Origin of the sequence: Pseudomonas frederiksbergensis, from assembly GCF_003732705.1 — a bacterium.
Taxonomy (GTDB): Bacteria; Pseudomonadota; Gammaproteobacteria; order Pseudomonadales; family Pseudomonadaceae; genus Aquipseudomonas; species Aquipseudomonas frederiksbergensis_F.
The window spans coordinates 143,359-201,029 of record NZ_MOBR01000041.1 but is presented as its reverse complement, the minus strand read 5'-3'; the positions used below and the strand labels follow the sequence as shown (position 1 = coordinate 201,029).

Annotated in this window: 51 protein-coding genes and 1 rRNA gene (1 of these 52 running past the window's edge); 26 read left to right on the top strand and 26 right to left on the bottom strand. The window is 59.1% G+C overall.

The features are described 5' to 3' along the window. The 3 genes from rpoD to rpsU all read right to left on the bottom strand — a co-directional run. Window positions 1-616, bottom strand: the start of a protein-coding gene (gene rpoD / locus BK667_RS28535; RefSeq protein WP_123599568.1) for an RNA polymerase sigma factor RpoD. The gene continues 1,235 nt to the left of window position 1, outside the view; the window shows 616 of its 1,851 coding nt (coding positions 1-616); the start codon lies at window positions 614-616; the stop codon falls past the left edge of the window. Between the two features lie 67 nt (window positions 617-683). Continuing rightward, the gene (gene dnaG / locus BK667_RS28530; RefSeq protein ID WP_123513063.1) at window positions 684-2,663 is read right to left on the bottom strand and encodes a DNA primase; all 1,980 of its coding nucleotides are present in this window, start codon (window positions 2,661-2,663) and stop codon (window positions 684-686) included. Between the two features lie 483 nt (window positions 2,664-3,146). After that, window positions 3,147-3,362, bottom strand: coding sequence for a 30S ribosomal protein S21 (gene rpsU / locus BK667_RS28525; RefSeq protein WP_002551877.1), 216 nt, complete (start codon window positions 3,360-3,362; stop codon window positions 3,147-3,149). A 199-nt stretch (window positions 3,363-3,561) separates the two neighbouring features. On the opposite strand from rpsU, the gene tsaD reads away from it, so the two are divergent. Continuing rightward, on the top strand, window positions 3,562-4,587 hold the full coding sequence (gene tsaD / locus BK667_RS28520) for a tRNA (adenosine(37)-N6)-threonylcarbamoyltransferase complex transferase subunit TsaD (RefSeq protein ID WP_123513062.1): 1,026 nt from the start codon (window positions 3,562-3,564) through the stop codon (window positions 4,585-4,587). A gap of 23 nt (window positions 4,588-4,610) precedes the next feature. Here the strand turns inward: tsaD and plsY are convergent, their stop codons facing one another. Next, window positions 4,611-5,180, bottom strand: a complete 570-nt coding sequence (plsY, locus tag BK667_RS28515; RefSeq protein ID WP_123513060.1) for a glycerol-3-phosphate 1-O-acyltransferase PlsY — start codon at window positions 5,178-5,180, stop codon at window positions 4,611-4,613. A gap of 74 nt (window positions 5,181-5,254) precedes the next feature. Here plsY and folB point away from each other — a divergent pair, with 74 nt between their 5' ends. Together folB and folK are read left to right on the top strand one after the other, a co-directional pair. Then, window positions 5,255-5,611, top strand: coding sequence for a dihydroneopterin aldolase (folB, locus tag BK667_RS28510; protein WP_008051601.1), 357 nt, complete (start codon window positions 5,255-5,257; stop codon window positions 5,609-5,611). Continuing rightward, a complete protein-coding gene (folK, locus tag BK667_RS28505; protein WP_123513058.1) occupies window positions 5,602-6,120 on the top strand; it encodes a 2-amino-4-hydroxy-6-hydroxymethyldihydropteridine diphosphokinase in 519 nt (172 codons plus the stop codon). Before folB ends, folK begins: the two co-directional genes overlap by 10 nt. Before the next feature lie 107 nt (window positions 6,121-6,227). On the opposite strand, the gene BK667_RS28500 is transcribed toward folK, so the two are convergent. The 11 genes from BK667_RS28500 to BK667_RS28450 all read right to left on the bottom strand — a co-directional run bounded on the left by BK667_RS28500 (window position 6,228) and on the right by BK667_RS28450 (window position 20,339). Continuing rightward, a complete protein-coding gene (locus BK667_RS28500) occupies window positions 6,228-7,457 on the bottom strand; it encodes a multifunctional CCA addition/repair protein (RefSeq protein WP_123599567.1) in 1,230 nt (409 codons plus the stop codon). A 63-nt stretch (window positions 7,458-7,520) separates the two neighbouring features. Continuing rightward, window positions 7,521-9,083, bottom strand: a complete 1,563-nt coding sequence (locus BK667_RS28495; RefSeq protein WP_123513053.1) for a SpoVR family protein — start codon at window positions 9,081-9,083, stop codon at window positions 7,521-7,523. After that, window positions 9,080-10,351, bottom strand: a complete 1,272-nt coding sequence (locus tag BK667_RS28490; protein ID WP_123513051.1) for a YeaH/YhbH family protein — start codon at window positions 10,349-10,351, stop codon at window positions 9,080-9,082. The genes BK667_RS28495 and BK667_RS28490 overlap by 4 nt, the downstream gene beginning before the upstream one ends. Before the next feature lie 118 nt (window positions 10,352-10,469). After that, a complete protein-coding gene (locus BK667_RS28485; protein WP_123410542.1) occupies window positions 10,470-12,392 on the bottom strand; it encodes a PrkA family serine protein kinase in 1,923 nt (640 codons plus the stop codon). Between the two features lie 296 nt (window positions 12,393-12,688). After that, on the bottom strand, window positions 12,689-13,018 hold the full coding sequence (gene glpE, locus BK667_RS28480) for a thiosulfate sulfurtransferase GlpE (RefSeq protein ID WP_123513049.1): 330 nt from the start codon (window positions 13,016-13,018) through the stop codon (window positions 12,689-12,691). 33 nt (window positions 13,019-13,051) lie between these two features. Beyond that, window positions 13,052-13,933: a symmetrical bis(5'-nucleosyl)-tetraphosphatase gene (locus BK667_RS28475; RefSeq protein WP_123599566.1), complete on the bottom strand. Its 882-nt coding sequence runs from the start codon at window positions 13,931-13,933 to the stop codon at window positions 13,052-13,054. Beyond that, a complete protein-coding gene (apaG, locus tag BK667_RS28470; protein ID WP_123513045.1) occupies window positions 13,933-14,313 on the bottom strand; it encodes a Co2+/Mg2+ efflux facilitator ApaG/CorD in 381 nt (126 codons plus the stop codon). Before apaG ends, BK667_RS28475 begins: the two co-directional genes overlap by 1 nt. A 123-nt stretch (window positions 14,314-14,436) precedes the next feature. Then, window positions 14,437-15,255, bottom strand: coding sequence for a 16S rRNA (adenine(1518)-N(6)/adenine(1519)-N(6))-dimethyltransferase RsmA (gene rsmA, locus BK667_RS28465; RefSeq protein ID WP_123513043.1), 819 nt, complete (start codon window positions 15,253-15,255; stop codon window positions 14,437-14,439). Beyond that, window positions 15,252-16,241: a 4-hydroxythreonine-4-phosphate dehydrogenase PdxA gene (pdxA, locus tag BK667_RS28460; protein WP_123513041.1), complete on the bottom strand. Its 990-nt coding sequence runs from the start codon at window positions 16,239-16,241 to the stop codon at window positions 15,252-15,254. Before pdxA ends, rsmA begins: the two co-directional genes overlap by 4 nt. After that, complete coding sequence (gene surA / locus BK667_RS28455) at window positions 16,238-17,554, bottom strand: peptidylprolyl isomerase SurA (RefSeq protein ID WP_123513039.1); 1,317 nt, start codon at window positions 17,552-17,554, stop codon at window positions 16,238-16,240. Before surA ends, pdxA begins: the two co-directional genes overlap by 4 nt. Beyond that, entirely contained in the window at window positions 17,535-20,339 is a 2,805-nt protein-coding gene (locus BK667_RS28450) for an LPS-assembly protein LptD (RefSeq protein WP_123599565.1), read from the bottom strand. Before BK667_RS28450 ends, surA begins: the two co-directional genes overlap by 20 nt. Window positions 20,340-20,469: 130 nt before the next feature. Between BK667_RS28450 and BK667_RS28445 the strand changes: the two genes are divergently transcribed. Genes BK667_RS28445 through BK667_RS28435 form a run of 3 tightly spaced genes read left to right on the top strand, consistent with a single transcriptional unit; the run spans window position 20,470 to window position 22,926 of the window. Further along, on the top strand, window positions 20,470-21,489 hold the full coding sequence (locus BK667_RS28445) for an aminoglycoside phosphotransferase family protein (protein ID WP_123513035.1): 1,020 nt from the start codon (window positions 20,470-20,472) through the stop codon (window positions 21,487-21,489). Continuing rightward, window positions 21,486-22,157 carry an N-acetylmuramate alpha-1-phosphate uridylyltransferase MurU gene (gene murU / locus BK667_RS28440; protein WP_123513033.1) on the top strand — a complete coding sequence of 224 codons (672 nt, stop codon included), beginning with the start codon at window positions 21,486-21,488 and terminating at the stop codon, window positions 22,155-22,157. Before BK667_RS28445 ends, murU begins: the two co-directional genes overlap by 4 nt. A gap of 1 nt (window position 22,158) precedes the next feature. Beyond that, window positions 22,159-22,926 carry a TerB family tellurite resistance protein gene (locus BK667_RS28435; protein WP_123599564.1) on the top strand — a complete coding sequence of 256 codons (768 nt, stop codon included), beginning with the start codon at window positions 22,159-22,161 and terminating at the stop codon, window positions 22,924-22,926. A 115-nt stretch (window positions 22,927-23,041) separates the two neighbouring features. Here the strand turns inward: BK667_RS28435 and BK667_RS28430 are convergent, their stop codons facing one another. Further along, the gene (locus tag BK667_RS28430; RefSeq protein WP_123513029.1) at window positions 23,042-24,037 is read right to left on the bottom strand and encodes an alpha/beta hydrolase family protein; all 996 of its coding nucleotides are present in this window, start codon (window positions 24,035-24,037) and stop codon (window positions 23,042-23,044) included. A 73-nt stretch (window positions 24,038-24,110) separates the two neighbouring features. Here BK667_RS28430 and BK667_RS28425 point away from each other — a divergent pair, with 73 nt between their 5' ends. The 10 genes from BK667_RS28425 (at window position 24,111) to trpE (ending at window position 36,985) form a co-directional block, all read left to right on the top strand. Continuing rightward, window positions 24,111-26,507: a PAS domain-containing sensor histidine kinase gene (locus tag BK667_RS28425; protein ID WP_123599563.1), complete on the top strand. Its 2,397-nt coding sequence runs from the start codon at window positions 24,111-24,113 to the stop codon at window positions 26,505-26,507. 244 nt (window positions 26,508-26,751) lie between these two features. Then, window positions 26,752-27,381, top strand: a complete 630-nt coding sequence (locus BK667_RS28420; protein WP_008147212.1) for a response regulator — start codon at window positions 26,752-26,754, stop codon at window positions 27,379-27,381. 323 nt (window positions 27,382-27,704) lie between these two features. Next, a complete protein-coding gene (locus BK667_RS28415) occupies window positions 27,705-28,829 on the top strand; it encodes an ABC transporter ATP-binding protein (protein WP_123599562.1) in 1,125 nt (374 codons plus the stop codon). A gap of 49 nt (window positions 28,830-28,878) precedes the next feature. Next, complete coding sequence (locus BK667_RS28410; protein ID WP_123599561.1) at window positions 28,879-29,922, top strand: ABC transporter substrate-binding protein; 1,044 nt, start codon at window positions 28,879-28,881, stop codon at window positions 29,920-29,922. 265 nt (window positions 29,923-30,187) lie between these two features. After that, window positions 30,188-31,435, top strand: a complete 1,248-nt coding sequence (locus BK667_RS28405; RefSeq protein WP_123513021.1) for an ABC transporter permease — start codon at window positions 30,188-30,190, stop codon at window positions 31,433-31,435. Between the two features lie 12 nt (window positions 31,436-31,447). Next, entirely contained in the window at window positions 31,448-32,272 is an 825-nt protein-coding gene (locus BK667_RS28400; protein WP_123513019.1) for an ABC transporter permease, read from the top strand. Window positions 32,273-32,677: 405 nt separating this feature from the next. Next, entirely contained in the window at window positions 32,678-33,826 is a 1,149-nt protein-coding gene (locus BK667_RS28395; RefSeq protein WP_123599560.1) for an iron-containing alcohol dehydrogenase, read from the top strand. Window positions 33,827-33,942: 116 nt separating this feature from the next. Further along, window positions 33,943-34,617 (top strand): ribulose-phosphate 3-epimerase, encoded by a 675-nt coding sequence (rpe, locus tag BK667_RS28390; protein ID WP_123599559.1) that lies wholly within the window; start codon window positions 33,943-33,945, stop codon window positions 34,615-34,617. Continuing rightward, window positions 34,614-35,432 (top strand): phosphoglycolate phosphatase, encoded by an 819-nt coding sequence (locus BK667_RS28385; RefSeq protein ID WP_123513015.1) that lies wholly within the window; start codon window positions 34,614-34,616, stop codon window positions 35,430-35,432. Before rpe ends, BK667_RS28385 begins: the two co-directional genes overlap by 4 nt. Window positions 35,433-35,503: 71 nt before the next feature. Then, window positions 35,504-36,985, top strand: coding sequence for an anthranilate synthase component I (gene trpE, locus BK667_RS28380; protein WP_123599558.1), 1,482 nt, complete (start codon window positions 35,504-35,506; stop codon window positions 36,983-36,985). A 169-nt stretch (window positions 36,986-37,154) separates the two neighbouring features. On the opposite strand, the gene estP is transcribed toward trpE, so the two are convergent. Further along, on the bottom strand, window positions 37,155-39,065 hold the full coding sequence (gene estP, locus BK667_RS28370; RefSeq protein WP_123599557.1) for an esterase EstP: 1,911 nt from the start codon (window positions 39,063-39,065) through the stop codon (window positions 37,155-37,157). A gap of 407 nt (window positions 39,066-39,472) precedes the next feature. On the opposite strand from estP, the gene BK667_RS28365 reads away from it, so the two are divergent. From BK667_RS28365 to BK667_RS28350, 4 genes are all read left to right on the top strand, one after another. Beyond that, window positions 39,473-40,066 (top strand): aminodeoxychorismate/anthranilate synthase component II, encoded by a 594-nt coding sequence (locus tag BK667_RS28365; protein WP_123513009.1) that lies wholly within the window; start codon window positions 39,473-39,475, stop codon window positions 40,064-40,066. Window positions 40,067-40,075: 9 nt separating this feature from the next. Beyond that, window positions 40,076-41,125 (top strand): anthranilate phosphoribosyltransferase, encoded by a 1,050-nt coding sequence (trpD, locus tag BK667_RS28360; RefSeq protein ID WP_123513007.1) that lies wholly within the window; start codon window positions 40,076-40,078, stop codon window positions 41,123-41,125. After that, a complete protein-coding gene (trpC, locus tag BK667_RS28355; RefSeq protein WP_123513005.1) occupies window positions 41,122-41,958 on the top strand; it encodes an indole-3-glycerol phosphate synthase TrpC in 837 nt (278 codons plus the stop codon). The genes trpD and trpC overlap by 4 nt, the downstream gene beginning before the upstream one ends. A gap of 144 nt (window positions 41,959-42,102) precedes the next feature. Continuing rightward, a complete protein-coding gene (locus tag BK667_RS28350) occupies window positions 42,103-42,804 on the top strand; it encodes a lipoate--protein ligase family protein (RefSeq protein WP_123599556.1) in 702 nt (233 codons plus the stop codon). Here BK667_RS28350 and crp read toward each other — a convergent pair. Beyond that, the gene (gene crp, locus BK667_RS28345; protein ID WP_054044118.1) at window positions 42,801-43,445 is read right to left on the bottom strand and encodes a cAMP-activated global transcriptional regulator CRP; all 645 of its coding nucleotides are present in this window, start codon (window positions 43,443-43,445) and stop codon (window positions 42,801-42,803) included. The two genes, BK667_RS28350 and crp, sit on opposite strands and share 4 nt — an antisense overlap. 249 nt (window positions 43,446-43,694) lie before the next feature. On the opposite strand from crp, the gene BK667_RS28340 reads away from it, so the two are divergent. Both BK667_RS28340 and speD read left to right on the top strand, forming a co-directional pair. Further along, a complete protein-coding gene (locus BK667_RS28340; protein WP_007941657.1) occupies window positions 43,695-44,117 on the top strand; it encodes an OsmC family protein in 423 nt (140 codons plus the stop codon). Between the two features lie 238 nt (window positions 44,118-44,355). After that, on the top strand, window positions 44,356-45,150 hold the full coding sequence (speD, locus tag BK667_RS28335) for an adenosylmethionine decarboxylase (RefSeq protein WP_123410513.1): 795 nt from the start codon (window positions 44,356-44,358) through the stop codon (window positions 45,148-45,150). Window positions 45,151-45,287: 137 nt separating this feature from the next. On the opposite strand, the gene coq7 is transcribed toward speD, so the two are convergent. From coq7 to hemJ, 6 genes are all read right to left on the bottom strand, one after another. Continuing rightward, complete coding sequence (gene coq7, locus BK667_RS28330) at window positions 45,288-45,935, bottom strand: 2-polyprenyl-3-methyl-6-methoxy-1,4-benzoquinone monooxygenase (protein WP_123513001.1); 648 nt, start codon at window positions 45,933-45,935, stop codon at window positions 45,288-45,290. Window positions 45,936-46,113: 178 nt separating this feature from the next. Next, on the bottom strand, window positions 46,114-46,452 hold the full coding sequence (locus BK667_RS28325; protein ID WP_123599555.1) for a histidine triad nucleotide-binding protein: 339 nt from the start codon (window positions 46,450-46,452) through the stop codon (window positions 46,114-46,116). Window positions 46,453-46,534: 82 nt separating this feature from the next. After that, the gene (locus BK667_RS28320; protein ID WP_123512997.1) at window positions 46,535-47,323 is read right to left on the bottom strand and encodes an SDR family NAD(P)-dependent oxidoreductase; all 789 of its coding nucleotides are present in this window, start codon (window positions 47,321-47,323) and stop codon (window positions 46,535-46,537) included. Between the two features lie 62 nt (window positions 47,324-47,385). Further along, window positions 47,386-48,372, bottom strand: coding sequence for a DUF805 domain-containing protein (locus BK667_RS28315; RefSeq protein ID WP_123599554.1), 987 nt, complete (start codon window positions 48,370-48,372; stop codon window positions 47,386-47,388). Between the two features lie 90 nt (window positions 48,373-48,462). Further along, window positions 48,463-49,431 (bottom strand): NAD(P)H-dependent flavin oxidoreductase, encoded by a 969-nt coding sequence (locus tag BK667_RS28310; RefSeq protein ID WP_123512994.1) that lies wholly within the window; start codon window positions 49,429-49,431, stop codon window positions 48,463-48,465. A gap of 33 nt (window positions 49,432-49,464) precedes the next feature. After that, on the bottom strand, window positions 49,465-49,893 hold the full coding sequence (gene hemJ / locus BK667_RS28305; protein ID WP_123599553.1) for a protoporphyrinogen oxidase HemJ: 429 nt from the start codon (window positions 49,891-49,893) through the stop codon (window positions 49,465-49,467). Between the two features lie 135 nt (window positions 49,894-50,028). On the opposite strand from hemJ, the gene argC reads away from it, so the two are divergent. Both argC and erpA read left to right on the top strand, forming a co-directional pair. Beyond that, on the top strand, window positions 50,029-51,063 hold the full coding sequence (argC, locus tag BK667_RS28300) for an N-acetyl-gamma-glutamyl-phosphate reductase (RefSeq protein WP_123512992.1): 1,035 nt from the start codon (window positions 50,029-50,031) through the stop codon (window positions 51,061-51,063). A 167-nt stretch (window positions 51,064-51,230) separates the two neighbouring features. Continuing rightward, window positions 51,231-51,581, top strand: a complete 351-nt coding sequence (erpA, locus tag BK667_RS28295; RefSeq protein ID WP_007947969.1) for an iron-sulfur cluster insertion protein ErpA — start codon at window positions 51,231-51,233, stop codon at window positions 51,579-51,581. A gap of 66 nt (window positions 51,582-51,647) precedes the next feature. Here erpA and BK667_RS28290 read toward each other — a convergent pair whose 3' ends face one another. Next, a complete protein-coding gene (locus BK667_RS28290; protein WP_123599552.1) occupies window positions 51,648-52,739 on the bottom strand; it encodes an anhydro-N-acetylmuramic acid kinase in 1,092 nt (363 codons plus the stop codon). A 3-nt stretch (window positions 52,740-52,742) separates the two neighbouring features. After that, a complete protein-coding gene (locus BK667_RS28285) occupies window positions 52,743-54,161 on the bottom strand; it encodes a peptidoglycan DD-metalloendopeptidase family protein (protein ID WP_123599551.1) in 1,419 nt (472 codons plus the stop codon). A 211-nt stretch (window positions 54,162-54,372) separates the two neighbouring features. Between BK667_RS28285 and tyrS the strand changes: the two genes are divergently transcribed. Beyond that, entirely contained in the window at window positions 54,373-55,572 is a 1,200-nt protein-coding gene (gene tyrS / locus BK667_RS28280; RefSeq protein ID WP_123599550.1) for a tyrosine--tRNA ligase, read from the top strand. A gap of 495 nt (window positions 55,573-56,067) precedes the next feature. Continuing rightward, a 16S ribosomal RNA gene (locus tag BK667_RS28270) occupies window positions 56,068-57,606 on the top strand. Window positions 57,607-57,671 lie beyond the last annotated feature (65 nt).

Sequence of the window (57,671 nt, the reverse complement as noted above, 5' to 3'; positions counted from 1 at the left end):
CGGTGCTGGCTTCAGCTTCCTCGTCGTCGGTGTCGTCATCCGCTTTCACGGCTTTCGGATCGACAGGCGGCGGCACTTCTGCAGCAGGCGGCGCAATGCCGTCGTCCGGGTCGATATAACCGCTCAGGACGTCGGACAGGCGGCCACCTTCGGTGGTGACGCGAGTGTATTCGGACAGAATGTGGTCAACCGTGCCAGGGAAGTGCGCAATTGCGCCCATCACTTCACGGATGCCCTCTTCAATACGCTTGGCGATTTCAATTTCGCCTTCACGAGTGAGGAGCTCTACCGTACCCATTTCACGCATGTACATGCGCACTGGGTCGGTGGTGCGACCAATGTCGGTTTCGACCGCTGCCAACGCTGCTGCTGCCTCTTCGGCCGCGGCTTCGTCAGTATCGGCGTCGGCCAGCATAAGGGAATCCTTATCTGGCGCAACCTCGAATACGTTGATCCCCATGTCATTGATCATGCGGATGATGTCTTCCACCTGTTCCGGATCTGAAATATCCTCCGGCAGGTGGTCGTTGACCTCCGCGTAAGTCAGGTAACCCTGCTCACGACCAAGTGTGATCAACTCTTTGATACGAGACTGCTGTTGCGCTTTTCCGGACATAACACCCTATCCACTGAAGGTCTTGGCGGGCAAAAAACAAGCCGAGGATTATACCTGAGCTATGACCTCACGCGCCAGTTGAGGTCGGGGTTGATACAGCCATATTGCGTTTTAATAGGTCGCGCATCTGATTTGCGATCTGATTTGCTTCCTCCGCGGTCAGTCCTGGCTGCCTTGCTTTCCTGATTAGTACTTCCAGGCTATCTGTGTGTTGCGTTGCCGATAACCTAGTAATGGTGTCTAAAAACTGTTGTTCAAGGTTGTCACCGTCAATCAGCCATTCCTTTTCCGCTAATGCCTTGAGCAAACGCCCCTGTTCGGTCCCGTGCCAACGGGCCATCAGCTGGATTGAGTTTAGCTTAGGATTTTTTTGCACGGCTTCGATCAGGGCTACCAGCAGCTGAGCGTAGGTATTGCTCTCATTGGCGAAGTGGTCGGCGGTTTCTACCTTGCCGGCCAGATCCGGGTGATGGATGAGCGTGCGTAGCGCGATCAGGGTTGGAGCTTCCACCGCAATCGGTGTGCGAGGGGTGCTCGGTTGATCGCGGTCGCCGCCACGCTTGCCATTCTTGTCCCAGGGTTTCTTGTCCCACTTCTTGCCGCCGGCGCCGGGTTTCTTCGGCGTCCACTCCTGCTGCGGCGCGTACATATCTTGTGCTTGAGGCTGATGGTAGTCGCTGTAATCCGGCATGGCGTCGTAATCCATGCCAGGATCGTAGGCCGGCGGCGCTTCCTGAGGGGCGCTATGCACCAGCTGGCTCACGGCTTCGCCGGTCAGGCCGGTGATTTCGGTCAGCCGTTGACGCATCAGGATGCGCAGATTGGCGCCCGGGACTTTATCGATCAGCGGTGCAGCCAAGGTGGCCATGTGGGCCTTGCCTTCGAGCGAGCGCGGGTCTGATTCCGCGGTCAGTTGCTCAAAAAAATAATCGGCCAGCGGTTGAGCGTGCTGATTGATCCGCGCGCGAAAGGCGTCAGTGCCTTCGGAGCGGACCAGCGTATCCGGGTCTTCGCCTTCGGGCAGGAACAGGAAGCGCGCACGCCGCCCGTCCTGCAGGCAAGGCAGCGCTGCTTCCAGTGCGCGCCAGGCAGCATTGCGGCCAGCCTGGTCGCCGTCGAAACAGAACAGTACGTTGGGCACGACGCGAAACAGCCGCTTCAAGTGCTCTTCGCTGGTGGCAGTGCCCAGGGTCGCGACGGCATTGCGCAGGCCTTGCTGGGCGAGGGCGATGACGTCCATGTAGCCTTCGACGACGATAATTTCGTCGAGGTTGCGGTTGTTCTTGCGTGCTTCATACAGGCCGTAGAGTTCCTGGCCTTTATGAAATACCGGGGTTTCCGGTGAGTTCAGGTATTTCGGCTTGTCGTCGCCCAGCACGCGGCCGCCGAAGGCAATGATGCGCCCGCGGCTGTCGCGGATCGGGAACATCACGCGATCGCGGAAGCGGTCATAGCGTTTGCCGGTTTCGGCGTTCTCGATCAGTAGGCCGGCATCGACCATGGCTTTCTGTTGCAGGGTGTCGCTGCTCAAGTGCTTGAACAGATTGTCCCAGCCGGGCGGGGCGAAGCCGAGGCCGAAGTCCCGGGCGATTTCCCCGGTGAGGCCGCGCCCTTTCAAATAATCCACGGCGGCTTTTCGCGATGGATGGCTTTTCAGCGCCTGGCGGTAAAAGTCGGCGGCGGCGGTGAGCAGCGGGTACAGCGGCGAATCGGTCGGCTGCCGCGGTTTGTGCGGGCGGCCGCTTTCTTCGCGGGGGATTTCCATGCCGGCGGCTTTGGCCAGTTCTTCGACCGCCTGGACGAAATCCAGGTTGTCGTGGTCCATCATGAAGCCGAGGGCGTTGCCGCCAGCGCCGCAGCCGAAGCAGTAATAGAACTGTTTGTCGGGGCTGACGCTGAAAGACGGGGTTTTCTCTTTGTGGAACGGGCAGCAGGCGGTGTAGTTCTTGCCGGCTTTTTTCATTTGCAGGCGCGAGCTGACCACGTCGACGATGTCGGTGCGGTTCAGAAGGTCGTCAATAAAGCTCTGGGGAATTAGCCCGGCCATGGCGTTCTCGTCATCTGCGCTGAAACGGATCCAAAACGAACGGCGAACGAGCGCGGGTCGTTGCTTGAGGCACACGTATATGTGGCTCGACCGGTGTCGTCTGCGTAATCGCTGTCGGGAAGTGTATCTGCCGAAAATCCACTGACGTTAGTACCATTCAGTATTCGACTATTTGAAATTGTTGCGCTGAAAATCCGCTACGGCCAATCGATGGCCTCGGATAGCTCAATAAGCGGGCACGCAAGCAGGTGCCTTGGGCTGATCGTTGTGAGAGGAATCAGTGGGTGTGCTCGTCAGTAGCCTTGGAAGGCTCGTCAGAAAAGACGTGCACCGCTGGCAAAAGAGCCAGGTCTGACGCTGTGAAGCAGGTTTGTCTCGGTCGCGTCTGCGGCGTTGACGATAAAGCATCAAGCGTTTTACGCAAATGCCATAAGCCCGGCTGAGGGCCGGGCTTGGCAGAAGCTTGCTACGAACGTCTGTGTATTAGTACAGACGAACGGCGCGGCGCTGTTCGCGCTGTACTTTCTTGGCGTGACGCTTAACAGCGGCTGCTGCTTTGCGCTTACGCTCAGAAGTTGGCTTCTCGTAAAATTCGCGGCTACGAACTTCAGCCAGTACACCGGCTTTTTCGCAGGAGCGCTTGAAACGACGCAGAGCTACGTCGAAGGGTTCGTTCTCTTTTACTTTGACGGCTGGCATCCAGAGCTACCTTCATTCATTACCGGGGTCAACATCCTCGCGGCAAAAGAGCACTTGAAGACGTCGGTTTTTAAGGGTTGCGGATGTTAACTCCTCATCGACCGGAATGCAAAGCCTCTGATCGAAAACCGCTAGTCGGGGCATCCCATGGCGACTATTATGCGCGCCTTCGAATTCAGCCTAAACAAGGCGCAAACCCATGCTAGTACTGGGATTAGAAACCTCCTGCGACGAAACCGGTGTCGCATTATATGACAGTGAACGCGGCCTGCTGGCCGACGCGCTGTTCAGCCAGATCGACCTGCATCGCGCCTATGGCGGTGTGGTGCCGGAGCTGGCCTCCCGTGATCACGTCAAACGCATGCTGCCCTTGATCCGTCAGGTGTTGGCCGAAGGCGACTGCGTGCCGACCGAGATCGACGCCATCGCTTATACCGCCGGTCCAGGCCTGGTGGGGGCGCTGCTGGTCGGGGCTTCCTGCGCTCAGGCGCTGGCCTTTGCCTGGGGTATTCCAGCGCTTGGCGTGCACCACATGGAAGGCCATTTGCTGGCGCCGATGCTGGAGCCGCAACCGCCCGAATTCCCGTTCGTCGCTTTGTTGGTGTCGGGCGGTCATACGCAGCTGGTTCAGGTCGACGGGATCGGCCAATACACGTTGTTGGGTGAGACCCTCGATGACGCGGCCGGTGAAGCGTTCGACAAGACCGCGAAGATGATGGGCCTCAATTATCCAGGCGGTCCGGAAATCGCGCGACTGGCGGAACAAGGTGTAGCGGGGCGTTTCACTTTCCCGCGTCCGATGTGTGACCGTCCGGGCCTGGCCTTCAGTTTCAGCGGCTTGAAAACCTCCGCCCTGAACACCTGGCAGCAATGCGTCAGCGCCGGGGACGACAGCGAGCAAGCCCGTTGCGACATCTCGCTGGCGTTCCAGCAAGCCGTGGTGGAGACTTTGACCATCAAGTGCAAGCGTGCCCTGAAAGCGGCTGGCATGAAGCGTCTGGTCATCGCTGGGGGCGTCAGTGCCAACAAGGCACTGCGCGTTTCACTGGAGAAAATGCTCGGCGACATGAAGGGTGACGTGTTTTACGCCCGTCCCGAGTTCTGCACCGATAACGGCGCGATGATTGCGTTTGCCGGTTGCCAGCGTTTGCAGGCGGGTCAGCACGAAAGCCTGGCGATCAGCGTGCAGGCGCGCTGGCCGATGGAGCAATTGACCGCGCTGTGATGAGCGGCGCTCATGTGCGGTATTTAAAAATGCCGTTCGCGCCCCGCAAACAGGTCGCGTAGATTGCCGCGATGTCGCCAGACGATCAGCGCCGTGAGTGCGCTCATCGGCAGTAGTGCCGCCGGCTCTTGCCAGGCGAGCAATGGCAGGGTCAGCGGTGTGGCGATCAGCGCCGCCAGTGAGCTGGTGCGGGTCAGGTAGAACGTCAGCAGCCAGGCGCAGACCGCCAGCAGAGCCGCTGGCGGGTAAAGGCCCAGCAACATGCCGGCGGCGGTGGCGACACCTTTGCCGCCGCGAAAGCGGAAGTACAGCGGGAACAGATGACCGATGACGGCACAAACGCCGATCCAGGCCTGTTCTTGCAGCGAAAGGCCGGCAACAGCGGCGATCAGTACGGGCAACAAGCCTTTGCACAGGTCCCCGAGCAAGGTCAGGACGGCGAGTTTTTTGCCGGCCAGGCGCAACATGTTGGTGGCGCCGGCATTGCCCGAGCCACTCATTCGCGGATCGGGGTTACCCGTCAGGCGGCTGAGCAAAATGGCGAAGGACAGAGAGCCGAGCAGGTAGGCGAAGGTCGCCAATAACCAAAACATGCTAACTATTCCGGGCGAGGACGCCCTGATTCTAACGGCGCATCGCGCCCTTGTCGTGCAGCGGAGAAAAGTGCTTGGACAGAGTGTTTATCGAGGGCCTGGAAGTCGACACCGTGATTGGTGCCTACGACTGGGAGCGAGGCATCCGCCAGTGTCTGCGACTTGACCTGAGCTTCGCTTGGGACAATCGCCCGGCAGCAGCGGGTGACGACCTGACCCTGGCGCTCGACTACGCGAGCGTTTCGTCTCGTATCCAGGCGTTCGCCGAGCAGGCGCAGTTCCAACTGGTCGAGACCTTTGCCGAGCGTTTGGTTGAAGTCCTGATGAGCGAATTCAAGATCACCTGGATGCGCCTCAAGCTGACCAAGCCAGGCGCGGTCCCGGCAGCCACCGGCGGCGTGGGCGTGGAGATCGAGCGCGGATGTCGCTGACTCAGGTGTACCTCGGGCTCGGTAGCAATATCGAGCGCGAAACCCATTTGCAGGCTGGCCTGGAAGCCCTGGCGGGGTTTCTGGTGGATATCCGTTGCTCGGCGGTGTTCGAAAGTCAGCCAGTGGGGATCAAGAGCGGTCCGTTCTTCAATTTCGTGGTGTCGGCCTTCACTGATCTGCCGCTGATGGAGCTGGACCGCCGACTGAAATTCATCGAGGCGGACAACGGCCGTTATGCGCCGGATCGCAAGGGTTTGCCGCTGGATATCGATGTGTTGTTGTTCGGCGATCTGGTGGGCAACTTTGATGGGTTGATTCTGCCCCGGGCAGAGATCCTGAAAAATGCCTTCGTGCTGTGGCCGTTGTCGCTGATTGCGCCGGACCGGGTGCATCCGGGTGTGGGCAAAAGCTTTGCGACCTTATGGCGTGAAGCGCAGATTGATCAGGTGTTGGCGCCGGTGGGGTTCGAGTGGCGTGGGCAGCCGTTGACGCCTTCAGATTTGTTGTGAAGCGGATGACGCCTTCGCGGGCAAGCCTCGGTCCTACGGATTTGAGTCGTTTGCACATTGTGTAAGCGACTCCGTCCTGTAGGAGCGAGGCTTGCCCGCGAAGCTTTTCAGGCAGACGCAGCCTCTTTGTACGCTTTCAGCGCCTTAAGCCGCTCACGCTTGATCGCCTCTCCCAGCTCCGGCCCCTTGAATCCCTTCTCCAACAACGGCTGCACCGCCACACCCCGCGCTGCATTTGCAGCTCCGCGCAAATAATCCGCCTGTGGATAACTTCTCTGCTCCAGGCCCTTGCGCCCGCGGGCATCCATCTCGCACGCCGCAATAAACTCCTCGAATCGCTGCGGTCGCCGGTAGACATCAAAACTCTGCAACAACTCCAGCAACGTCGACGGCTTCAGCTCCAGGGCTCGATGCCCGTGGGTGTGAAACTGGCCGACCAGCAATGCCAATTCCTGACAATCCTTCGGTGCCTTGAATCGTTCGTTGACCGCTTTAATCAGTTTCAGGCCCGTGTGCTCATGGGCGATGTGCCGAGGCCATTCCTCTTTCGGAGTCAGGCCTTTGCCCAAATCATGCAGCAGACACGCCCAGCGCACCGTTAGCGGCTGTTTGTACAGCGCCGCTTGTTCCAGCACGCTCAAGGTGTGCACGCCGGTGTCGATTTCCGGGTGATGGGCTTCGGGCTGCGGCACGCCGAACAGTGCATCGACTTCCGGCATTAGCACTTTCAGCGCATCGCACGCACGCAGGACTTCGATGAATACCTGTGGGTGATCTTCCATCAGGGCGCGGGAAATTTCCTTCCAGCTGCGTTCAGCCGTCAACGCCTCCAGTTCACCGGAATCGCTGAGCTGGCGCATCAGCTCCAGCGTCTCTGGTGCGACGGTAAAACCCAGCCCTGCATAGCGCGCGGCGAAGCGGGCAACACGCAGAACCCGGAGCGGATCTTCGGCGAACGCGGGGGAAACGTGGCGAAGAAGGCGTGCTTCAAGATCCCGCTGCCCATGGTAAGGGTCGGTCAGGTTCTGCTGATAGTCTTCGGCCATGGCATTGATCGTCAGGTCGCGGCGAATCAGGTCTTCTTCGAGGGTCACTTCAGGGCTGGCGTGGAAGGTGAAGCCGCCATAACCGCGTCCGCTTTTGCGTTCGGTGCGGGCGAGGGCATATTCCTCACCGCTTTTAGGGTGAAGAAAAACCGGGAAGTCCGAGCCCACCGGGCGATAGCCCTTGGCGAGCATTTCTTCGGTGGTGGCGCCTACCACGACCCAGTCGATATCGGTGACAGGCTTGCCCAGCAGGCGATCGCGTACGGCGCCGCCGACTTTATAAATCTGCATAAAAAACCTCCGTTAGCTCGACAGAATAACCGTTGCGTCGAACTTCCGGAGGCGAAAACAGAATCAAAGGTGAATGACAGCCAGGTCGAGCCGACCGTAATCCCCCTCGGCGTGCTCGCTTCTGGGCGGAACGTGATGGACTTTCATCACTTGGTCGCCTTGCAGGGTTTCCAGGTGGATGTCGAAGCCCCAGAGCCGGTGCAGGTGCTTGAGCACTTCCTCGGTGGACTCGCCCAGCGGTTTGCGGTCGTGCTGCTGGTGACGCAAGGTCAGGGAGCGGTCGCCACGTCGGTCGATGCTGTAAATCTGCACGTTGGGTTCGCGGTTGCCCAGGTTGTACTGGGCCGCCAAGGTTTCACGGATGGTCCGGTAGCCGGGTTCGTCGTGAATGGCCGGGACCAGCAGGTCGTCCTTCTGGTCGTCATCAAGAATGCTGAACAACTTCAAGTCGCGGATCACCTGAGGCGACAGGTACTGCAGGATGAAACTCTCATCCTTGAAGCTGCTCATGGCGAACTTGATGCTCGACAGCCAGTCGGTACCGGCGATTTCCGGGAACCAGCGGTAATCCTCCTCGGTCGGGTGTTCACACATGCGCCGAATGTCTCGATACATGGCAAAGCCCAAGGCGTAGGGGTTGATGCCGCTGTAATAGGGGCTGTCGAAACCTGGCTGCATGACCACACTGGTGTGGGACGTCAGGAACTCCATCATGAAGCCGTCGGTGACCAGGCCTTCGTCGTACAGGTCGTTCATCAGCGTGTAGTGCCAGAACGTCGCCCAGCCTTCGTTCATCACCTGAGTCTGGCGTTGCGGGTAGAAATACTGGGCGATCTTGCGCACGATCCGCACAATTTCCCGCTGCCAAGGCTCCAGCAGCGGCGCGTGTTTTTCGATGAAGTACAGGATGTTTTCCTGCGGTTCGGCGGGGAAGCGTGCGTTGTCCTTGTCGCTGTACTTGTCCGCGCCTTTTGGAATGGTGCGCCACAGGTCGTTGATCTGTTTCTGCAGATGCTCTTCGCGATCCTTCTGCCGCCGGCGTTCTTCTTCGGCGGAAATCGGGTAGGGACGTTTGTAACGGTCAACGCCGTAGTTCATCAGGGCGTGGCAGGAATCGAGCAGGTCTTCCACCGCGTCGATACCGTGGCGCTCTTCGCACTGCATGATGTACTGCTTGGCGAACACCAGGTAATCGATGATCGAACTGGCATCGGTCCAGGTGCGGAACAGGTAGTTGCCCTTGAAGAAGCTGTTGTGGCCATAGCAGGCATGAGCCACCACCAGTGCCTGCATGCAGATGGTGTTTTCTTCCATCAGGTAGGCGATGCATGGATCCGAGTTGATCACAATCTCGTAGGCCAGGCCCATCTGGCCGCGGGTGTAGGATTTCTCGGTGCTTAGGAAGTGTTTGCCGTAGGACCAATGGTGATAACCCAAGGGCATGCCGACGGAAGCGTAGGCATCCATCATCTGCTCGGCGGTGATCACTTCGATCTGGTTGGGGTAGGTATCCAGGGCATAACGGGCCGCCAGGCGACTGATTTCCTTGTCGTAGGCCTGGATCAGCTCGAATGTCCATTCGGAGCCGGTGGAAATGGGTTGGCGCTTCTGCTCTTTGGCGGTCATGTCACTAACCTGCGCTGGAAGAGTTCACGGAAGACCGGATAGATATCTCCGGCCGAGACCAGTTGCTGCTGGGCAAAAGTGTCAGAGAAGGCTTCGGCGATGCGTTCGTATTCGAACCACAAGGCCTGGTGTTCGCGCGGGGTGATCTCAACGTAAGTGTAGTACTGCACAAACGGCATGATCTGGTTGATCAGGATGTCGCGGCAGATCGGCGAGTCATCGTTCCAGTTGTCGCCGTCGGAAGCCTGGGCGGCATAGATGTTCCACTCATTGCTCGGATAACGTTCGGCCATGATCTCCTGCATCAGTTTCAACGCGCTGGAGACGATGGTGCCGCCGGTTTCCCGTGAGTAGAAAAACTCTTCCTCATCCACTTCCCGGGCGCTGGTGTGGTGGCGGATGAACACGACGTCGATCTTGTCGTAGTTACGCTTGAGAAACAGGTACAGCAGGATAAAGAAGCGCTTGGCGATGTCCTTGGTCGCTTGGGTCATCGAGCCGGACACGTCCATCAGGCAGAACATCACCGCTTTGGAGCTGGGATTGGGCTGCTTGATGAGCAAGTTGTACTTGAGGTCGAACGTATCGAGGAACGGCACCCGGTGAATCCGTGCGCTGAGTTTCTCGATTTCCGCTTCGATTTCCTGGATATCGCCGAAGTTGTCCGGCTCTTCCCGTTTGAGTCGGGCCAGTTCCTCTTTGGCGTCGCGTAAGCGCTTGCGGCTGCTGCCGGACAGGGCAATGCGCCGGGCGTGGGCCGAGCGCAAGGTGCGGATGATGTTGATCCGCGACGGGTTGCCCTCGTTGCTGATGCCTGCGCGAACGGTTTTGAAGGTGTCGGTGCCGGTCAGGTTGCGTTTGACCAGGTTCGGCAATTCGAGGTCCTCGAACATGAACTCGAGGAATTCCTCCTGGGTGATCTGGAAGACGAACTCGTCCATCCCTTCGCCGGAGTTGCCGGCCTTGCCGGGGCCTCTGCCGCCACCACCTGCGGGCGGCCGGGCGATGTGTTCGCCGCTGGTAAATTCCTTGTTGCCAGGGTGCACGACGGTTTGCTTGCCGCCGCGGCCGTGGTGAAGCACCGGTTCGTCGATGTCGCGACCGGGAATGCTGATCTGTTCGCCATGTTCCATATCGGTAATGGAACGCCGGCTGACCGCCTCTTCGACGGCCTTTTTGATGTGATCACGGTAACGCCGCAGGAACCGCTGGCGGTTCACCGTGCTCTTGTTCTTGCCATTGAGACGTCGGTCGATCACATAGCTCATAGGGCCCTCCGGGCAGCTTCAAGTTGTGAGCTGCAAGCTGCAAGAAGAAGCAGTTGCCCGGATATCAGGGCTTATGCGCTTCTCTCTTGTCGCTTGCAGCTTGGAGCTTGCTGCTGCGTCACTGCGATTTCCGGACCCGTAGGTACCATTCTGAAAGAAGCCGTACCTGTTTGTCGGTGTAGCCGCGCTCCACCATCCTTGTGACAAAGTCGTTGTGCTTCTGCTGGTCCTCTTTGCTGGCCTTGGCATTGAAGCTGATGACCGGCAGCAGGTCCTCGGTGTTGGAGAACATTTTCTTCTCGATAACCACCCGCAGTTTTTCGTAGCTGAGCCAGGTTGGGTTCTTGCCGTTGTTGTTGGCCCGGGCGCGCAACACGAAGTTGACGATTTCGTTGCGGAAATCCTTCGGATTGCTGATGCCGGCCGGTTTTTCGATTTTCTCCAGTTCTTCGTTCAGCGCCACGCGGTTGAGGATTTCGCCGGTTTCCGGGTCGCGGTATTCCTGGTCCTGGATCCAGAAGTCGGCGTACAGCACGTAGCGGTCGAAGATGTTCTGGCCGTACTCGCTGTAAGACTCGAGGTAGGCGGTCTGGATCTCCTTGCCGATGAACTCGATATAACGCGGTGCCAGGTATTCCTTGAGGAAACGCAAGTAGCGCTCGCGGGTCTCGGCCTGGAATTGTTCCTGTTCGATCTGCTGTTCCAACACGTAGAGCAAGTGTACCGGGTTAGCGGCGATTTCGTGCGGATCGAAGTTGAAGACCTTCGACAGGATTTTGAACGCGAACCGGGTCGAGAGACCGTTCATGCCTTCGTCGACGCCCGCGTTGTCGCGGTATTCCTGAATCGACTTGGCTTTTGGATCGGTGTCCTTGAGGTTCTCGCCGTCATACACGCGCATCTTGGAGTAGATGTTCGAGTTTTCCGGCTCTTTGAGACGCGAGAGCACGGTGAATTGGGCGAGCATTTTCAGGGTGTCGGGCGCGCAATGGGCCTTGGCCAGCGAACTGTTGAACAGCAACTTGTCGTAGATCTTCACTTCGTCGCTGACCCGCAGGCAGTACGGAACCTTGACGATGTAGATCCGGTCGATGAACGCTTCGTTGTTCTTGTTGTTGCGGAAGGTGTGCCACTCCGATTCGTTGGAGTGAGCCAGCAGGATCCCGGTGAACGGAATCGCGCCCAGGCCTTCGGTACTGTTGTAGTTGCCTTCCTGGGTGGCGGTCAGCAATGGGTGCAGCACCTTGATCGGTGCCTTGAACATTTCGACGAATTCCATCAGGCCCTGGTTGGCCCGGCACAGCGCACCGGAGTAGCTATAAGCGTCGGCGTCGTTCTGTGGGTACTCTTCGAGTTTGCGGATATCGACCTTACCTACCAGCGCCGAGATGTCCTGGTTGTTTTCATCGCCTGGTTCGGTTTTGGCCACGGCGATCTGGTTGAGGATCGACGGATACAGTTTCACCACCCGGAACTGGCTGATGTCACCGCCGAATTCGGCCAGGCGTTTGGTGGCCCATGGCGACATGATGGTGTTGACGTAGCGCCGGGGAATGCCGAAGTCTTCTTCGAGGATCGCGCCATCTTCAGTGGCGTTGAACAGACCCAGGGGCGATTCGAAAACCGGTGAGCCCTTGATCGCGTAGAAGGGTACTTTCTCGATCAGCTGTTTAAGCTTTTCGGCCAGGGACGATTTACCGCCGCCGACGGGACCGAGCAGGTAGAGGATTTGTTTCTTCTCCTCCAGGCCCTGAGCGGCATGGCGGAAATACGACACGATCTGGTCGATGCATTCTTCCATCCCGTGGAAGTCTTCAAAGGCCGGATAGCGGCGGATCACCTTGTTGGAAAAGATTCGCGACAGTCTCGAGTTGGCCGAGGTGTCGAGCAGCTCCGGTTCACCGATGGCCAGCAATAGACGCTCGGCGGCGGAAACGTAGGCGCTGCGGTCCTTTTTACACAGCTCCAGGTACTCTTGCAGCGAGAGTTCTTCCTGGCGTGTGGACTCGAAGCGTTGTTGGAAGTGGCTAAAGATACTCATGACGTCACCTCGCTCGATACGTGGAGCCGACGCCGGATCACTCAGTCGATGCTGGCAGCAACCGAATAGTCAGTTGCTGTTTACCCCCCAGAACTCTTTCGAAGCTGACTACCCCGAAAGCTACTCCCGATGACCCGCGCGCCGGTGTACCGGCTCTCCCCTGTTTTGGATGGCCTGCGCTTAAGGATAGTTGCTTATTCGGGAGGTAAAGGCGAGATACGTAATTAGTTGTGGCAGACCGTTCGTCTGCCACCGCGCGAGCCCACGGGGGCCGGGGCTTGCACGTTACAAAAAAATTATTCGCAAGTGCCTTGCGCAGTTTCCGCGGGGTAAGTGGTGCGCCACAGCTCAAAACCGCCATCCATGCTGTAGACGTCGGAGAAGCCCTGGCTGATCAGGTACGCCGCTGCGCTCTGGCTGGAATTGCCGTGATAGCAGACCACTACCGTCGGTGCATCAAGGTCGGCGGCACGGATGAAATCCGAAATCGAATGATTGTCCAGATGCCTGGAGCCGGCGATGTGCAGCGCGGCATAGGTTTGCGGATCGCGGACATCGACCACCACTGCGCCTTGTTCGCGCAGGACCTGGGCCTGTTCTGGGGGGATACGTTTGAATTCGCTCATGGCGGGCTCCTGTGGCTCGGCTGAAAGCGCAGTCTAGCGCTGGGCGCTGGCTGACGTTTGTTCGGGAATAAGTGGGGCGACTGACGGCTCGGCGTGGCCCTGCTCGTCGCATTTGCAGCTCAGGCGCTCAAGGGTGTCGACGTTCATCAGGGTCATCGCACCGCCCCAGACACAACCAGTGTCGAGGGCGAAAATGCCTGGCTCGTCGCATTTACCTTCAAGGGCCGCCCAGTGACCGAAGATGATCTTCAGGCCTTTGGTCTTGCGTTCCTTGTACTTGAACCACGGGGCGTAACCCGGCGGCGCAGTGTCGACGCCTTCCTTGCCCTTGAGGTCGAGTTTGCCTTCGCTGGTGCAGAAGCGCATGCGGGTGAAATAGTTGGTGATCACCCGCAAGCGATCCACGCCGGTGAGTTCACTGTTCCACTTGGTCGGCTCATTGCCGTACATGCCGTCCAGGTAGGGCGGGAACAGGTTGTCGTCGCGCAGGGCGGCTTCGACTTCGCCGGCGCACTTCAAGGCTTTGCGCAGCGACCATTGTGGCGGGATGCCGGCATGCACCAGGGCGATATCGCGCTGTTCGTCGTAGTGCATGAGTTTTTGCTGACGCAGCCACTCCAGCAGTTCCGCACAATCAGGCGCTTCGAGGATCTCGCGCAGGGTGTCGTTTTTCTTCAGGCGTTCGATGTTATGCCCGGCCGCCAGCAAGTGCAGATCGTGGTTGCCGAGCACGCACACCAGCGATTCGCGGATGCTATAGAGGAAGCGCAGGGTTTCCAGGGATTGCGGGCCACGGTTGACCAGATCGCCCACCAGCCACAGTGTGTCCCGGGCAGGGTCGAAGGCTACTTGCTTGAGCAGACATTGCAGCGGTTCGAGGCAGCCTTGCAGGTCGCCGACAGCATACGTCGCCATCAGTGCAGGGCTCCGGGCACCGCCAGGCGGAATGGCGCGATGACGGCATCGAAGTGCTTACCGTCATCGGCGATCATCTGATAGGTACCTTGCATGGTTCCGACCCGGGTGGTCATCACCGTGCCGCTGCTGTAGGTGTGGTTTTCACCGGCCTGGATCAGCGGCTGCAAACCCACGACGCCAGCACCGCGAACCTCTTCCACATGTCCGTCACCGTCGGTGATTACCCAGTGCCGCGACAGCAACTTGGCCGGTAGCTCGCCATTGTTGTGCACGGTGATGGTGTAGGCGAAGGCAAAGCGGTTGTGCTCGGGTTGCGATTGTTCTGCCAGATAGCGAGTGACGACGCTGACGTCGACCTGATAACGGGGATCGGACATGCAAGAGGCCTTAAAAACGAAGCGGGACGCGGGGCGTAACTGATGGGGTTCAGTCTAGGCCAAGTATCGGGTAGTAAACCAGACATCGCGTCTGGCGTCCTACCCGATCACGCTCATCGGCTGTCAGTCGGCGGCGGGCGCCTGCAGGACTTGTTCGCTGAGCTTGTCGGCCAGACGCACGAAGGCAGCCAGGTCGAGCTGCTCGGGACGCAGGCTGCCATCGACACCGGCGGCTTCGATCTCATCGTTGCTCAGCAGCAACTTGAGGGTGTTGCGCAGGGTCTTGCGGCGCTGGTTGAAGGCTTCGCGCACGACGCGCTCCAGCAGCTTGTGATCCTTCGCCGGGTGCGGCAGTACATCGTGGGGCACCAGGCGCACGATGGCCGAGTCGACTTTCGGCGGCGGATTAAACGCGCCAGGTCCGACGTTGAACAGGTGTTCGACCCGGCAGTGGTACTGAACCATGATCGACAGACGACCCCAGTCACCACCGCCAGGGCCCGCCGCCAGACGCTCGACCACTTCCTTTTGCAGCATGAAGTGCATGTCGCGAATGATGCCGGCGTTGTTCAGCAGGTGGAAAATCAGCGGAGTGGAGATGTTGTACGGCAGGTTACCGACCACACGCAGGCTGTTCGGCGCGGCGTTCAGGCTGTTGAAGTCGAACTTCAGCGCGTCGCCCTGGTGCAGGTTGAAGTTGTCCTTGCCGGCGAATTGCTGGTTGAGGATCGGGATCAGGTCCTTGTCCAGTTCCACCACGTCCAATTGCGCGCCGCTGTTGAGCAGGCCTTGAGTCAGCGCGCCCTGGCCCGGGCCGATCTCCAGCAGGCGGTCTTCGGGCTTGGCACGGATGGCGCGCAGGATGCGGTCGATAACGCCGGCATCGTGCAGGAAGTTCTGGCCAAAGCGTTTGCGCGCCTTGTGTTGGTAATGCTCGGTCATAAACGGGTCTCGGCCATCTGGTAGGCGGTTTCCAGGGCGACTTGCAGGCTGCCGGTGTCGATTTTGCCGCTACCGGCCAGGTCCAGGGCTGTGCCGTGGTCCACCGATGTGCGGATGATCGGCAAGCCGAGGGTCACGTTGACTGCCGCGCCGAAGCCTTTGTACTTCAGCACCGGCAGGCCCTGGTCGTGGTACATCGCCAGCACCGCGTCGCAGTGCTCCAGATATTTGGGGGTAAACAGAGTGTCGGCGGGCAGGGGACCACGAAGGTCCATGCCTTCGCCGCGCAGGCGCTCTAATGTAGGTTCGATAATGTCGATTTCTTCATGGCCCAGGTGTCCGCCTTCACCGGCGTGGGGGTTGAGCCCACATACCAGGATACGTGGCTGGGCAATGCCGAATTTTTCTTGCAGGTCGGCGTGCAGAATCCGCGTGACCCGTTCCAGACGCTCCGGGGTGATTGCATCGGCAATCTCGCGCAGGGGCAGGTGAGTGGTGACCAGGGCCACGCGCAATCCGCGGGTGGCGAGCATCATCACTACTTGTGCGGTATGGGTCAGGTCAGCGAGGAATTCCGTATGCCCGGAAAAGGCGATCCCGGATTCATTGATCACACCCTTGTGCACCGGCGCAGTGATCATCCCGGCGAAATCCCCGTCCATGCAGCCTTGGCCGGCACGGGTCAGGGTTTCCAGGACAAACGCCGCATTGGCCTTGTCCAGTTGCCCGGCGGTGACCTTGGCGTTGAGCGGAGTATCCCAGACGTACAGGCTGTTGGCTGGCGCAGGGATATCCGGCCAGTGGTCCGGGGTGACCGGCAACAGGTCGACGACCACGCCCAGTTGCGCGGCCCGCTCGATGAGCAGGTCGCGGCTGGTAATGGCAATCAGGGGATGTGGCTGGGCTTGCGAGGCGAGCAGCAGGCACAGGTCAGGACCTATGCCGGCCGGTTCACCGGGTGTCAGCGCGAAACGCTTGGGTTTCACTGCGCTGCCTGGTCTGCACCAGGGAGTTTGATCTCTACGTACGCTTCGTCACGGATCTGACGCAGCCAGGTTTGCAGCTCTTCGTCGTATTTGCGGTTACGCAGTACGGTCATCGCTTGCTGCTCACGGGCCTGGGTGGTGCTGTCAGTGGCGCGACGGCCAAGGACTTCCAGGACGTGCCAGCCATATTGGGTCTTGAACGGCTTGGACAGCTGACCTTGTGGGGTCTTGGCCATCACTTCGCGGAACTCAGGAACCAGTGCATTCGGGTCGATCCAGTTCAGGTCGCCGCCGTTGAGGGCAGAACCCGGATCTTCCGAGAAGCTTTTCGCCAGCTCGCCGAAATCTTCGCCCGCTTCGATACGGGTGTAGAGCGATTGAACCAGGGCCTTGGTTTTTTCTTCGTCGCGAATCGGGCTTGGTTTGACCAGGATGTGACGCACATGCACTTCGTCACGCATCTGCGTCTCGCCGCCACGTTTCTCGAGGATCTTCAAAATGATGAAGCCGCCCGGAGTACGCATTGGCTGGGTGATGTCGCCAACCGCCATGGTGCTCAGCATGCGATCGAACGGAGGTGGCAATTGAGCCGCTTTGCGGAAGCCCATGTCGCCGCCTTCCAGTGCGGTTTCGCTGGCGGATTTGGCGATTGCCAACTGACCGAAGTCAGCGCCTTGCTTGAGTTGCTGGTACACCGCATCCGCTTGTTTGGCCGCTGCCTGAATCGCGTCGGAGTTGGCGCTTTCCGGCGTAGGAATCAGGATGTTGGCCAGACGGAATTCTTCGGACAGCTGCATTTTGCCCAGATCAGAAGCGAGGAAGTTCTTCACTTCCTGCTCGGACACCTGGATGCGCTCGGCCACACGACGCTGGCGTACACGGCTGATGATCATTTCGCGACGAATCTGGTCACGGGCGTCGTCGTAAGACAGACCGTCGTGAGCCAGGGCGGCGCGGAATTGCTCGATCGACATGTTATTGCGCTGGGCAATGGTGCCAACGGCCTGGTTCAGTTCTTCATCGGTAATGCGGATGCCGGAACGTTCGCCGATCTGCAATTGCAGGTTTTCGACGATCAGACGTTCCAGTACCTGCTGATCCAGCACGCTGGTTGGCGGCACGGCAGCGCCACGCTTGGCGATGGTTTGCTGAACTTCGTGGACCCGTTGGTCCAGTTGGCTCTGCATGACCACGTCGTTGTCGACGATGGCCACCACTTTGTCGATGGACTGTACCGCGGCGTTAGCCGCGGTACCCAGGAACAACGCGCCCAGTACTAGCGGGCGCAGACAATCAGAAAGCTTGGTCTTCACGTTCACGATAACCTTGAATGCCTTTGTCGAGGAAGCTCTCTACTTTGGCGCCGGTGAGGCCGCCGAGTCCCTTCAGAACAATTTGGAGGAAGACGCCATGGTCGCCTTTTTCGTTTTGCGGGGCTTCTTGACTGAACTCGTCGTAGGAAACCCAGTAACGGTTGATCAGGCGCAGTTTCCAGCAGCAGTTGTCGTACTCGAAACCACCGAAGGCTTCCAGGGTACGGTTGCGGTTGTAGTCATACTGCCAGCGGCTGATGGCGTTCCATTGCGGCACGATCGGCCAGATCACCGAGAAGTCGTGCTGTTTGATCTTGTAGTAATCCTTCACGAAGCCAGGTTGCCCTTCAACGCCGTAGTCACCACCGCCCACCGACCATTTGCCGGTGTTCTGGTCATAACGGACCTGGTCATTGCGATAGCGATAACCGGCGTTGATAACCTTGTTCGGGTTGTCTTCAGGCTGGTAGTGGAACATCGCGCTACCCGAACGCGGGCTGCGGCTGTCCGGATCCCAGTTGTAGTCGGCCGTGGTACGCCAATCGCGGTTCCAGCGATATTCGTATTCCAGCGCGTAGGGCGAAACGTTGGAGTGCGCATCGTCCCGGGTTTTCGCGTCGATGCCCGGCAACTGGACTTCGCGGTCCTTGAAGTACAAGGCCTGGCCGACGCTGATACGTTGACGTTCGAAACCGTTGTCTTCGATCCAGCGGTTGGTAATGCCCAAGGACAATTTGTTCTCGTCGCCTATACGGTCGGAACCGGAGAAGCGGTTGTCGCGGAATAGGGACGAATAGTTGAACGTAGATTCGCTGGTATCGAATATCGGAATGTCTTTCTGGTCTTCCTCAGGTACATAGAGATAGAACAGACGAGGTTCCAGGGTTTGGCGATAGTTCTTGCCGAACCATTGAGTATTGCGATCGAAATACAGCCCACTGTCGATGCTGGCGATTGGCACGCCACGACTTTGATTGCGGCTGTAGGTGCCGTTGAGTCGGTCACCTTCAGCGTTTTGGCCGGCAATGTCAGCTTTGCCCTTGTTATCAAGATCCAAGTCGTACTGAGTGTATTGATATTTAAGCGATGGTTTCAGGAAACCATAGGTTGTATTCATCGGGTAGCTGACGACAGGTGCTACGTTGAGACGATTGCCGGTTGCTCGTGCCAGGCCCAAAACGTTGGTATCAAGCCGCGGCTGGGGATCTGTTCCGTCTTCATTGGTGTAACTACCGGTTTTCAAGTCCCGGTCAAACCGCACGATTTCCGTGTTGTACGCGAAATCAAGGCCACCTGGATGGTAGGGCAGCGCACCGTCGAACGTAATTTGCGGTAGGCGATCGTAAGGCGTGATATTTGAAACAGTCGCCAGTTGATAAGACTGTGCATTGAGACGAGCGGTATAGCTGTCACCACGGTAAGTGATAGAACCCTGCTGATTCACATAGTCCGCGGTTTTCACGCCAATCTGGTCAGTCTGCAAATCCTGGAAGTAATACGGATCGCTGATCTTGGTGTAGTCAACCTGCGTGAATACACGCGAGTCGAGGCCACCCTTGTGTTGCCAGTTGTACATGTAGCGGGTTTTTTCGGCATCGGTCTGCTTGTCGCGATCGCTGCTTTCATCGTTGAGATATGCAGCACCGAACTGACCTTCGCTGGACTTGGTCAGGTAGCGGAACTCGCCTTCCATCAACAGGCCATGCTTGGCCATGTAACGCGGATATAACGTGGCATCGTAGTTCGGTGCCAGGTTGAAGTAGTACGGCGTGACCAGCATGAAGCCGGTGTCGCTGCCGGTGCCGATGGTCGGCGGCAGGAAACCGGATTGGCGACGGTCGTCGATCGGGAAGTAGATGTACGGCGTGTACAGGACCGGAATGTCCTTGACCCGCAGTGTCACGTTGGTCGCGGTACCGAAACCGGTGGCCGGGTTCAAGGTGATGTTGTTGCCCTTGAGCTGCCAGGCGTTGCTGTTCGGTTCGCACGTGGTGTACGTACCATCCTTGAGGCGGATGATCGCGTTCTCGGCACGTTTGGCGTACAGCGCGTTACCGCGGATACGGGATTTGTGCATCACGTATTCGGCGTTATCGACCTTGGCTTCACCGGTGTCGAGCTGCACGTCGGCGTGGTCGCCCACGATCAGTGCGCCATTGTCGCGAATGCGGACGTTGCCGCTCAGTTCGCCACGGCTCTCGGCCTGGTACAGGCTGGCCTCGTCGGCTTCGGCCTGCATGCTGCCCTGACGCAATACCACGTCACCGGCCAGCGTGCCGATCTGATCTTCGGTGTTATAGCGCGAAGCCTTGGCGCCGATAAAGGTCGGTGCGTCACTTTTATTCGTCTTGTCATTCATGCCAGGACGAATTGGTTCGATATAGGAACCAGAGCAGTAAGGACCGGTTTCGGCCAACTGCGCAGCGGTGAGCTTCTCGCGCGGAACCCAGTCGAGGTGACTGTAGTCTGCGCTACGGGACTTCAGACCGCGGCCCTTGGACTCAGTGACCAGCACAGGCTTGGCGCCGGTGTCTTCGCTGGAGCCGTTCGGGGCCACAGCTTCGCCGTTCGCGGTGACTGCTGCGCTGCCGTCATGGACGGGCCGCGGCGGCAATGCAGCTGCCGGCGACTTGGGCGCACAGTCCCAGGCACCCGAAGCAGAGACTGAGCAGTCATACTGTTCCGCAGCGACCACGTAGGAAGTGGCTAGGGGTTGCAGGGCCAGCAGACTGCCGGTAACCAACAACGGAAATTTTTTACGAAACGCGGGGGATTTCAATGCCATCTTATTAGTCCGGGCTTCCTGCGTGCCATCTGCCCGCGGTGTGGGCCGCACGCCTCTCGATGGTCTGAAAAAGATGCTGGATAATAAAGCATGACCCGCTTGACGGCTAGCGCCGTCGGAGACCCTTGTAATGCCTGACCAAGATGTACGCTTGCAACACCTGAAAGTTTGGCTCGACGAACAGTTGGCGACCCTCTTTGCCGAGCAAGGCTGGGGCGCTGTACCCCCGGCCACGTTGACCGCGGCCAGTAGCGACGCGAGTTTCCGGCGCTATTTCCGCTGGGAAGGCGAGGGCAAAAGTTTCGTCGTGATGGACGCTCCGCCGCCCCAGGAAAACTGCAAACCTTTCGTGGATATGGCTTTTTTGCTGGCGAAATCCGGAATAAATGTTCCGAAAATTTATGCCGAAGACCTCGAACGCGGATTTCTTTTGCTCAATGACCTGGGCAACAAGACTTATCTGGACGTGATCGACAGCGAAAATGCCGACGATTTGTTCAAGGATGCCCTACAGGCCTTGCTGGCTTTTCAGCAATTGCCGATGGTGGCGCCGCTGCCAAGTTATGACGTGGCACTGTTGCGTCGCGAGTTGGAACTGTTCCCCGAGTGGTACGCGAAGCATGAGCTGGGCATCGAGTTCGACGCCGCTCAGCAAACCCTCTGGCAGCAGGTCAGCGACTTGTTGATCGACAGTGCCCTGGCCCAGCCAAAAGTGTTGGTGCACCGCGACTACATGCCGCGCAACCTGATGCTCAGCGAGCCGAATCCCGGCGTGCTGGATTTCCAGGACGCCGTTTATGGCCCGGTAACCTACGACGTGACTTGCCTGTTCAAGGATGCATTCCTCAGTTGGCCCGAAGAGCGCGTTTACGCCTGGTTGCAGGATTACTGGCAGCAGGCCGGCGCGCTCGGCATTCCGGTTCAGCCTGATTTCGAAGAGTTTCACCGTGCCAGCGACCTGATGGGCGTGCAGCGTCATTTGAAAGTGATCGGCATCTTCGCGCGCATCTGTCATCGCGACGGCAAGCCACGCTACCTCGCCGACGTACCGCGCTTCTTTGCTTATATAGACGCGGTGATCGCCCGTCGTCCCGAGTTGGCGGAGCTGGATGTGTTGCTGGCCAGTTTGCGTGCTGGAGCTAATGCATGAAGGCAATGATTCTGGCCGCGGGCAAAGGCGAGCGCATGCGCCCGCTGACCCTGACTACGCCAAAACCGCTGGTGCGTGCCGGCGGCGTGCCGTTGATCGAGTACCATCTGCGCGCCCTGGCGGCCGCCGGGTTTACCGAGATCGTGATCAACCACGCCTGGCTCGGTCAGCAGATCGAAGACTACCTGGGCGATGGCTCGCGCTACGGCGTCAGCATCCAGTATTCGCCCGAAGGCGAACCGCTGGAAACCGGAGGCGGGATCTTCCGCGCCTTGCCGTTGCTGGGCGACGAAGCGTTTGTGGTGGTCAACGGTGATATCTGGACCGATTACGACTTCAACGCCTTGCGCCGACCGATTGCCGGCCTGGCTCACCTGGTGCTGGCCGATAACCCGGCCCATCACCCGGCCGGGGATTTCGTTCTGGTCGATGGCCAGGTGCGCGACGGGCAACCGGACGCCAAGACCCTGACCTACAGCGGCATCGCCGTGCTGCATCCGACGTTGTTCGAAGGTTGCACGGCCGGTGCTTTCAAGCTCGCGCCGCTGTTTCGCAAAGCCATGGCCGCCGGGCAAGTGTCCGGTGAACACCTGGGCGGGCATTGGGTGGATGTCGGCACTTACGAGCGCCTGGCCGAAGCCGACACTCTGATAGAAGCGAGCCGCTGACATGTTGTGGCCAGGGACTCTGATCGGAGCCGGAGCAGGCTTTGCCATAGCCAGCATTCCGGGGGCCATGCTCGGCGCTTTGTTGGGGCAGGCGCTGGACCGGCGCCTGCACTTGCAGAGCTGGGGGCATTTGCGGGAAAAACTCGGCGGGCGGCCGGTGTTGCGCAACGATGAGCTGTTGTTTGTGCTGCTGGGCCGGTTGGCCAAGTGCGATGGGCGCGTGGTGGACGGGCACATCCAGCAGGCCCGTCAGGAAATGCGTTCACTGGAAATGACCGAGTCGGCGCAACGTCGCGCCATTACCGCGTTCAATCGTGGCAAAACCGGGCATGACCGCTTGCGCGGCTATCTGCGGCGCTTGAGTGCTCAGCCCCATGCGGCCGAAGGTGTGCTGCGTGCCTGTTGGCGGATGGTCTGGGCCGACGGTCGCGCGGGCGCCAGTGAGCGTGAACTGCTGGCGCAATGGGGCAAATGGCTGGGCTGGACGCCGCAACAGGTGCTGGCGTTGGCGCACGACTATGAACCGCAGAAACGCTCGCAAGTCAGCAGCGCCGTAACGTATCAGGACGCCATACGGCTATTGGGTGTGTCGGCCACCAGCGAGCCGGCGCAGATCAAGCGGGCGTATCGGCGTCTGCTCAGTCGTCATCATCCGGACAAGATTGCCGGGTCGGGGGCGACGGCGATGCAGGTGCGGGACGCGACGGACAAGACCCGCGAATTGCACAATGCCTATACGTTGATCAAGGAGCGGCGGGATTTTCGCTAGCTGCATCTAATTTGTGTTGTTAGTGAGGCCGCCTTCGCGGGCAAGCCTCGCTCCTACAGGTTGAACGTAATCCCCTGTAGGAGCGAGGCTTGCCCGCGAATAGGCGCGACGCGGTCTATTGCTCGGACACAGGCTGCGGATTCAACCACCCACGCACCCGGCGAAACAATTGCTCCTGCTCAGCCTTGGCATTGCCCGGCAACGCCTTGAGCGATACCTGGCTAAACGCCGAAGTCTTCAAGCGTTTACTCGCCTGCAACCGTTCCAGCGCGGCGTTGCGATCCAGCGGCTTATCCATATAGAAGAGGTCGGCGGTCGGCAGCTTCAAGGTCGGCGTCAGTTCGGCCAGCAACGGTTTGCCCGTCACCGGCGTCTGCGCCGCGACCATCACGAATTTCTCCACTTGCGAAGGCTGCTTCTCGCTCAGGTAGCGCGCGGCCCAGTAAGCCCCGGTGCCATGCCCCAACACCACGATGCGACGAGCACTTTGCTGTTCGGCAAAGGCAATGGCTGCTTCGATGCGGGCGAAGATTCGCTCGGCGTCGGCCTTGGACTGTTCTTCGGAGGTTTGCGCGATGGCTTTGTCGGCGACATCCGCTTCACCACTGGCCGCCTGCTCGATGGGCGTCGCAGTGGTCGAGTCTTTGCTACCGGTCTCAGGGGCTTTGATCGTCGGCGGGACTTCGGCGACGCGTGGCGCAATGGCATCGCTTTGCAGGTCCGGCAAGGTGATACTCAGGCTGCTCCACTCGGCGTCCGGCAATTTGTTGCGCAAAGGGCTGATTGCTTGCGGCCAGTCAACGGTTTCACCGGCGCCGGGGATGATAATCACCGCGCCCTTGGGGTCTGCGGTGTTGGCCGGTTTCCACAAGGCGAGAAACGTGTCGGCGCCGGCCTGGAGCTGTTGCTGTTCCTGAGCGGGGATTTTTCGCTCAAGTGCTGTCGCTTCTTCCTGACTACGCTCAAGCAGCGGCTGACGTTCCACCGGTTTTGCTTCTGCGGATTTTTCGGTAGAAGCAGGTGCAGGATCGGCGGCCTCGACGGAAAAGGCGCAAGGCAGGATCAGCGACAGGCACAATGCTGGCAGTGCCAGGCGGGAGACAGGGGGCATCGGATATTCCAGGCCAGAAGTTATTCCGGCAGCCTAATGGGTTGGTCAGTATTTGTCAGTGTGTGAGACTTCAATGATGCGTTTTCGCTGCCTGTGGGTTATCGGCTGTTTGTGGTTTCCCTTGATGAGCTGGGCGGCACCCGCGTCCCCGGCGCACGTTGCACACTTGTCGGCGGCCCAACAGCAATGGCTGGCGCAGCATGGCGAATTGCGCGTCGGTTTGGTGTTGCAGGCGCCGTACGCTCAATACGATCGCCGCTTGCAGCGCTTGTCCGGGGTCAACGTCGAGCTGATGAAGTGGCTGGCCAAAGCCCTTAAGGTCGAACTCAGCTGGCGCAACTTTCCCGACGTTGAGCAACTGGAAGCGGCAGTGCGCGAGGGCGAAGTCGATATCGCCCCCGGACTGACCCAAACCCCTGGCGGACTGCGGCTTTGGCAGTTCTCCGACCCCTACATGCGCGTGCCGCAACTGGTGGTCAGTGACCAGAAAGGCGCCGGCGTAGTGGAACTGGAAAAACTCGACAGCCAGACCCGCGTCGCCGTGCGCATGCCCAGCGTCACCGCCGATTACCTGCGCAGCAACTTCCCCCACCTGAACCTGCAAGGCGTGCCCATCGAGCGCCAGGCGTTGCAGTTGCTGTTGAGTCAGCAGGCCGGATACGCGGTCGTCGACGAGGCGCAACTGGGCCGTTTGTCTGCCGAACCTGAGTTCGCCGGGCTGGTGGTCGTGGGCGACATCGGCTTGCCGCAATTGCTGCGGGTGGCCACGCGCAGGGACTGGCCGGAACTGGCCGGCGTCATCGAAAGCGCGCTGCGGGCGATCCCGGCCAAGGACCTTGAACAGCTGCACAACCAATGGCTGCAACCCAAATACCCGCGGTTGTCCGAATCGCCGGGGTTCTGGCAGAACCTGTGCCTGCTGCTGGCGTTGCTGTTGCTGAGCAGTGCGGCCATCGTGTTCTGGCAGCGACGCCAGCAACACAGTCTGGAGCAACGGCTGCTGGCGGCGCGGGAAGACATCGCCCTGCGCCAGGCCAGCGAAGAAGCGTTGCGCCTGACCCAGTTTTCCATCGATCAGAGCACCGTCGGCATCCTTTGGGTCAACTGGGACAGCCACGTGCGCTACGCCAACCGCGCGGCCGAAACCATGCTCGGTTATCCGTCCGGCGGGATCATCGACCGTCCGTTGATCGACTTTGAGCCCGGTCTGCACATGGACCGCTGGCTGAACCTGTGGAAACGCGCCCGCGCCAGCGAAGAAGGACCGCAAAGTTTCGAAACCAATTGTGTGCGGGCCGACGGCAGCATCCTGCCAGCGGATGTTTCGTTGAGTTTCCTGCGGTTTCGCGATGGCGAATACCTGGTGGTGTACCTCAACGACGTCACCGAGCGCCGCCGTGCCCTGGCCGCATTGCAGGAAAGCGAGGCGCGGCTGCAAGGGATCGCCGCCAACGTTCCCGGATTGGTCTTTCGCCTGGAGCGGGCGCCGGTGACAGGGCAAATCGACTTTGCCTACATCAGTGAAGGCAGTGAGAGCCTGGTCGGCTACTCGCCGGCGACCCTGGCCCATCGGGATAAAGGCCTGCGCAGCCTGGTGCATCCGGACGACAAGGCCAGTTATCACCAGACTCAGGATCATGCCCTGGACACCGACAGCGACTGGTCGTGGCAGGGGCGGATTCTGACGCGTTCGGGCGAGCAACGCTGGGCCGAGATCAAAGCCATCACCCGTCAACTGGAGGATGGCGCGTATGTCTGGGACGGGATTGTCTGGGACATCAGCGAGAGCAAGCGCATTGAATTGGAGCTGGACAGCTCCCGTGGGCAATTGCGTGAGTTATCGGCGCACCTGGAAAGCGTGCGAGAAGAGGAAAAGGCCCGCATCGCCCGGGAAGTGCACGATGAGCTGGGGCAGATGCTGACCGTGCTGAAACTGGAAACCTCGATGTGCGAATTGGCCTACGCCCAGCTCGATCCGGGTCTGAACGAGCGCTTGAACAGCATGAAGCGGCTGATCGCTCAACTGTTTCAATTGGTGCGGGATGTGGCCACGGCGTTGCGGCCGCCGATTCTCGATGCGGGGATCGCCTCGGCCATTGAGTGGCAGGCCCGGCGTTTCGAGGCGCGCACGCAGATTCCGTGTCTGGTGCAGGTGCCGGAGAACCTGCCGGTGCTCAGCGATGCCAAGGCAATTGGCTTGTTCCGCATCCTTCAGGAAGCGCTGACCAATGTCATGCGCCATGCCCAAGCGCATACTGTCGAACTGACATTGGCGCTGGAAGGCGACGAGTTGTGTCTGACCGTCAGCGATGATGGCGTAGGATTTGTCGCCGCAACGGGTCGGCCGACGTCGTTTGGCGTGGTGGGCATGCGTGAGCGGGTGCTGATTATGGGCGGGCAGTTGTCGCTTGAGAGCGAGCCGGGGGAGGGCACAACGCTGAGTGTGCGGGTGCCAGTGGGTGAGGCTTGATGGTTTTGTGGTGCCTATGCTGACGCCTTCGCGAGCAGGCTCGCTCTCATAGGGATTTGTGTTGTTGTACCGAGAGCCGACACCCCCAATCCACTGTGGGAGCGGGCTTGCTCGCGAAGGCGACAGGTCAGTCGACGTCAATGTTGAATGATCGACTGCTTTCGCGAGCAAGCCCGATCCCACAGTAGGCGCTGCTGAAGGCTGCGATGTTTTCGGCATCAACGCATTTAATGAGGAGAGGCAAGTGATCCGTGTACTGGTAGCCGAAGACCACACCATCGTCCGCGAAGGCATCAAGCAATTGATCGGCCTGGCCAAGGATTTGCTGGTGGTGGGGGAGGCGAGCAATGGCGAGCAGTTGCTCGAAACCTTGCGTCATGTGCCCTGCGAAGTGGTACTGCTGGACATCTCCATGCCCGGCGTCAACGGCCTGGAGGCGATTCCACGGATTCGCGCGCTGAACAATCCGCCGGCGATCCTGGTGTTGTCGATGCACGACGAGGCACAGATGGCCGCTCGGGCATTGAAGATTGGCGCTGCCGGCTATGCCACCAAGGACAGCGATCCGGCGCTGCTGCTGACCGCGATCCGCAAAGTCGCGGCAGGCGGGCGCTACATCGACCCGGACCTGGCTGACCGCATGGTCTTCGAAGTCGGTCTGACCGATTCCCGGCCGTTGCACTCATTGCTCTCGGAGCGTGAATTCTCGGTGTTCGAACGCCTGGCCCAGGGCGCCAACGTCAACGACATCGCCCAGCAACTGGCCCTGAGCAGCAAAACCATCAGCACCCACAAGGCGCGGCTGATGCAGAAGCTCAACATCACCTCCTTGGCGGAGCTGGTGAAATACGCGATGGAACACAAACTCCTCTAAAATCCCGCCACGAACCCTGTAGGAGCAAGGCTTGCCCGCGATGGCGTCCCTGAGATCGCCATCGCGGGCAAGCCTTGCTCCTACGGGAAAAGCGGTGGCATGTCCATTTGCGACACCCCCGCCAACCTGCTTTTGCCCGATCTTGCTGCTTGCAGCTCACCGCTTGCCGCTGCGTTAGCCCAAACGCGCCATCCTTGTAGGGCAATCCCTACCCCCAACCTTCCATCCCGCTGAGGCGATTCTCTCCTGCGCCCCGATTTGCGCGCTCCCCAGCGTCCACTAGGCTTAGTCCACAAGCAGTCATCAACAACAAAGGTGTGGGTATGAGCCAGGTCGATTCAAGTGCAGGGGCCAATGACATTCTGGTCAGCTTTCGTGGAGTGCAGAAAAGCTACGACGGCGAGAACCTGATCGTCAAAGACCTCAACCTGGACATTCGCAAAGGCGAATTTCTCACCTTGCTCGGGCCGTCCGGCTCCGGCAAGACCACCAGCCTGATGATGCTCGCCGGTTTCGAAACCCCGACCGCCGGTGAAATCCTGCTGGCCGGGCGTTCGATCAACAACGTGCCGCCGCACAAGCGCGACATCGGCATGGTGTTCCAGAACTACGCGTTGTTCCCGCACATGACCGTGTCCGAAAACCTCGCCTTCCCGCTGACCGTGCGCGGTTTGAACAAGAGCGATGTCAGCGACAAGGTCAAGAAAGTCCTGAGCATGGTCCAGCTCGATGCGTTCGCCCAGCGCTACCCGGCGCAACTGTCCGGTGGTCAGCAGCAGCGTGTGGCCCTGGCCCGTGCCTTGGTGTTCGAACCGCAACTGGTGCTGATGGACGAACCCCTCGGCGCGCTGGATAAACAGCTGCGCGAACACATGCAGATGGAAATCAAACACCTGCACCAGCGCCTCGGCGTGACCGTGGTCTACGTGACCCACGACCAGGGCGAAGCCCTGACCATGTCCGACCGCGTGGCGGTGTTCCACCAGGGCGAAATCCAGCAGATCGCCCCACCGCGCACGCTCTACGAAGAACCGAAGAACACCTTCGTCGCCAACTTCATCGGCGAGAACAACCGCCTCAATGGCCGCTTGCACAGCCAGACCGGCGACCGCTGCATTGTCGAGCTGGGGCGCGGTGAAAAGGTTGAAGCCCTGGCGGTCAACGTCGGCCAGACCGGCGAACCCGTCACGCTGTCGATTCGCCCGGAACGCGTGAGCCTCAATGGTTCGAGCGAGTCCTGCGTCAACCGCTTCTCAGGGAGGGTGGCGGAATTCATCTATCTGGGCGACCACGTCCGGGTGCGCCTGGAAGTCTGCGGCAAGACCGACTTCTTCGTGAAACAACCGATTGCCGAGCTCGATCCCGAGCTGGCGGTTGGCGACGTGGTACCGCTTGGCTGGCAGGTTGAGCACGTTCGCGCGCTCGACCCACTTCTAGAGGCGCATTGATCGCCCCCCGCAATACCAACACCAACCCTGCACGTGGAGAGAACAATAAATGTTGAGATCCCTGAAATTAACCGCTTTGGTCATGGGCATGATCGGTGCGGCACACGCGATGGCGGCGGGCCCGGACCTGACCGTGGTGTCCTTCGGCGGGGCGAACAAGGCCGCGCAGACCAAGGCTTTCTATGCACCGTGGGAAGCGGCGGGCAACGGCAAAATCGTCGCGGGTGAATACAACGGTGAGATGGCCAAGGTCAAAGCCATGGTCGACACCAAGAGCGTGTCCTGGGACCTGGTAGAGGTTGAATCGCCAGAACTGTCCCGCGGTTGCGACGAAGACATGTTCGAGCAGCTCGATCCGAAGTTGTTCGGCAAGTCCGAAGACTACGTCAAAGGCGCGATCCAGCCGTGCGGCGTGGGCTTCTTCGTCTGGTCGACGGTGTTGGCCTACAACGCCGACAAACTGGCTTCCGCACCGACTAGCTGGGTCGATTTCTGGGACACCAAGAAATTCCCGGGCAAGCGCGGCCTGCGTAAAGGCGCCAAGTACACCCTGGAATTCGCTTTGATGGCCGACGGCGTTGCGCCGAAAGACGTCTACAAAGTGCTGGCCGGCAAGGACGGCCAGGACCGCGCGTTCAAGAAACTTGATGAACTCAAGCCAAGCATCCAGTGGTGGGAAGCCGGCGCGCAACCGCCGCAATACCTCGCCTCCGGTGACGTGGTCATGAGCTCGGCCTACAACGGTCGGATCGCCGCCGTGCAGAAAGAAAGCAACCTGAAAGTGGTGTGGAACGGCGGGATCTACGACTTCGACGCGTGGGCGATTCCAAAAGGCCTGGATAAAACCCGTGCCGAAGCGGCGAAGAAATTCATCGCTTACTCGGTCATGCCGCAGCAGCAGAAGACCTACTCGGAAAACATCGCCTACGGCCCGGCCAACACCCAAGCCGTACCGTTGCTGGCCAAGGACGTGTTGAAAGACATGCCGACCACCCCGGAAAACATCGCCAACCAGGTGCAGATCGACGTGAGCTTCTGGGCTGACAACGGCGAGCAACTGGAGCAGCGCTTCAATTCCTGGGCTGCTAAATAAGCACAACCCTGTGGGCTGATCGTTCCCACGCTCTGCGTGGGAATGCCGCCCGGGATGCTCCGCGTCCCTGTGACCCAGAGCGTGGGAACGATCAGTTCCCTGTAGGAGCGAGGCTTGCCCGCGAAGACGTCGGCACATTCAACAATAATGTGACTGACACACCGCCTTCGCGGGCAAGCCTCGCTCCTACAGGGGTGATGTGTAGTTATCAAGAACAGGGGGGCTTGCTTTCCTCTGTAACGATCAAAGATTTCCGGAGTACGCCATGGCTATCGCCGTTCCCCTGAACGCGGGCACTGACCCCACCTTGAAGCAGCGGCTCAAGCACGCCGAGCGGATCAATCGCTGGAAGGCTCAGGCCTTGATTGCGCCGTTGGTGCTGTTTCTGTTGCTGGTGTTCCTGGTGCCGATTGTGGCGCTGCTCTACAAAAGTGTCGGTAACCCGGAAGTGGTCGGCGGCATGCCGCGCACCGTGACGGCTATCGCCAGTTGGGATGGCCGGGGCCTGCCCGCTGAACCGGTTTACAAGGCCGCCAGCGAAGACCTCGCCGAAGCGCGCAAAAACCAGACCTTGGGCGACCTGTCCAAGCGCTTGAACATGGAGTTGGCCGGCTATCGCAGCCTGTTGACCAAAACCGCCCGCGCCTTACCGTTCGCCACTGAACCGGCCTCTTATAAAGAAGCGCTGGAAGGCCTCGACGAACGCTGGGGCGATCCGGCCTATTGGCAGGCTGTGCGGCGCAACACCAGCAGCATCACGCCGTACTACTTGCTGGCGGCGGTCGATCACCGGATCGACGACCTCGGCGAAGTGGCTCCGGCCACGCCCGATCAGGCGATCTACCTCGACATCTTCGCCCGCACGTTCTGGATGGGCCTGGTCATTACCGTGATCTGCCTGTTGCTGGCCTATCCGTTGGCCTACCTGCTGGCGAACCTGCCATCGCGCCAAAGCAACCTGCTGATGATTCTGGTGCTGCTGCCGTTCTGGACATCGATCCTGGTGCGGGTCGCTGCGTGGATCGTGTTGCTGCAATCCGGCGGGTTGATCAACAGTGGTCTTATGGCCATGGGCATTATCGATAAGCCGCTGGAGCTGGTGTTCAACCGCACGGGTGTCTACATCTCCATGGTGCACATCCTGCTGCCGTTCATGATTCTGCCGATCTACAGCGTGATGAAAGGCATCTCGCCAACGTACATGCGGGCGGCGATTTCCCTCGGTTGCCACCCGTTCGCCAGTTTCTGGCGGGTGTACTTCCCGCAGACCTATGCCGGTGTCGGCGCCGGTTGCCTGTTGGTGTTCATCCTCGCCATCGGCTACTACATCACCCCGGCTTTGCTGGGCAGCCCGAACGATCAGATGGTCAGTTATTTCGTCGCCTTCTACACCAACACCAGCATCAACTGGGGCATGGCGACCGCGCTCGGTGGGCTGCTGTTGTTGGCGACCGTGGTGCTTTATCTGATTTACAGCTGGCTGGTGGGCGCCAGTCGCCTGCGCCTGAGCTAAGGGGAGAATGAAATGTTGAGTCCTTATATGTCGCCCATTGAGCGGGTGTGGTTCTACAGCTTGCGCACGCTCTGCGCACTGGTCCTCCTGTTCCTGATCCTGCCGGTGCTGGTGATCATTCCGCTGTCGTTCAACTCCGGCAGTTTCCTGGTGTACCCGCTGCAAGGTTTCTCGCTGCACTGGTATCAGGACTTCTTCGCCTCGGCGGAATGGATGCGCTCGCTGAAGAACAGCATCATCGTCGCCCCGGCGGCCACGGTGCTGGCGATGGTGTTCGGTACGCTGGCGGCGATTGGCCTGACTCGCGGTGACTTCCCCGGCAAGGCGCTGGTGATGGCGCTGGTGATTTCGCCGATGGTGGTGCCGGTGGTGATCATTGGTGTGGCGAGTTATCTGTTTTTTGCGCCGCTGGGTTTGGGTAACAGCTTCTTCTCACTGATTGTGGTGCACGCGGTGTTGGGCGTGCCGTTTGTGATCATCACGGTGTCGGCGACGTTGCAGGGGTTTAACCACAACCTGGTGCGAGCCGCTGCAAGCCTGGGTGCTTCGCCGCTGACGGCGTTCCGTCGCGTGACCTTGCCGCTGATCGCGCCGGGTGTGATTTCCGGGGCGCTGTTTGCCTTCGCCACCTCGTTCGATGAAGTGGTGGTGACGCTGTTCCTCGCCGGCCCCGAACAAGCGACCTTGCCACGGCAGATGTTCAGCGGCATCCGCGAAAACCTCAGCCCGACGATTGCGGCGGCGGCGACGTTGCTGATTGCCTTCTCGGTGATCCTGCTGCTGACCCTGGAATGGTTGCGTGGCCGTAGCGAGAAACTGCGCACCGCCCAGGTTTAGCGGCGAGCTGAAGACCCACCCCCTCACCCCAACCCTCTCCCCAATGGGGAGAGGGGGGAAGGGAGCCGATCTCCATGCTTTTCAAATCCTGAGTTCGACTCGGACTTTCAGGTCGATGTAGTTCGAATGAACACCTCGGTCAGTCCCCTCGCCCCTCTGGGGAGAGGGTTAGGGTGAGGGGGCGATCCATCTGGCTCACTCAATGTTGATCGTTCCCACGCTCTGCGTGGGAATGCCTCACCGGACGCTCCGCGTCCGCTCTTGGGACGCAGAGCGTCCCTGGCTGCATTCCCACGCGGAGCGTGGGAACGATCATCTCCGGGTATTCATTGCCTGAATAACAGACAAACCCCAATCCCCAGCTACTATTGTGCCCAGCTCTCCTAACGATAAGAGGCTGCGCACATGAGTCTTTCCTCTTTCAAGATTGCCCACAAACTGATCACCGGCGCCGGTGCCATCGAGCAACTGGCCGCCGAGTTGACACGCCTGGATGTCGACAACCCGCTGATCGTCACCGATGCCGCCCTGGTCAAGTCCGGCACGGTGGAGCTGGCGCTGGCGCATCTGGGTGATCGCACCTACGAAATTTTCGATCGCGTACTGCCGGACCCGGAAATCGCCATCGTCGAAGACTGCATGCGCGTTTATCGCGAAGGCGGGCACGACGGGTTGATCGGCTTAGGTGGCGGCAGTGCCATCGACATCGCCAAAAGCGTAGCGGCGTATGCCGGCTACCACGGTGCACTGGAAGATTTGTTCGGCATCGATCAAGTGCCGCGCAAAGGCCCGCCGCTGATCGCCATCCCGACCACCGCCGGTACTGGCTCGGAAGTGACCAACGTGGCGATCCTATCCGACAAGGTCGCGCAGCTGAAGAAAGGCATCGTCAGCGACTATCTGTTGCCGGATGTCGCACTGGTCAGCCCGCAAATGACCCTGACTTGCCCGCGCAGTGTCACCGCCGCCAGTGGCGTCGATGCGTTGGTGCATGCGGTCGAGTCCTACCTGTCGCTGAATGCCTCGGCGATCACCGATGCCCTGGCGATTGGCGCGATCAAGCTGATTACCCTGGCGCTGCCCAAGGCCTACGCCAACCCGGCCAACCTGCAAGCTCGCGAAGACATGGCCACCGCCAGCCTGATGGCCGGCATGGCGTTCGGCAATGCCGGGGTCGGCGCGGTGCATGCGCTGGCGTATCCGCTGGGCGGGCGCTACAACATTGCCCATGGCGTCAGCAACGCCTTGCTGCTGCCCTATGTCATGGCCTGGAACAAGTTGGCCTGCGTGGAGCGCATGCAGGATATTGCCGAGGCGATGGGCGTGAAAACCGCACACCTGAGCGCCACCGATGCGGCGGATAAAGCCGTGGAAGCAATGACCGCGTTGTGCCTGGCGGTGGAAATCCCCCTGGGCCTGCGCAGCTTCGGTGTACCCGAGGACGCGATCCCGGCCATGGCCGTGGAAGCGGCGGGGATCGAGCGCCTGATGCGCAACAACCCGCGCAAGTTGAGCGCCGTCGATATCGAGAAGATCTACCGGGCGGCGTACTAGAGCCTGTGGCCGCTTATTGATCGAAGGCAGGCCCAATCATCGCGGTCACAGTGCGCGCTCCAAAGCATGAGGTATACAATGCGCGCCATCGTGATTCTGCTCAAAAAAGGTGCGTCATGCAGCCCTTCGTAATTGCTCCGTCGATTCTCTCCGCCGACTTCGCCCGCCTGGGCGAAGAAGTGGACAACGTCCTGGCCGCTGGCGCCGACTTCGTGCACTTCGATGTCATGGACAACCACTACGTGCCCAACCTGACCATCGGCCCGATGGTCTGCGCGGCACTGCGCAAGTACGGCGTGACCGCGCCGATCGACGCACACTTGATGGTCAGCCCGGTGGATCGCATCGTTGGTGACTTCATCGAGGCCGGCGCGACCTACATCACTTTCCACCCGGAAGCCACGCAACACGTCGACCGCTCCCTGCAACTGATCCGCGAGGGTGGCTGCAAGGCAGGTTTGGTGTTCAACCCGGCGACCCCGTTGAGCGTGCTCGAATACGTGATGGACAAGGTCGACATGATCCTGCTGATGAGCGTCAACCCAGGCTTCGGCGGGCAGAAGTTCATCCCCGGCACCCTCGACAAACTGCTTCAGGCGCGGGCACTGATCGATGCGTCCGGTCGCGACATTCGCCTGGAAATCGACGGTGGGGTGAATGTGAACAACATCCGTGAAATCGCCGCTGCTGGCGCCGACACCTTCGTGGCCGGCTCGGCGATCTTCAATGCGCCGAACTACCAGGAAGTGATCGAGAAGATGCGTTCCGAACTGGCGCTGGCTCGTCCATGAGTGGCTTTGAGCAGCTGTTCCCGGGGCGTCTGCCGCGGCTGGTGATGTTCGATCTGGATGGCACGCTGATCGATTCGGTCCCCGACCTCGCGGTTGCCGTGGATAACATGCTGCTCAAGATGGGCCGCGAACCTGCCGGGCTTGAGTCGGTGCGCGAGTGGGTCGGCAACGGCGCGCCAGTGCTGGTTCGCCGTGCGCTGGCCGGTGGTATCGACCATTCGGCGGTGGACGACGGCGAGGCCGAAGGCGCGCTGGAGATTTTCATGGAAGCCTACGGCGGCAGCCATGAACTGACGGTGGTCTATCCCGGCGTACGCGACACCCTGAAATGGCTGCACAAGCAGGGCGTCGAGATGGCACTGATCACCAACAAGCCGGAACGCTTTGTCGCGCCGCTGCTGGATCAGATGAAAATCGGTCGCTACTTCAAGTGGATCATCGGCGGCGACACCTTGCCGAATAAGAAACCCGACCCGGCAGCGCTGTTTTTCGTGATGAAAATGGCCAACATTCCGGCGTCGCAATCGTTGTTTGTCGGCGATTCGCGCAGTGATGTGCTGGCGGCGAAAGCGGCGGGGGTCAAGTGTGTGGCCCTGAGTTATGGCTACAACCATGGCCGGCCGATTGCTGAAGAGTCACCGGCGCTGGTGATCGACGATCTGCGCAAGCTAATTCCCGGTTGCCTGGATCTGGCGGCTGAGATAACGTTGCCCGACGCTGTCCAATCCCCTGCTGGAAATCCCATCGTGGTGGTCACTCGCAAACTCTGGATGAAAGTCATCAAGGCCCTGGCCCGCTGGCGTTGGCGCGCCTGACTTGTTCCTGGCCGGCCTGCCGGCGCGTTTGCATACCTGACTGATAGACCCTCAAGCCACGAGGCTACCCCATGATCCGCGAAGAATTCCTGCGTTTGGCCGCTGCCGGCTACAACCGTATCCCGATGGCCTGTGAAACCCTGGCCGACTTTGACACGCCGCTGTCGATCTACCTGAAACTGGCCGACAAGCCGAACTCCTACCTGCTGGAGTCGGTACAGGGCGGCGAGAAGTGGGGCCGTTACTCGATCATCGGCCTGCCGTGCCGCACCGTGTTGCGAGTTCACGATCATCAGGTGAGCGTGACCCACGACGGCGTCGAGATCGAAAGCCACGAAGCCGAAGATCCGCTGGCCTTCGTCGAAGAATTCAAAGCCCGCTACAACGTCCCGACGATCCCGGGCCTGCCGCGTTTCAATGGCGGTCTGGTGGGTTACTTCGGTTATGACTGCGTGCGCTATGTCGAGAAGCGTCTGGGCAAATGCCCGAACCCCGATCCGCTGGGTGTGCCGGACATTTTGTTGATGGTTTCCGATGCGGTGGTGGTGTTCGACAACCTCGCCGGCAAGATGCACGCGATTGTCCTCGCCGACCCGGCGCAAGCCGATGCTTTCGAGCAAGGCCAGGCGCGTCTGGAGGAACTGCTGGAACAACTGCGTCAGCCGATCACCCCGCGCCGTGGCCTGGATTTCAGCAAGCAACAGTCGGCTGATCCGGTATTCCGTTCGAGCTTCACCCAGAACGACTACGAAAAAGCCGTCGATACCATCAAGGAATACATCCTGGCCGGCGACTGTATGCAGGTTGTGCCGTCCCAGCGTATGTCGATCGACTTCAAGGCTGCACCGATCGATCTGTACCGGGCGCTGCGTTGCTTCAACCCGACGCCCTACATGTACTTCTTCAACTTCGGTGACTTCCATGTCGTCGGCAGTTCACCGGAAGTGCTGGTGCGGGTCGAAGACAACCTGATCACTGTGCGCCCGATTGCCGGCACCCGCCCTCGCGGGGCCAACGAAGAAGCGGATCTGGCGCTGGAAAAAGACCTGCTGTCCGACGACAAGGAAATCGCCGAGCACTTGATGCTCATCGATCTCGGTCGTAACGACACCGGTCGGGTTTCGGAAATCGGTTCGGTGAAACTCACCGAGAAAATGGTCATCGAGCGTTATTCCAACGTGATGCACATCGTCTCCAACGTTACCGGGCAACTGAAGGCTGGGCTGACGGCGATGGATGCATTGCGGGCGATTCTGCCGGCGGGTACCTTGTCTGGTGCGCCGAAGATTCGGGCGATGGAAATCATCGACGAACTGGAACCGGTCAAGCGTGGGGTCTACGGCGGGGCGGTGGGTTACTTCGCCTGGAACGGCAACATGGACACTGCGATTGCGATCCGTACTGCGGTAATCAAGGATGGCGAACTGCATGTGCAGGCCGGTGGCGGTATCGTTGCCGATTCAGTGCCGGCGCTGGAATGGGAAGAAACCCTGAACAAACGCCGCGCGATGTTCCGTGCTGTGGCCCTCGCCGAGCAAACCCCGGACAGTTAAGTTCACACAAAACCTGTGGGAGCGGGCTTGCTCGCGAAGAGGCCCTGTCAGTCGACATCATTGTTGAATGACACACCGCTTTCGCGAGCAAGCTCGCTCCCACAGGGAAATCACTGACATAAAAAAACGCGGCGTCTGTGAGGGCGCCGCGTTTTTTATGGCCTGGGGTTTAGAAGTCTAGGCTAACGCCCAGGTTGACCCCTTGCTGGGTAAAGTCATCATCCTTGCGAATGTCATAACTCGCCCGCAAAGCCAAATCCTTGGTGAGGTTGTGGCTCACGCCCAGGTTCAAGCGGTTGAGGTTGGTCTGCGGGGTGTAGCCGGCCAGGGTGTAGCGGTTGTTCGGCAGGCTGTTGAGGTTCATGGTCACATCCTGAGTGTCGTCGTTGTACTCGCGCTCATGAGCGAGCTCGCCAAACACTTGGGTCTGCGAAGTGATCTGGTACTTGCCCTGAATCCCAAGGCCAAGACGCCGGGAAATGCGCGACTGATCATCGAAGGTCAGCGCGGTGGAGTCGGCGCCATCTTCAGAATAACCATCGACTTCAACCTTGGCGAAATCAGCACTGACGAACGGCGACAGGTGCCACGGGCTGCTCGCCAACGGCGCGATGTCGTAACCGACGCGACCACTGAAAGCCACCAGGTAACCGTCTGTATCGCCTTTCTCTCCGCGTTCGTTGACCCCCAACTGGAATTTGCGTTTGAGGCTGTCGTAGTCCAAACGCCCAGCCGTCACCGCCGCGTCACCCCACCAGCGATTCTGTTGGTACTGGGCGAACGCCGTGCCCATGTAAGTGTTGAGCTTGTAGTCTGAGTCGTTATCGCCGGCTTCGAGTTTCTGGTTGTAGAACCCCGCCGCCAGACCAATACGCCACGCGTCATTCAACCGATAGCTGCCACCGATATTCAGGTTGGCGCCATTACCGTCAGCACTGGCGCCACTGCGTTGGCTGTCGAAATCCTGGTGTTGGCCGCCAGCGGCGACAATCGCCCGCCATTGGCCCACGCCTTGCCAGTTTTCCCAATCCGCCAGCCACTGGTTGCGTAATTCATCTTGATGGGAGCGCAAGGTACCTTGGGCCATTTGCGGTAACAGGGTCGCTTCCCAAGGCGCGGACAGCAGGGAGTAGGCGTAATCGGCAATCAGGCGTTGCCCGGCTTCGGTCGGGTGCACCGAGTCGTTGTAGATCAGCTTGGTCGGGTCCGGCGTGGCGCTGTTAATGCCGTATCGGGCGTTCTCGGTGCAACTGTTGCCGCTGAAGCACGTAGCGCTCAGGTTCTGGTCGGTGGCCAGGCCGAACTGCCCAGGATTGGCAAACGTCTCTTTGAGCAGCACCGGAATGTTCAGCGGGATGATGTTGGCGTTGATGCCCTGCAGTTGGCTCACCAGTTCGGTGTTGAACTGGTTGCTGAGCTGGGTCGTGAAGTCTTGCAACGGCGAGCCATTGAACGCCGGGGTAAAGCCGATATCCGGCAGCAACCAGACCATGATGTAACGGGCACCGGCCTGTTGCAGGGCTTGCGCGCTGCTGGCCAGGCGATCAGCGGCAGCGCTGGCCTGGGGCAGGCTGGTGACGCGACCTTGCAGGAAATCGTTACCACCGCCCGAGAGGTAATACAGTGCATTCGGGTCGGCGCGGAAGTTGTTCGACGGCAGATAGCCCGCCCGGGTGCGTTCGCCGGTGGCGGAGGTGCTGGTGATCGAGTCGAGAATCTGGTCGGTGCGATAACCGCCGACGGCCCAGTTGTTACCATCGGGCTGGCCTTCGTTGGCGCGTACTGCCGAAGACGAGGACGCTGTCTGATCCGCTGAATACCCCAGTTTCCCCCCGAGAATTTGCGTGGCGTTGAGCGAGCGCTGTTCGCCGCTGCCGTCGAGATAGACCGGCCCGGTGCGGTTGGTGAATCGTTCGGTCGATCCGGCAGGCCCGCCGGTGTCGGCAAACGTCCCGGCGTCGTTGAGGCTGTCGCCGAAGACCACGAAGCTGGTGTAAGGATTGGGCGCCGCATTCGCCTGGGCGCAGGCCATGGCGAGCAGGCAACTGGCGAGCGGTACAAACAACGTCTGTTTGATCATGTGCAAGTCCGTTTATTTATTGTTGTAGTGAACGAAACGACAGTACCAAAAACTTCCGGCCTTTTGCCATCTGTCGCGAACCCTTCATTTGTTTCGCAGCCCTTCGCGTGCGCCATATTGCACGCTCTGCCCAGCTAAGTTACTGTGCCAAGACGTATGAATGAGACCTTTCCCGTGTTGATCATCAGCAAACTCCTGGATCAAGTCATCAAGGCACACGCCCGCTGGCGTTGGCGCGCCTGAATTCTTTTGCCGGCCCCGCCGGACCTGTACCGCTTTGCCTTCTTTACCTGTATGAAATGCCGCTTTGCTGGCGCAACTCCAGCACCTGACAAAGCGCAGCACACTGCGGGTATTCATTCGAAGGCTGTCTTAAAAGTCAGTGAATTCAAGAGGTTTCCATCGCCATGTTGCTGATGATCGATAACTACGACTCTTTTACCTACAACGTTGTGCAGTACCTTGGTGAGCTCGGCTCCCAAGTCAAAGTCGTGCGCAACGATGAACTCACCATTGCTGAAATCGAAGCCCTCAACCCTGAGCGCATCGTTGTCTCCCCCGGTCCTTGCACGCCGACCGAAGCCGGCATCTCCATCGAAGCGATCAAGCACTTCGCCGGCAAACTGCCGATCCTCGGTGTCTGCCTCGGTCACCAATCCATCGGCCAGGCCTTTGGCGGTGATGTAGTCCGTGCCCGTCAGGTCATGCACGGTAAGACTAGTCCGGTATTCCACGAGGACAAGGGTGTTTTCAGCGGCCTGAATCATCCCCTGACGGTTACGCGCTACCACTCGCTGATCGTTAAACGCGAAACTCTGCCTGACTGTCTGGAACTGACGGCCTGGACCCAGCTCGAAGACGGCTCGGTCGACGAAATCATGGGCCTGCGCCACAAGACGCTGAACATCGAGGGTGTGCAATTCCACCCGGAATCGATCCTCACCGAGCAGGGCCACGAGCTGTTCGCCAACTTCCTCAAACAAACCGGCGGCACGCGCTAAGGACTTTTCATGAACATCAAGACAGCCTTGGGCCGTATCGTCGATCACCTCGACCTCAGCACCGAAGAAATGCGCGATGTCATGCGCGAAATCATGACCGGGCAATGCTCGGACGCGCAGATCGGCGCGTTCATGATGGCCATGCGCATGAAGAGCGAAAGCATCGACGAAATCGTTGGCGCGGTGTCGGTCATGCGTGAGCTGGCGGACAAAGTCGAACTCAAGACCCTCGACGGCGTGGTCGATGTGGTCGGCACCGGCGGCGACGGCGCCAATATCTTCAACGTCTCGACCGCGTCTTCCTTCGTGGTCGCAGCGGCCGGTTGCACGGTGGCCAAGCACGGTAACCGTGCGGTCTCGGGCAAAAGCGGTAGCGCTGACTTGCTGGAGGCGGCCGGGATCTACCTGAACCTGACGCCGGTCCAGGTAGCGCGCTGCATTGATAACGTCGGCATCGGTTTCATGTTCGCCCAGACTCACCACAGTGCCATGAAGTACGCCGCCGGTCCGCGCAAGGACCTTGGCCTGCGCACTCTGTTCAACATGCTCGGCCCGCTTACGAATCCGGCCGGCGTGAAGCATCAGGTAGTCGGCGTGTTCACCCCGGCGCTGTGCCGGCCATTGGCCGAAGTCTTGCAGCGGCTGGGCAGCAAGCATGTGCTGGTGGTGCACTCGAAGGATGGCCTGGACGAATTCAGCCTCGCAGCGCCGACCTTTGTCGCGGAGCTGAAGAACGATCAGATCACCGAGTATTGGGTCGAGCCGGAAGACCTGGGCATGAAGAGCCAGAGCCTGCATGGCCTGGCGGTGGATAGCCCGGCCGCGTCCCTCGAACTGATCCGCGATGCCCTCGGCAAGCGCAAAACCGAGAATGGCCAGAAAGCCGCCGAGATGATTGTGCTCAATGCCGGTGCCGCGCTGTATGCCGCTGATCATGCAACAAGTTTGAAAGAGGGCGTTGCCCTGGCGCACGACGCGCTGCACACCGGCCTCGCTCGGGAGAAACTCGAGGAGTTGGGTGCGTTTACCGCGGTATTTCGAGTGGAGAATGAGGGATGAGTGTACCGACGGTTCTGGAAAACATTCTGGCCCGCAAGGTCCAGGAAGTTGCCGAGCGTAGCGCCCGTGTCAGCCTGGCAGAGCTGGAAAGCCTGGCCAAGGCAGCCGATGCACCCCGTGGTTTTGCCAAGGCACTGATCGCCCAGGCCAAGCTCAAGCAGCCGGCGGTGATTGCCGAAATCAAGAAAGCCTCGCCGAGCAAAGGCGTGATTCGCGAGAACTTCGTTCCCGCCGACATTGCCAAGAGCTACGAGAAGGGCGGCGCCACGTGCCTCTCGGTGCTCACCGATATCGATTTCTTCCAGGGCGCCGATGCGTATCTGCAACAGGCTCGTGCGGCGTGCAAGCTGCCGGTGATCCGCAAGGACTTCATGATCGACCCCTACCAGATCGTTGAAGCCCGTGCCCTGGGCGCTGACTGCGTGCTGTTGATCGTCTCCGCGTTGGACGACGTGAAAATGGCTGAGCTGGCGGCCGTGGCCAAAAGCGTCGGCCTCGATGTGTTGGTTGAAGTCCACGATGGCAACGAGCTGGAGCGGGCCTTGAAAACCCTCGACACGCCGTTGGTTGGCGTAAACAACCGCAACCTGCACACCTTTGACGTCAGCCTGGAAACCACCCTCGACCTGTTGCCGCGCATTCCCCGTGATCGCCTGGTGATTACCGAAAGCGGTATTTTCAACCGGGCCGATGTCGAGCTGATGGAAATCAGCGACGTGTACGCGTTCCTGGTCGGCGAAGCGTTCATGCGCGCGGAAAGCCCGGGCACGGAACTGCAGCGCTTGTTCTTCCCGGAGCGCGGCTCTGCGGTGAGTGGTTCTACACTCGACTGAAAAAGCTTCGCGAGCAGGCTCGCTCCCACACTGATTGGTGGTGGGCACAAAATGTGTGAGCACCCCGGTTCAAATGTGGGAGCGAGCCTGCTCGCGAAGACGGCATAAGAAGCACCACAGACTTAACGTCCGACGGAATACCTTATGACCCTGATTACCTCCCTGACCACCGAAGCCGGCCTGCTCGCCGAACAGGATCTATTGGCCCATGTCTGCACCGGCGCTGCAGAATTCGGCCTGCTGTTCTGGCAACCCAGCGACCGCGCACTCGTCATGCCGCGACGCTTGAATCGCCTCCCTCTATTCGAATCCGCCTGCGAAGTCTCCGCCGCCGCTGGCTGGCCAGTCCTGCTACGCGAAACCGGTGGTGAACCGGTCCCGCAGTCGTCCTCGACCATCAACATCGCACTGGTCTATGCCGCGCCGCGCAGCGAAGGTGACCAAAACCGCATCGAAACCGCTTACCGCCGTCTCTGCGATCCGATTTGTCAGTTGCTGGATGAATTGGGTGGCGTCTCGTCATTGGGCGAAGTCGAAGGCGCGTTCTGCGATGGCCGTTTCAATGTCAATCTCGACGGTCGCAAAATGGTCGGCACCGCCCAACGCTGGCGCCAGAGCAAGGGGGGGACGCGTCCGGTAGGGTTGGTGCACGGGGCGTTGTTGCTGGATAACGAACGGGATTCTATGGTCGAGGCGGTCAACCGCTTCAATGAAGCGTGCGGCCTGGCACAGCGGGTTCGCGCCGAAAGCCACATCGCCCTGCATGAAAAATTCGCCGCGCCAGATGCGCTGGAGCGCCTCGATGGGCTATACCGCCAATTGCTGGCGCAAATGTTCGAGGCTTAACGTGTGCCGAAGACCACCATGGTCTTGCCTTTGACATCCACCAGGTTGCGTTCCTCTAGATCCTTGAGCACGCGACCGACCATCTCCCGGGAACACCCGACAATCCGCCCGATTTCCTGGCGGGTCACTTTGATCTGCATGCCGTCCGGGTGAGTCATGGCGTCTGGCTGCTTGCATAATTCCAGCAGGCAGCGGGCGACGCGTCCGGTCACATCGAAAAATGCCAGGTCGCCGACCTTGCGCGTGGTATTGCGCAGGCGCTGTGCGATTTGTCCGCTGAGTACGTAAAGAATGTCTGGATCTTGCTGGGACAGTTCGCGGAACTTCGCGTAGCTGATTTCCGCGACTTCGCATTCGACCTTGGCCCGGACCCAGGCACTGCGTTCCTGTTCCAGCCCGGCCTGTTCAAACAACCCGAGTTCACCGAAGAAGTCCCCGGCGTTCAGGTAGGAGATGATCATCTCGCGGCCGTCATCGTCCTCGATCAGGATGGTGACCGAACCCTTGATGATGAAGAACAGCGTGTCCGAGCGGTCGCCGGCACAGATGATGTTGCTCTTGGCCGCATAACGACGGCGCTGGCAATGCATCAACAGTTTGTCGAGGTTCTTGATTTTAGGTGTGGGGGTAATAGCAACCATGGTTGTATCCCGAAAAAACTGCACGGTGTTTTGGTTTTTTTGTAGGAGCGGGTGAAACCTGCGATTTTTTCATTCGCTTGATGGCTGGCTATGCGCCAGCGAATTGGCGCCAGCTTAACAGACACATTCCTACAAGATCCGAGAATTTACCTACGACGCTGGCACCTTCGTCCCAGGAAGGCGAAACGCCGTCATTGCGGGGCCCTGTGCTAAGCTGGCGACCCTTTTTTAGACAGTGGAGTCTTGGCGATGAAGGCACGCATCCAATGGGCTGGCGAAGCCATGTTCCTCGGTGAATCCGGCAGCGGTCATGTCGTGGTCATGGACGGTCCGCCGGACGCCGGTGGTCGTAATCTGGGTGTACGCCCGATGGAAATGCTCCTGCTGGGTGTCGGCGGTTGCAGCAATTTCGATGTGGTCAGCATCCTCAAGAAGTCCCGCCAGGCCGTCGAGAGCTGCGAAGCGTTCCTCGAAGCCGAGCGCGCTACCGAAGATCCGAAAGTCTTTACCAAGATCCACATGCACTTCGTAGTCAAGGGCCGGGGCCTGAAAGAAGCCCAGGTCAAACGCGCCATCGAACTGTCCGCCGAGAAGTATTGCTCGGCCTCGATCATGCTCGGCGCGGCTGGCGTAGCGATTACTCACGACTACGAGATCATCGAACTCGGTTGATTCGACATTCAACTATCATAAAAGCAGTGCAGACTCTGGCGATCCATAGCTGACGTCTGCATAATGCGCCACTTTTTTCAGGGTCGTGGCCCGTCACCCGACAGGCCCCCACCCGAACAGACAACCAAAATCGCCATCGCGAAGAGGTGTTAACCGTCCTACGCAGCTGCGTTGTTCGCATCTGACGGGCATGCTTGATCACGCGGCCCGGGCCGCAATACATAGAGAGTTTTTAACGGTGAAAAGCAAACTCAAGCTCCACGGGTTCAATAACCTGACAAAGACCTTGAGCTTCAACATCTATGACATCTGCTACGCGGAAACCCCGCAAGACCAGCAGGCTTACGTCGAGTACATCAATGAAGAGTACAACGCGAAGCGCCTGACGCAGATCCTCACAGAAGTTGTCGATATCATTGGTGCCAACATCCTGAACATCGCCAGTCAGGACTACGACCCACAGGGCGCCAGCGTCACGATTCTGATCTCTGAAGAGCCGGTCACCCCGACCGACAGCCAGATCGAAGAGTCCCCGGGCCCGTTGCCCGAGATTATCCTGGCCCACCTCGACAAGAGCCACATCACGGTGCACACCTACCCGGAAATCCATCCGGTGGACGGTATCGCAACATTCCGTGTGGACATTGACGTGTCGACGTGTGGTGTCATTTCACCGCTTAAAGCGCTCAACTTCCTGATTCACCAGTTCGATTCGGACATCGTGACCGTGGATTATCGCGTGCGCGGTTTCACCCGTGACGTTGAAGGCAAAAAGCACTTCATCGACCACGAGATCAATTCGATCCAGAACTACCTTTCCGAAGACACCCGCGACAGTTACCAGATGACTGACGTGAACGTGTACCAGGAAAACCTGTTCCACACCAAAATGCTGTTGAAGAACTTCGAACTGGATAACTACCTGTTCGGCGACGCCACCAACAGCCTGTCCACTGAGCAACGTGCCCAGGTGACCGATCGTGTGAAACACGAAATGCTGGAAATCTTCTACGCGCGCAACATGCCGACCTAAGATTTTCGAGCACAAAAAAGGCGACTACCTCACGGCAGTCGCCTTTTTTATGGGTGTCGCAGAACCCGTGTAGGAGCGAGGCTTGCCCGCGAAGGCGTCCCTGAGATCGCCATCGCGGGCAAGCCTTGCTCCTACGGTCAGATTCGGTATGTACTCTTGGTCATCACCTTGGCCAACAGGCTCATCCCGAACTTCACCGGCGCCGGGAAACGGAAACCGCCTGCATCCAGTGCACTTTCCGCATGGTGTTCTTCGTCGATGCGCATCTGTTCAAGGATCGCCCGGGACTTTTCGTCCTCCGCCGGCAACTGCTCAAGATGTTCATTCAAGTGTTTGCACACCTGATGCTCGGTAGCGGCAACAAATCCCAAGCTGACCTTATCGCTGATCAGACCGGCGACAGCCCCAATCCCGAACGACATGCCATAGAACAGCGGATTCAGAATGCTGGTATGGCTGCCCAACTGGTGAATGCGTTGTTCGCACCACACCAGGTGATCGATTTCTTCTTCAGCGGCATGTTCCATGGCGGCGCGCACTTGCGGAAGCTTGGCCGTCAGGGCCTGGCCCTGATACAGCGCCTGGGCGCAGACTTCGCCGGTATGGTTGATGCGCATCAGGCCGGCGACGTGCCGGGTGTCTTCGTCGCTCATTTGCGCTTCTGGCTGCACGATGGCGGGCGACGGGCGGTACGGCTGGCCACTGAAGGGCAGCAGGGTACGCATCGCGGCATCGGCTTGCAGCAGAAGACGGTCAATCGGCGAGTAGTGACGTTGGGTAGTCATGCTGACCTCCGGGAAGAATCTCGGCGGCCAGTTTAACCGAATCGGCCGGGGAAGGTTTGCGCTGGGTCATTGCTGTAGGAGCGAGGCTTGCCCGCGAAGAACGATAACGCGGTCTATCTGAATGACCGCGTCGACCATTTCGCGGGCAAGCCTCGCTCCTACAGGGGCGGGTAGTGAATCAACCCGGCGGCCAGTGCATCTGGCGCTGACCCAGTACGTGCATATGAATGTGATAGACAGTCTGCCCACCTTCTTCATTGCAGTTCATGACAACGCGAAAACCTTTTTCGCAACCCAGTTCCAGCGCGAGACGTTGGGCGGTGAACAGGATATGCCCGGCCAGCGTCTTGTCGTCCTCGGTCAGGTCATTGAGGGTGCGCACCGGTTTTTTCGGGATCACCAGAAAATGCACCGGTGCCTGTGGGGCGATGTCGTGGAAGGCCAGAACCTGGTCGTCCTCGTAAATGATATTGGCCGGGATTTCCCGGTTGATGATCTTGGTGAACAGAGTATCCACAGCTGTTTTCTCCGTTGTTTAGGCTGGCCCGAGTGTACCCATGGGGGCAGACCCGAGCCCAGACTTTTACCTTCAGTGGCATTTAGCGCGGGCAGTAGGCCTTGTTGACCATACCGGCGATTGTCCGGGTCAGCCATCGCGACCCAAGTCGCGGCAGGAAGGCGAACCAGCGATTCAACCTTCCGGGAATAATGATTGCGCGATTTTTCGCCAGGGCTCGCACGGTGTACAGCGCGACTTCTTCCGGACTCATCAGCAATCTGCTGTCGGTGACCTTTGCGGTGTCCAGTTGCGCCGTGTGGAAGAAAGCCGTGCGCGTCGGGCCTGGGCATAACACTGATACCTTGACCGCGCATTTCTTCAACTCGACGCGCAAGCCTTCGGAAAAGTGCAGCACATACGCCTTGCTCGCGTAGTACGTGCTCATCCACGGGCCAGGGTGGAATGCCGCCACCGAGGCGACATTCAAAATCTGCCCGCCGCCCTGCAAGGCCATGCTGTTACCGATGGCATGGCACAGGCGGGTGAGGGCCAGGATGTTCACCTCGATCAGGTCTTGCTCGGTCATCCAGTCCTGTGCCAGGAACGGGCCACACGTACCGATGCCGGCGCAGTTGACCAGCAAGTCGATCTGCCGGTCGCCCTCCTCCAGTTCCAGCAGAAACCCGGACAGCCTCAATGGCTCACCCAGGTCACAGGCCCGGAATAACACCTCTACGCCAAAACGTTGAGTCAATTCAATCGCAATACTTTCCAGCTGATCACGTTGTCGGGCCACCAGAATCAGGCTGCGGCCGCGCCGGGCCAGCGCTTCGGCCATCGCCAGGCCGATGCCGCTGGAAGCGCCAGTGATCAGAGCGTAACGGGTCATGCAGTTCTCCATCGCAACAGCTCCGCGCCGGCGACGCAGGTGTCACGGGCGGGGAGCGCTGTTCATTCTTTCGCAGAGTCTACAGTGGGCTGGGCTTCTTCGGCTGCATCAGCTGCATCGTCGGCTGCATTTGGTGCTTGTTCGGCCTGTGCCGCTGGCTCGACTTCAACTTCATCGGTGGTGACCGCGCCGCTGTCATAGCTGGTTTCGGCGGCGCTTTCGTATTCTTCCTGGATGGCCGTGATCCCGCCGGCCAGTGCGCCGATGAGGATGATCGCGATGAATGCTACCCATAGCGAGGCCAACACCTTGACCGCCGTGCTGTTCGGCGGAGGCGGTGCGCCGTACTGGTTGGCGGTGGCGTTACCCGGAACCACCATGATCACGAATGGAAAGAAGCTGCCCACGAATGGCACAAGATTCAACAGCCACAGCCAGCCGGACCAGCCGATGTCGTGCAGACGCTGGACACTGAACTGAATGCTGACGAACCCCAGGGCCACAAAAAGAATAAAAGCCACCAGGCCGCCAAGAATCAGGCCCGCGGTCGAGTCGGTGCTGATGAGTGCCAAGCCGAAAATCGCCAGCACCGAACCCACGGCCAGCGTCACCAAGGTCAGGGCCATCGTCCAGCCCAGGAATCGCAAGCGACCGATACGGCCCACGAAGCTGAAGGGTTTGAGGGTGGCGAACGCGGGCAAGGCTTCACCAACGGTTGCCCGTGGCGGGGCATACGGCGATTCAGGATCTGCCGAGACCGTTTGGTAACTGGTGGGAGCATGCTCGTGAACATCGGACAGGTTCAGCTCGATCGATGGCTCGGCTTCGATCCTGGCATCGATACCGGTTTTCGTGAGTGCCTGCAGATAGCTCTGTGCGTCGAGCTGTGACAGGTCGCGTTTGAGTGCGACCGTGCGGCCACTGAACAGCCGTTCGATGGCGGCGACGTCACTTTTGAACAGTTCAGCGAGGTTGAGTTTGGCGGTGGTGGCGTCAACGCCTGGCAGCAGAGCGCCGTCGAAGACGATCTTGAAACGGTTTTCGCTCATGTCCGAGGCATCCTTGTCACGCAGGTTTGAAAGAGTTGTTGCGGTCGAGCAGTGTAAGGCCAGTCGGGAGCGGCTGGCCAAGTTTTACAGTCAGCGCGGCCAGCGTTTGGGCAACTGTGCCGCCAGTTCCAGCGCTTTGCGGTACTCCGCGTCCAAGCGTGCGACCAATTGATCGACACTCGGCAGGTCATCGATTTCCCCAACGCCCTGGCCAGCAGACCATACGGTTTTCCAGGCCTTGGCCTCATCGCTTATAGGCTTGAGTTTGGCGCCGAAGTTCACTTCGCCTTTGCCCTGTAATGCCGCCATATCGAAACCGGCCGCCTCCAGGCTTTGGCGCATGAAACTCGCCGGAACGCCCGACACCGCTGGAGTATGCACGATGTCCGCCGCTCTGGAAGTCAGCAACATCTGCTTGTAGGCGTCAGGCGCATGACTTTCAGTGGTGCCGATAAATCGCGTTCCGAAGTAGGCCAAATCCGCACCGAGCAATTGCGCGGCGAGAATCTCGTGGCCGTGGTTCAGGCAGCCGGCCAGCAGCAAGGTCTTGTCGAAGAATTGGCGGATTTCAGCGATCAGTGAGAAAGGGCTCCAGGTCCCGGCGTGCCCACCGGCACCGGCGGCCACGGCGATCAGACCGTCCACGCCGGCTTCGGCGGCTTTCTCGGCATGACGACGGGTCGTCACGTCGTGAAACACCAGGCCGCCATAGCTGTGGACGGCATCGACCAATTCTTTCACCGCGCCCAGGCTGGTGATCACGATCGGCACTTTGTGCTCGATGCAGATCTCCAGATCCGCCTGTAGGCGCGGGTTGCTGTTGTGGACGATCAGGTTCACCGCGTACGGCGCCGGGTTCTCCAGTGTCGCCAAGCCTGCCTCGATTTCTTCCAGCCAGGCCTTGAAGCCGCTGCTCTCGCGCTGGTTCAGCGCAGGAAAGCTACCCACTACGCCATTGCGGCAGCAGGCCAGCACCAGTTGAGGGTTGGAAATCAGAAACATCGGCGCTGCGACCACAGGCAGACGCAAACGTTGTTCGAGCAGAGCGGGCAGCGACATTGGAAGTACCCCGATAGATATTTGCTTATTGGATTAGAACGGCCGAACGACGACCAGAATTACGATAGCCAGCAATATCAGAACCGGCACTTCATTGAACCAGCGATAAAAGACATGGCTGCGGGTGTTTTCGCCACGGGCAAAACGTTTTACCTGTGCGCCGCACATGTGGTGGTAGCCGATCAGGATCACCACGAGGGTCAACTTGGCGTGGATCCACGCGCCTTGGCTGAAGATGCTCGGATTGAGGTAGATCAGGGCAATACCGAAGATCAGGGTGGCGATCATCGCCGGGCCCATGATGCCCCGGTACAACTTGCGCTCCATGATGCTGAAACGCTCCTTGCTGACGGTGTCTTCACTTTGTGCGTGATAGACGAACAGGCGCGGCAGGTAAAACAGGCCGGCAAACCAGCAGACCATGCTGACGATATGAAACGCTTTGAGCCACAAATAGAGCATTTTTAGTTATTCCCAGGTTCACGGTGGCGAAGATAGTAGGTGGTAGAGCGTCCGCACGTCACCTTGCCGGTTGTCGCAGGACGATACGGGCCCTATTATCGACGGCTTTCCAGTGGGTTCGTTGAGGGCAGGTTTATGGTCAAGGTCGGTATCGTCGGCGGCACGGGTTACACCGGTGTCGAACTGCTGCGTCTGTTGGCACAGCATCCGCAAGCTGAAGTGGTAGTCATCACTTCCCGATCCGAGGCCGGTCTGGCCGTGGCTGATATGTACCCGAACTTGCGAGGTCACTACGACGGCCTGGCGTTCAGCGTTCCTGACATCAAGACCCTGGGCGCTTGCGATGTGGTGTTTTTCGCCACGCCGCACGGTGTTGCTCACGCTCTGGCCGGTGAACTGCTGGCAGCCGGGACCAAGGTCATCGACCTGTCGGCGGACTTCCGTCTGCAAGACGCCGATGAATGGGCCAAATGGTACGGTCAGCCGCACGGTGCGCCGGAGTTGCTGGAAGAGGCGGTCTACGGCTTGCCGGAAGTCAATCGCGAGCAGATCAAGCAGGCGCGCCTGATTGCTGTGCCGGGTTGCTATCCAACCGCCACGCAATTGGGTTTCCTGCCATTGCTCGAAGCAGGTCTGGCGGATACTTCTCGCCTGATCGCTGACTGCAAATCGGGTGTCAGCGGCGCTGGTCGTGGCGCGGCTGTAGGCTCGCTGTACTCCGAGACGTCGGAAAGCATGAAGGCCTACGCCGTCAAAGGGCATCGTCACTTGCCGGAAATTCGCCAAGGTCTACGTCGCGCTTCGGGCAAGGACGTCGGCCTGACCTTCGTTCCGCACCTGACGCCGATGATTCGTGGCATTCACTCGACACTTTACGCGACCGTCGTGGATCGCTCGGTGGATCTGCAGGCGCTGTTCGAAAAGCGTTATGCCAACGAACCGTTCGTCGATGTGATGCCGGCCGGCAGCCACCCGGAAACCCGTAGCGTGCGCGGTGCCAACGTTTGCCGTATCGCCGTGCATCGTCCGCAGGATGGTGACCTGGTGGTGGTGCTGTCGGTGATCGACAATCTGGTCAAGGGCGCGTCGGGCCAAGCGGTGCAGAACCTGAACATCCTGTTTGGGCTGGATGAGCGTCTGGGCCTGTCCCACGCGGGCATGCTGCCGTAAGGCTTTATACCGCTCAGCAAAAGGCCCATTAAATGGGCCTTTTTGCATTCTGGTCTGACAATTGGTTCGATTGATATACCGTAACAATAGTTGACCAATTTTCTAGGAGAAGCGGATAATGCCCGTCATCACGCATTATGGCGGCGTAACGCCGGGAGATAGTTAGCATGAGCGTCGAATCCTTCACCCCCACGGCTTTGCAATTCACCCACGGTGCCGCGCACAAGGTGAAGAGCCTGGTCGATGAAGAGGGGAATGATCGCTTGAAGCTGCGCGTATTCGTTACGGGCGGTGGTTGTTCAGGTTTCCAGTACGGCTTCACCTTCGATGAAGAAGTGGCCGATGACGACACCATCGTCGAGCGCGAAGGTGTGAGTCTGGTGGTTGATCCAATGAGCTTCCAGTACCTGGCAGGTGCCGAGGTGGATTATCAGGAAGGTCTGGAAGGTTCGCGTTTCGTGATCAAGAACCCGAACGCCAGCACGACTTGTGGCTGCGGTTCTTCGTTCTCGATCTGATCCGCGTCACCGTATTACAAAGCGCCGCAGGGCTTTACAGTCCTGCGGCGTTTTGCTGTCTGGGATTCAAGCGGGATAGATGGCGCCGAGTACGCGCAAGCCGCGGGCGCCAGTGACGCTTGGGCGGTTGGCGGCGATACCTTCGAGGCAGCAATGGGCCAGCCAGGCAAAAGCCATCGCTTCGACCCAGTCCGGGTCAACGCCGTAAGTGGCGGTGCTGCTGACTTTGGCGTTTGGAAGCAACAGGGCCAATCGGTTCATCAGCGTAGCGTTGTGCGCGCCGCCCCCACAGACCAGCAGTTCCCGCGTATCTGATTGAGCGCTTTGCAGTGACTCGACGATGGTCAGGGCGGTCAATTCGAGCAGGGTCGCCTGTACGTCTTCAGCAGCGAAGGCGGGCAAGTGCGACAGATGCTGCGTCAGCCAGGGCAGATTGAACACTTCACGACCGGTGCTCTTGGGGCCTTTGGTCACGAAGAATGGATCGCTGAGTAGCTCGCTCAACAAGGTCGGTTCAACCTTGCCACTGGCCGCCCATTGGCCGTCGCGATCAAAATTGTCGCCCCGTTGCTGGTGAATCCAGGCATCCAGCAACACATTCCCCGGGCCACAGTCGAAACCAGCTACAGGTTTACCGGGCTCGATCAGGCTGAGATTGCTGAAGCCGCCGACGTTCAGTACCGCGCGATTACCGGGTCGCTCTTCAAACAAGGCTTCGTGGAAGGCCGGAACCAGTGGTGCGCCCTGGCCGCCGGCGGCGACGTCGCGGCTGCGGAAGTCGCTGACTACGGTGATTCCGGTCAGCTCGGTCAGCAGGGCCGGGTTGCCGATCTGCACGGTGAAGCCGCGCGCCGGTTCGTGGCGAATGGTCTGGCCGTGGCTACCAATCGCGCGAATGTCTACGGGTTTCAGGTTTTGTTGATCGAGGAGGGCGTGAATGCCTTGGGCGGCCAGCCTCACCCAGTTTTGCTGGGCGATGGCGGAGCGGGCAATCTCGTCCGGGCCGCTGGCGCACAAGCCAAGCAGCTCGGCGCGCAGGGGTTCAGGCATGGGAATGTAGTGCGTGGCGATCAGCTTGATCGCCGTTGTTTGCTCGATCAGCGCAATGTCCAGGCCATCAAGGCTGGTCCCGGACATCACACCTATATAGAGCGCCATGGCTTAGCGTTTACTCGAAGCCAGCATAGTGGCCTTTTCTTGGTCCATCCGCGCCATCAACGGCTGACTTTGCGCGAGGAAGCGAGAGCGCTCGGCCTTGGCGATCGGGTCAGCCATCGGCAGCTTCTGGCCCAGTGGGTCGACGTGGACGCCATTAACCTGGAACTCATAGTGCAAGTGCGGGCCGGTGGACAGGCCGGTGGTGCCGATGTAACCAATCACCTGGCCTTGTTTGACACTGCCGCCAGTCTGCACGCCTTTGGCGAAGCCCTGCATGTGGCCATACAGCGTACGGTAGGTGTTGCCGTGCTGGATGATGATGGTGTTGCCGTAGCCGCCGCGGCGACCGGCCAACAGCACTTTACCGTCGCCGGTAGCCTTGATTGGTGTGCCGCGTGGCGCCGCATAATCCACGCCTTTGTGGGCGCGGATCTTGTTCAGGATCGGGTGCTTGCGGCCCATGGAGAATTTCGAGCTGATGCGGGCAAAGTCCACCGGGGTGCGGATGAACGCCTTGCGCATGCTGTTGCCGTCAGCGGTGTAATAGCTGCTATTGCCTTGTTTGTTGGTGTAACGCACGGCGGTGTAGGTCTTGCCGCGGTTGGTGAAGCGTGCGGAAAGGATTGGACCATTGCCGACAGCCTTGCCGTTAACGACTTTCTGTTCGTAGATCACGTCGAACTCGTCACCCTGGCGAATATCCTGGGCGAAGTCGACGTCGTAGCCAAACACGCTGGCCATGTCCATGGTCAGGCTGTGGGACAGGCCGGCGCGAGCGGCGGACTGCGACAGCGAGCTGTTGATCACGCCATGAACGTAGGCAGAGCGCACGGTCGGTTTGGCGGTAATACGGTTGAACACATAACCCTTGTCATTCTTGGTCAGGGTGATGCTTTCGAGATCGTTGAGCTTGCTGTGCAGGTTGGTCAGTTGGCCTTCAGGGTTCAGCTCGAACTCGAGTTTCTGGCCATGTTTGAGCTGGCTGAATTGCTTGGCTTGCTTGTCGCTGGCCAGGATGTCATGCACCGAAGCAGCCGGGAGGCCGACCTTTTCAAACAGGGTTGAGAGGGTGTCGCCTTTGCCGACAATCACTTCTTTGTGATTTGGGGCTTTCTTCGCTTCGACCACTGGCTCAGGGGTGACCTGGGCGGTTTCCTTGGTGTCTTCGGCGCTGTCTTCGATCTGCGCGAAAGGGGAGACTGCCGGCTCATTTGTGGCTTGGACGGCCTCGGCAGCGTCTTGATCTTGTGTCAGTTGTTCAGCAGGACTTTCCAGCTCAAGGCTCAGGGTCGTCTTTTTGGCTTCAACATCACTGGAAGGGAATACCAGGAGCGCCAGACTGAGAAGGGCGGCGATGCCACTTGCGGCAAGCAGGTGGGTCTTCGGGTAAAGCGGGGGCGCTTTAGACGGTTCTGTGGTCATAGGTAATTTTTGACTTTGAAAAGTTGAATTGGAAAAGATGAATGACATGATGAAGATGAAATAACTGTATAAAATATAACCAAATCATCTCTGAAGCAAGCCTGCGGATGCTCTGTCCGTGGATTGGCGTGCGTGCGCTGGGCAAAACTTGTATTTGGTGCGCGATCTTGTATGGTTGGTTCCCTTTGAATCTGAGCCTTGCGGGTCTGTTATGAAGTCGGTTGAAGAGCAGCTAGCGCTGATCAAACGTGGTGCGGAAGAACTGTTGGTCGAGTCCGAGCTGATCGAAAAGCTCAAGCGTGGCCAGCCGCTGCGTATTAAGGCGGGCTTCGATCCGACTGCGCCGGATTTGCACCTGGGTCACACGGTGCTTATTAATAAGCTGCGCCAGTTCCAGGAACTGGGTCACCAGGTGATCTTCCTTATTGGTGACTTCACCGGGATGATCGGCGATCCGAGTGGCAAGAGTGCTACCCGTCCTCCGCTGACCCGCGAGCAGGTTCTCGAGAATGCCGAGACCTACAAGACTCAGGTCTTCAAGATTCTTGATCCGGCCAAAACCGAGGTGGCGTTCAACTCCACCTGGATGGATCAGATGGGGCCGGCCGACTTCATTCGCCTTACCTCGCAATACACCGTGGCTCGCATGCTTGAGCGTGACGACTTCGACAAGCGCTACACGACCAATCAGCCCATCGCTATTCATGAGTTCCTCTATCCGCTGGTTCAGGGTTATGACTCGGTAGCTTTGCGTGCGGATGTCGAGCTGGGTGGCACCGATCAGAAGTTCAACCTGTTGATGGGGCGTGAGCTGCAGCGTGGTTATGGTCAGGAGCCTCAGTGCATTTTGACCATGCCGTTGCTCGAAGGCCTGGATGGCGTGAAGAAGATGTCCAAGTCGTTGGGCAACTACGTGAGTATCCAGGAAGCGCCGGGCGTCATGTACAGCAAGCTGGTCTCCATTCCTGATGCGCTGATGTGGCGTTATTTCGAATTGCTCAGCTTCCGCTCAATGGATGAGATCAATGCCTTCCGGGCTGATGTCGAGACGGGCGCTAATCCGCGGGATATCAAGATCAAGCTGGCTGAAGAGATTGTTGCGCGTTTCCATGGTGAAGAGGCTGCGGCCAATGCTCACCGTGCGGCGGGTAACCGTATGAAGGAAGGCGAGCTGCCGGATGATCTGCCAGAGATCGAATTGACGGCTGCCGAAGATATGCCGATCGCCGCTGTCCTTAATAAGGCTGGCCTGGTGAAGAACTCGGCAGTGGCGCGTGATCTTCTGAATTCTGGCGGTGTGCGTATAGATGGTGAGGTGGTAGATCGCACCTTTATATACGTACTGGGCGCTACCCACGTTTGTCAGGCTGGAAAGAAGGCATTTGCGCGTATTACGCTCAAATCCGAATAAAGCTGAAATTAGGTGTTGACGGCAGATTCTGGAAGTCTATAATTCGCCCCACTTCCGGCGCAGTCGAAACGGAAAACTCCTTGGTAAACAAAGAGTTACGCAGGTTTCGGCGGTGAGTTGCTTCAGGTCATCGAAGCGCAAAAGGAGTTGAAAAAGAGGTGTTGACAGCAGCGAGTAACGCTGTAGAATTCGCCTCCCGCTAACGAGAGATCGAAAGCGCAAGTGGTTGAAGTTGCAAAGGAAACTTTGAAAACTTCGGAAAATAACCGCTTGACAGTAACGGGTGCTGCTGTAGAATGCGCGCCTCGGTTGAGACGAAAGATCTTAACCACCCGCTCTTTAACAACTGAATCAAGCAATTCGTGTGGGTGCTTGTGGAGTCAGACTGATAGTCAACAAGATTATCAGCATCACAAGTTACTCCGCGAGAAATCAAAGATGTAACCAACGATTGCTGAGCCAAGTTTAGGGTTTCTTAAAAACCCAAAGATGTTTGAACTGAAGAGTTTGATCATGGCTCAGATTGAACGCTGGCGGCAGGCCTAACACATGCAAGTCGAGCGGCAGCACGGGTACTTGTACCTGGTGGCGAGCGGCGGACGGGTGAGTAATGCCTAGGAATCTGCCTGGTAGTGGGGGATAACGCTCGGAAACGGACGCTAATACCGCATACGTCCTACGGGAGAAAGCAGGGGACCTTCGGGCCTTGCGCTATCAGATGAGCCTAGGTCGGATTAGCTAGTTGGTGAGGTAATGGCTCACCAAGGCGACGATCCGTAACTGGTCTGAGAGGATGATCAGTCACACTGGAACTGAGACACGGTCCAGACTCCTACGGGAGGCAGCAGTGGGGAATATTGGACAATGGGCGAAAGCCTGATCCAGCCATGCCGCGTGTGTGAAGAAGGTCTTCGGATTGTAAAGCACTTTAAGTTGGGAGGAAGGGCATTTACCTAATACGTAAGTGTTTTGACGTTACCGACAGAATAAGCACCGGCTAACTCTGTGCCAGCAGCCGCGGTAATACAGAGGGTGCAAGCGTTAATCGGAATTACTGGGCGTAAAGCGCGCGTAGGTGGTTTGTTAAGTTGGATGTGAAATCCCCGGGCTCAACCTGGGAACTGCATTCAAAACTGACAAGCTAGAGTATGGTAGAGGGTGGTGGAATTTCCTGTGTAGCGGTGAAATGCGTAGATATAGGAAGGAACACCAGTGGCGAAGGCGACCACCTGGACTGATACTGACACTGAGGTGCGAAAGCGTGGGGAGCAAACAGGATTAGATACCCTGGTAGTCCACGCCGTAAACGATGTCAACTAGCCGTTGGGAGCCTTGAGCTCTTAGTGGCGCAGCTAACGCATTAAGTTGACCGCCTGGGGAGTACGGCCGCAAGGTTAAAACTCAAATGAATTGACGGGGGCCCGCACAAGCGGTGGAGCATGTGGTTTAATTCGAAGCAACGCGAAGAACCTTACCAGGCCTTGACATCCAATGAACTTTCCAGAGATGGATTGGTGCCTTCGGGAACATTGAGACAGGTGCTGCATGGCTGTCGTCAGCTCGTGTCGTGAGATGTTGGGTTAAGTCCCGTAACGAGCGCAACCCTTGTCCTTAGTTACCAGCACGTTATGGTGGGCACTCTAAGGAGACTGCCGGTGACAAACCGGAGGAAGGTGGGGATGACGTCAAGTCATCATGGCCCTTACGGCCTGGGCTACACACGTGCTACAATGGTCGGTACAGAGGGTTGCCAAGCCGCGAGGTGGAGCTAATCCCAGAAAACCGATCGTAGTCCGGATCGCAGTCTGCAACTCGACTGCGTGAAGTCGGAATCGCTAGTAATCGCGAATCAGAATGTCGCGGTGAATACGTTCCCGGGCCTTGTACACACCGCCCGTCACACCATGGGAGTGGGTTGCACCAGAAGTAGCTAGTCTAACCTTCGGGAGGACGGTTACCACGGTGTGATTCATGACTGGGGTGAAGTCGTAACAAGGTAGCCGTAGGGGAACCTGCGGCTGGATCACCTCCTTAATCGACGACGTCAGCTGCTCCATAAGTTCCCACACGAATTGCTTGATTCATTGAAGAAGACGATA

Coding starts and splice junctions, on each gene's coding strand:
- dnaG (WP_123513063.1), bottom strand. CDS start 2,663: ATGGCCGGGCTAATTCCCCAGAGCTTTATTGACGACCTTCTGAACCGC.
- rpsU (WP_002551877.1), bottom strand. CDS start 3,362: ATGCCAGCCGTCAAAGTAAAAGAGAACGAACCCTTCGACGTAGCTCTG.
- tsaD (WP_123513062.1), top strand. CDS start 3,562: ATGCTAGTACTGGGATTAGAAACCTCCTGCGACGAAACCGGTGTCGCA.
- plsY (WP_123513060.1), bottom strand. CDS start 5,180: ATGTTTTGGTTATTGGCGACCTTCGCCTACCTGCTCGGCTCTCTGTCC.
- folK (WP_123513058.1), top strand. CDS start 5,602: ATGTCGCTGACTCAGGTGTACCTCGGGCTCGGTAGCAATATCGAGCGC.
- BK667_RS28500 (WP_123599567.1), bottom strand. CDS start 7,457: ATGCAGATTTATAAAGTCGGCGGCGCCGTACGCGATCGCCTGCTGGGC.
- BK667_RS28495 (WP_123513053.1), bottom strand. CDS start 9,083: ATGACCGCCAAAGAGCAGAAGCGCCAACCCATTTCCACCGGCTCCGAA.
- BK667_RS28490 (WP_123513051.1), bottom strand. CDS start 10,351: ATGAGCTATGTGATCGACCGACGTCTCAATGGCAAGAACAAGAGCACG.
- BK667_RS28485 (WP_123410542.1), bottom strand. CDS start 12,392: ATGAGTATCTTTAGCCACTTCCAACAACGCTTCGAGTCCACACGCCAG.
- glpE (WP_123513049.1), bottom strand. CDS start 13,018: ATGAGCGAATTCAAACGTATCCCCCCAGAACAGGCCCAGGTCCTGCGC.
- BK667_RS28475 (WP_123599566.1), bottom strand. CDS start 13,933: ATGGCGACGTATGCTGTCGGCGACCTGCAAGGCTGCCTCGAACCGCTG.
- apaG (WP_123513045.1), bottom strand. CDS start 14,313: ATGTCCGATCCCCGTTATCAGGTCGACGTCAGCGTCGTCACTCGCTAT.
- rsmA (WP_123513043.1), bottom strand. CDS start 15,255: ATGACCGAGCATTACCAACACAAGGCGCGCAAACGCTTTGGCCAGAAC.
- BK667_RS28450 (WP_123599565.1), bottom strand. CDS start 20,339: ATGGCATTGAAATCCCCCGCGTTTCGTAAAAAATTTCCGTTGTTGGTT.
- BK667_RS28445 (WP_123513035.1), top strand. CDS start 20,470: ATGCCTGACCAAGATGTACGCTTGCAACACCTGAAAGTTTGGCTCGAC.
- murU (WP_123513033.1), top strand. CDS start 21,486: ATGAAGGCAATGATTCTGGCCGCGGGCAAAGGCGAGCGCATGCGCCCG.
- BK667_RS28435 (WP_123599564.1), top strand. CDS start 22,159: ATGTTGTGGCCAGGGACTCTGATCGGAGCCGGAGCAGGCTTTGCCATA.
- BK667_RS28430 (WP_123513029.1), bottom strand. CDS start 24,037: ATGCCCCCTGTCTCCCGCCTGGCACTGCCAGCATTGTGCCTGTCGCTG.
- BK667_RS28425 (WP_123599563.1), top strand. CDS start 24,111: ATGATGCGTTTTCGCTGCCTGTGGGTTATCGGCTGTTTGTGGTTTCCC.
- BK667_RS28415 (WP_123599562.1), top strand. CDS start 27,705: ATGAGCCAGGTCGATTCAAGTGCAGGGGCCAATGACATTCTGGTCAGC.
- BK667_RS28410 (WP_123599561.1), top strand. CDS start 28,879: ATGTTGAGATCCCTGAAATTAACCGCTTTGGTCATGGGCATGATCGGT.
- BK667_RS28405 (WP_123513021.1), top strand. CDS start 30,188: ATGGCTATCGCCGTTCCCCTGAACGCGGGCACTGACCCCACCTTGAAG.
- BK667_RS28400 (WP_123513019.1), top strand. CDS start 31,448: ATGTTGAGTCCTTATATGTCGCCCATTGAGCGGGTGTGGTTCTACAGC.
- BK667_RS28395 (WP_123599560.1), top strand. CDS start 32,678: ATGAGTCTTTCCTCTTTCAAGATTGCCCACAAACTGATCACCGGCGCC.
- rpe (WP_123599559.1), top strand. CDS start 33,943: ATGCAGCCCTTCGTAATTGCTCCGTCGATTCTCTCCGCCGACTTCGCC.
- BK667_RS28385 (WP_123513015.1), top strand. CDS start 34,614: ATGAGTGGCTTTGAGCAGCTGTTCCCGGGGCGTCTGCCGCGGCTGGTG.
- trpE (WP_123599558.1), top strand. CDS start 35,504: ATGATCCGCGAAGAATTCCTGCGTTTGGCCGCTGCCGGCTACAACCGT.
- estP (WP_123599557.1), bottom strand. CDS start 39,065: ATGATCAAACAGACGTTGTTTGTACCGCTCGCCAGTTGCCTGCTCGCC.
- BK667_RS28365 (WP_123513009.1), top strand. CDS start 39,473: ATGTTGCTGATGATCGATAACTACGACTCTTTTACCTACAACGTTGTG.
- trpD (WP_123513007.1), top strand. CDS start 40,076: ATGAACATCAAGACAGCCTTGGGCCGTATCGTCGATCACCTCGACCTC.
- trpC (WP_123513005.1), top strand. CDS start 41,122: ATGAGTGTACCGACGGTTCTGGAAAACATTCTGGCCCGCAAGGTCCAG.
- BK667_RS28350 (WP_123599556.1), top strand. CDS start 42,103: ATGACCCTGATTACCTCCCTGACCACCGAAGCCGGCCTGCTCGCCGAA.
- crp (WP_054044118.1), bottom strand. CDS start 43,445: ATGGTTGCTATTACCCCCACACCTAAAATCAAGAACCTCGACAAACTG.
- BK667_RS28340 (WP_007941657.1), top strand. CDS start 43,695: ATGAAGGCACGCATCCAATGGGCTGGCGAAGCCATGTTCCTCGGTGAA.
- coq7 (WP_123513001.1), bottom strand. CDS start 45,935: ATGACTACCCAACGTCACTACTCGCCGATTGACCGTCTTCTGCTGCAA.
- BK667_RS28320 (WP_123512997.1), bottom strand. CDS start 47,323: ATGACCCGTTACGCTCTGATCACTGGCGCTTCCAGCGGCATCGGCCTG.
- BK667_RS28315 (WP_123599554.1), bottom strand. CDS start 48,372: ATGAGCGAAAACCGTTTCAAGATCGTCTTCGACGGCGCTCTGCTGCCA.
- BK667_RS28310 (WP_123512994.1), bottom strand. CDS start 49,431: ATGTCGCTGCCCGCTCTGCTCGAACAACGTTTGCGTCTGCCTGTGGTC.
- hemJ (WP_123599553.1), bottom strand. CDS start 49,893: ATGCTCTATTTGTGGCTCAAAGCGTTTCATATCGTCAGCATGGTCTGC.
- argC (WP_123512992.1), top strand. CDS start 50,029: ATGGTCAAGGTCGGTATCGTCGGCGGCACGGGTTACACCGGTGTCGAA.
- erpA (WP_007947969.1), top strand. CDS start 51,231: ATGAGCGTCGAATCCTTCACCCCCACGGCTTTGCAATTCACCCACGGT.
- BK667_RS28290 (WP_123599552.1), bottom strand. CDS start 52,739: ATGGCGCTCTATATAGGTGTGATGTCCGGGACCAGCCTTGATGGCCTG.
- BK667_RS28285 (WP_123599551.1), bottom strand. CDS start 54,161: ATGACCACAGAACCGTCTAAAGCGCCCCCGCTTTACCCGAAGACCCAC.
- tyrS (WP_123599550.1), top strand. CDS start 54,373: ATGAAGTCGGTTGAAGAGCAGCTAGCGCTGATCAAACGTGGTGCGGAA.